At 73.8% G+C, this 56061-nt stretch carries 52 protein-coding genes and 1 pseudogene (1 of these 53 only partly in view); 15 read left to right on the forward strand and 38 right to left on the reverse strand.

Annotated features, from left to right (window positions below; genetic code table 11):
• Positions 1–323 precede the first annotated feature (323 nt).
• The 3 genes from ACWD6N_RS08410 to ACWD6N_RS08420 form a co-directional block, all read right to left on the reverse strand.
• Positions 324–953, reverse strand: a complete 630-nt coding sequence (locus ACWD6N_RS08410) for a hypothetical protein (protein WP_354962173.1) — start codon at positions 951–953, stop codon at positions 324–326.
• 13 nt (positions 954–966) lie between these two features.
• Positions 967–2661 (reverse strand): DUF4012 domain-containing protein, encoded by a 1695-nt coding sequence (locus ACWD6N_RS08415; protein ID WP_354962174.1) that lies wholly within the window; start codon positions 2659–2661, stop codon positions 967–969.
• A gap of 193 nt (positions 2662–2854) precedes the next feature.
• On the reverse strand, positions 2855–4099 hold the full coding sequence (locus ACWD6N_RS08420; RefSeq protein WP_354962175.1) for a glycosyltransferase family 4 protein: 1245 nt from the start codon (positions 4097–4099) through the stop codon (positions 2855–2857).
• A gap of 168 nt (positions 4100–4267) precedes the next feature.
• On the opposite strand from ACWD6N_RS08420, the gene ACWD6N_RS08425 reads away from it, so the two are divergent.
• Positions 4268–4822, forward strand: coding sequence for an arsenate reductase/protein-tyrosine-phosphatase family protein (locus tag ACWD6N_RS08425; RefSeq protein ID WP_354962176.1), 555 nt, complete (start codon positions 4268–4270; stop codon positions 4820–4822).
• On the opposite strand, the gene ACWD6N_RS08430 is transcribed toward ACWD6N_RS08425, so the two are convergent.
• Entirely contained in the window at positions 4803–6263 is a 1461-nt protein-coding gene (locus ACWD6N_RS08430; RefSeq protein WP_354962177.1) for a polysaccharide biosynthesis tyrosine autokinase, read from the reverse strand. The two genes, ACWD6N_RS08425 and ACWD6N_RS08430, sit on opposite strands and share 20 nt — an antisense overlap.
• Before the next feature lie 337 nt (positions 6264–6600).
• Between ACWD6N_RS08430 and nhaA the strand changes: the two genes are divergently transcribed.
• Complete coding sequence (gene nhaA, locus ACWD6N_RS08435) at positions 6601–7971, forward strand: Na+/H+ antiporter NhaA (RefSeq protein WP_450004635.1); 1371 nt, start codon at positions 6601–6603, stop codon at positions 7969–7971.
• A 79-nt stretch (positions 7972–8050) separates the two neighbouring features.
• Here the strand turns inward: nhaA and ACWD6N_RS08440 are convergent, their stop codons facing one another.
• The 10 genes from ACWD6N_RS08440 to ACWD6N_RS08485 all read right to left on the reverse strand — a co-directional run bounded on the left by ACWD6N_RS08440 (position 8051) and on the right by ACWD6N_RS08485 (position 15969).
• Positions 8051–8248 (reverse strand): hypothetical protein, encoded by a 198-nt coding sequence (locus ACWD6N_RS08440; protein WP_354962179.1) that lies wholly within the window; start codon positions 8246–8248, stop codon positions 8051–8053.
• Entirely contained in the window at positions 8245–8574 is a 330-nt protein-coding gene (locus tag ACWD6N_RS08445) for a hypothetical protein (protein WP_354962181.1), read from the reverse strand. Before ACWD6N_RS08445 ends, ACWD6N_RS08440 begins: the two co-directional genes overlap by 4 nt.
• Positions 8574–8936 (reverse strand): DUF1622 domain-containing protein, encoded by a 363-nt coding sequence (locus ACWD6N_RS08450; protein WP_354962182.1) that lies wholly within the window; start codon positions 8934–8936, stop codon positions 8574–8576. Before ACWD6N_RS08450 ends, ACWD6N_RS08445 begins: the two co-directional genes overlap by 1 nt.
• 39 nt (positions 8937–8975) lie before the next feature.
• Positions 8976–9563, reverse strand: a complete 588-nt coding sequence (locus ACWD6N_RS08455) for a TMEM165/GDT1 family protein (RefSeq protein WP_354962183.1) — start codon at positions 9561–9563, stop codon at positions 8976–8978.
• Between the two features lie 215 nt (positions 9564–9778).
• A complete protein-coding gene (gene egtD / locus ACWD6N_RS08460; RefSeq protein WP_354962184.1) occupies positions 9779–10744 on the reverse strand; it encodes an L-histidine N(alpha)-methyltransferase in 966 nt (321 codons plus the stop codon).
• Positions 10745–10795: 51 nt separating this feature from the next.
• Positions 10796–11542, reverse strand: coding sequence for an ergothioneine biosynthesis protein EgtC (egtC, locus tag ACWD6N_RS08465; protein WP_354962185.1), 747 nt, complete (start codon positions 11540–11542; stop codon positions 10796–10798).
• A 40-nt stretch (positions 11543–11582) separates the two neighbouring features.
• A complete protein-coding gene (egtB, locus tag ACWD6N_RS08470; protein ID WP_450004648.1) occupies positions 11583–12923 on the reverse strand; it encodes an ergothioneine biosynthesis protein EgtB in 1341 nt (446 codons plus the stop codon).
• A gap of 80 nt (positions 12924–13003) precedes the next feature.
• Positions 13004–14239: an ergothioneine biosynthesis glutamate--cysteine ligase EgtA gene (gene egtA, locus ACWD6N_RS08475; RefSeq protein WP_354962187.1), complete on the reverse strand. Its 1236-nt coding sequence runs from the start codon at positions 14237–14239 to the stop codon at positions 13004–13006.
• A 157-nt stretch (positions 14240–14396) separates the two neighbouring features.
• Entirely contained in the window at positions 14397–15215 is an 819-nt protein-coding gene (locus ACWD6N_RS08480) for a hypothetical protein (protein ID WP_354962188.1), read from the reverse strand.
• A gap of 16 nt (positions 15216–15231) precedes the next feature.
• Complete coding sequence (locus tag ACWD6N_RS08485) at positions 15232–15969, reverse strand: RNA polymerase sigma factor (protein WP_387322370.1); 738 nt, start codon at positions 15967–15969, stop codon at positions 15232–15234.
• A gap of 535 nt (positions 15970–16504) precedes the next feature.
• Between ACWD6N_RS08485 and ACWD6N_RS08490 the strand changes: the two genes are divergently transcribed.
• Together ACWD6N_RS08490 and ACWD6N_RS08495 are read left to right on the forward strand one after the other, a co-directional pair.
• Positions 16505–17863: a serine/threonine-protein kinase gene (locus tag ACWD6N_RS08490; RefSeq protein WP_354962189.1), complete on the forward strand. Its 1359-nt coding sequence runs from the start codon at positions 16505–16507 to the stop codon at positions 17861–17863.
• Positions 17864–17987: 124 nt separating this feature from the next.
• A pseudogene (locus tag ACWD6N_RS08495) lies at positions 17988–19196 on the forward strand (nucleotide sugar dehydrogenase).
• Between the two features lie 79 nt (positions 19197–19275).
• On the opposite strand, the gene ACWD6N_RS08500 reads toward ACWD6N_RS08495, so the two are convergent.
• The 5 genes from ACWD6N_RS08500 to ACWD6N_RS08520 form a co-directional block, all read right to left on the reverse strand.
• Complete coding sequence (locus tag ACWD6N_RS08500) at positions 19276–21750, reverse strand: ABC transporter permease (RefSeq protein WP_354962190.1); 2475 nt, start codon at positions 21748–21750, stop codon at positions 19276–19278.
• Positions 21747–22538, reverse strand: a complete 792-nt coding sequence (locus ACWD6N_RS08505; protein WP_354962191.1) for an ABC transporter ATP-binding protein — start codon at positions 22536–22538, stop codon at positions 21747–21749. Before ACWD6N_RS08505 ends, ACWD6N_RS08500 begins: the two co-directional genes overlap by 4 nt.
• 146 nt (positions 22539–22684) lie before the next feature.
• A complete protein-coding gene (locus ACWD6N_RS08510; RefSeq protein ID WP_354962192.1) occupies positions 22685–23350 on the reverse strand; it encodes a response regulator transcription factor in 666 nt (221 codons plus the stop codon).
• A complete protein-coding gene (locus ACWD6N_RS08515; RefSeq protein ID WP_354962193.1) occupies positions 23347–24567 on the reverse strand; it encodes a sensor histidine kinase in 1221 nt (406 codons plus the stop codon). The genes ACWD6N_RS08510 and ACWD6N_RS08515 overlap by 4 nt, the downstream gene beginning before the upstream one ends.
• Before the next feature lie 94 nt (positions 24568–24661).
• Positions 24662–25363, reverse strand: a complete 702-nt coding sequence (locus tag ACWD6N_RS08520; protein WP_354962194.1) for a DUF305 domain-containing protein — start codon at positions 25361–25363, stop codon at positions 24662–24664.
• A 138-nt stretch (positions 25364–25501) separates the two neighbouring features.
• Between ACWD6N_RS08520 and ACWD6N_RS08525 the strand changes: the two genes are divergently transcribed.
• A complete protein-coding gene (locus ACWD6N_RS08525; RefSeq protein ID WP_354962195.1) occupies positions 25502–26947 on the forward strand; it encodes an LVIVD repeat-containing protein in 1446 nt (481 codons plus the stop codon).
• A 106-nt stretch (positions 26948–27053) separates the two neighbouring features.
• Here the strand turns inward: ACWD6N_RS08525 and ACWD6N_RS08530 are convergent, their stop codons facing one another.
• A complete protein-coding gene (locus ACWD6N_RS08530; protein ID WP_354962196.1) occupies positions 27054–28061 on the reverse strand; it encodes a linear amide C-N hydrolase in 1008 nt (335 codons plus the stop codon).
• Between the two features lie 191 nt (positions 28062–28252).
• Between ACWD6N_RS08530 and ACWD6N_RS08535 the strand changes: the two genes are divergently transcribed.
• Positions 28253–29473: an ArsB/NhaD family transporter gene (locus ACWD6N_RS08535; RefSeq protein ID WP_387322366.1), complete on the forward strand. Its 1221-nt coding sequence runs from the start codon at positions 28253–28255 to the stop codon at positions 29471–29473.
• Positions 29474–29517: 44 nt separating this feature from the next.
• Here the strand turns inward: ACWD6N_RS08535 and ACWD6N_RS08540 are convergent, their stop codons facing one another.
• The 6 genes from ACWD6N_RS08540 to ACWD6N_RS08565 form a co-directional block, all read right to left on the reverse strand.
• Positions 29518–29994 (reverse strand): DUF1203 domain-containing protein, encoded by a 477-nt coding sequence (locus ACWD6N_RS08540; protein ID WP_387322364.1) that lies wholly within the window; start codon positions 29992–29994, stop codon positions 29518–29520.
• 104 nt (positions 29995–30098) lie between these two features.
• Entirely contained in the window at positions 30099–31700 is a 1602-nt protein-coding gene (locus ACWD6N_RS08545) for an asparagine synthetase B family protein (protein ID WP_450004636.1), read from the reverse strand.
• 4 nt (positions 31701–31704) lie between these two features.
• The gene (locus ACWD6N_RS08550) at positions 31705–32673 is read right to left on the reverse strand and encodes a DUF5715 family protein (protein ID WP_354962200.1); all 969 of its coding nucleotides are present in this window, start codon (positions 32671–32673) and stop codon (positions 31705–31707) included.
• Between the two features lie 174 nt (positions 32674–32847).
• Positions 32848–33645, reverse strand: coding sequence for an isocitrate lyase/PEP mutase family protein (locus tag ACWD6N_RS08555; RefSeq protein WP_354962201.1), 798 nt, complete (start codon positions 33643–33645; stop codon positions 32848–32850).
• Positions 33642–34715 (reverse strand): cytochrome P450, encoded by a 1074-nt coding sequence (locus ACWD6N_RS08560; protein WP_354962202.1) that lies wholly within the window; start codon positions 34713–34715, stop codon positions 33642–33644. The genes ACWD6N_RS08555 and ACWD6N_RS08560 overlap by 4 nt, the downstream gene beginning before the upstream one ends.
• Positions 34716–34897: 182 nt before the next feature.
• Entirely contained in the window at positions 34898–35641 is a 744-nt protein-coding gene (locus ACWD6N_RS08565; RefSeq protein WP_354962203.1) for an ArsR/SmtB family transcription factor, read from the reverse strand.
• Positions 35642–35786: 145 nt separating this feature from the next.
• Between ACWD6N_RS08565 and ACWD6N_RS08570 the strand changes: the two genes are divergently transcribed.
• On the forward strand, positions 35787–38012 hold the full coding sequence (locus tag ACWD6N_RS08570) for a family 43 glycosylhydrolase (protein WP_450004637.1): 2226 nt from the start codon (positions 35787–35789) through the stop codon (positions 38010–38012).
• A gap of 101 nt (positions 38013–38113) precedes the next feature.
• On the opposite strand, the gene ACWD6N_RS08575 is transcribed toward ACWD6N_RS08570, so the two are convergent.
• The 3 genes from ACWD6N_RS08575 to ACWD6N_RS08585 are packed head-to-tail and all read right to left on the reverse strand — an operon-like array spanning position 38114 to position 40422.
• Positions 38114–38635: a 2'-5' RNA ligase family protein gene (locus ACWD6N_RS08575; protein ID WP_450004638.1), complete on the reverse strand. Its 522-nt coding sequence runs from the start codon at positions 38633–38635 to the stop codon at positions 38114–38116.
• Positions 38636–38665: 30 nt separating this feature from the next.
• Entirely contained in the window at positions 38666–39271 is a 606-nt protein-coding gene (locus ACWD6N_RS08580; RefSeq protein ID WP_450004639.1) for a response regulator transcription factor, read from the reverse strand.
• Positions 39268–40422, reverse strand: coding sequence for a sensor histidine kinase (locus ACWD6N_RS08585; RefSeq protein WP_450004640.1), 1155 nt, complete (start codon positions 40420–40422; stop codon positions 39268–39270). Before ACWD6N_RS08585 ends, ACWD6N_RS08580 begins: the two co-directional genes overlap by 4 nt.
• A gap of 60 nt (positions 40423–40482) precedes the next feature.
• Between ACWD6N_RS08585 and ACWD6N_RS08590 the strand changes: the two genes are divergently transcribed.
• Positions 40483–41460, forward strand: a complete 978-nt coding sequence (locus ACWD6N_RS08590; RefSeq protein ID WP_450004641.1) for a hypothetical protein — start codon at positions 40483–40485, stop codon at positions 41458–41460.
• Between the two features lie 102 nt (positions 41461–41562).
• Complete coding sequence (locus tag ACWD6N_RS08595; protein WP_354962209.1) at positions 41563–43290, forward strand: DEAD/DEAH box helicase; 1728 nt, start codon at positions 41563–41565, stop codon at positions 43288–43290.
• Positions 43291–43335: 45 nt separating this feature from the next.
• Here ACWD6N_RS08595 and ACWD6N_RS08600 read toward each other — a convergent pair whose 3' ends face one another.
• The 5 genes from ACWD6N_RS08600 to ACWD6N_RS08620 form a co-directional block, all read right to left on the reverse strand.
• Positions 43336–43740 (reverse strand): DoxX family protein, encoded by a 405-nt coding sequence (locus ACWD6N_RS08600; RefSeq protein WP_354962210.1) that lies wholly within the window; start codon positions 43738–43740, stop codon positions 43336–43338.
• 130 nt (positions 43741–43870) lie between these two features.
• Positions 43871–46201, reverse strand: a complete 2331-nt coding sequence (gene lon / locus ACWD6N_RS08605; protein WP_354962211.1) for an endopeptidase La — start codon at positions 46199–46201, stop codon at positions 43871–43873.
• Between the two features lie 38 nt (positions 46202–46239).
• A complete protein-coding gene (locus ACWD6N_RS08610; protein WP_354962212.1) occupies positions 46240–46524 on the reverse strand; it encodes a hypothetical protein in 285 nt (94 codons plus the stop codon).
• A 43-nt stretch (positions 46525–46567) separates the two neighbouring features.
• Complete coding sequence (locus tag ACWD6N_RS08615) at positions 46568–47428, reverse strand: manganese catalase family protein (RefSeq protein ID WP_354962214.1); 861 nt, start codon at positions 47426–47428, stop codon at positions 46568–46570.
• Between the two features lie 84 nt (positions 47429–47512).
• On the reverse strand, positions 47513–48244 hold the full coding sequence (locus tag ACWD6N_RS08620) for a sensor histidine kinase (protein WP_354962215.1): 732 nt from the start codon (positions 48242–48244) through the stop codon (positions 47513–47515).
• A 65-nt stretch (positions 48245–48309) separates the two neighbouring features.
• Here ACWD6N_RS08620 and ACWD6N_RS08625 point away from each other — a divergent pair, with 65 nt between their 5' ends.
• Positions 48310–48951, forward strand: a complete 642-nt coding sequence (locus tag ACWD6N_RS08625) for a response regulator (RefSeq protein ID WP_450004642.1) — start codon at positions 48310–48312, stop codon at positions 48949–48951.
• Between the two features lie 149 nt (positions 48952–49100).
• Positions 49101–49448: a histone-like nucleoid-structuring protein Lsr2 gene (locus ACWD6N_RS08630; protein WP_354962217.1), complete on the forward strand. Its 348-nt coding sequence runs from the start codon at positions 49101–49103 to the stop codon at positions 49446–49448.
• 154 nt (positions 49449–49602) lie between these two features.
• On the opposite strand, the gene ACWD6N_RS08635 is transcribed toward ACWD6N_RS08630, so the two are convergent.
• The 3 genes from ACWD6N_RS08635 to ACWD6N_RS08645 all read right to left on the reverse strand — a co-directional run bounded on the left by ACWD6N_RS08635 (position 49603) and on the right by ACWD6N_RS08645 (position 53021).
• Positions 49603–50880, reverse strand: coding sequence for a hypothetical protein (locus ACWD6N_RS08635; protein ID WP_354962218.1), 1278 nt, complete (start codon positions 50878–50880; stop codon positions 49603–49605).
• Positions 50881–51170: 290 nt separating this feature from the next.
• The gene (locus ACWD6N_RS08640; RefSeq protein ID WP_450004643.1) at positions 51171–52043 is read right to left on the reverse strand and encodes a hypothetical protein; all 873 of its coding nucleotides are present in this window, start codon (positions 52041–52043) and stop codon (positions 51171–51173) included.
• A 108-nt stretch (positions 52044–52151) separates the two neighbouring features.
• Positions 52152–53021, reverse strand: coding sequence for a phytanoyl-CoA dioxygenase family protein (locus ACWD6N_RS08645; RefSeq protein ID WP_450004644.1), 870 nt, complete (start codon positions 53019–53021; stop codon positions 52152–52154).
• Between the two features lie 171 nt (positions 53022–53192).
• Between ACWD6N_RS08645 and ACWD6N_RS08650 the strand changes: the two genes are divergently transcribed.
• The 4 genes from ACWD6N_RS08650 to ACWD6N_RS08665 are packed head-to-tail and all read left to right on the forward strand — an operon-like array spanning position 53193 to position 55442.
• Positions 53193–53552, forward strand: coding sequence for an Asp23/Gls24 family envelope stress response protein (locus tag ACWD6N_RS08650; protein WP_354962221.1), 360 nt, complete (start codon positions 53193–53195; stop codon positions 53550–53552).
• 1 nt (position 53553) lies between these two features.
• Positions 53554–54078, forward strand: a complete 525-nt coding sequence (locus ACWD6N_RS08655; protein WP_354962222.1) for a DUF6286 domain-containing protein — start codon at positions 53554–53556, stop codon at positions 54076–54078.
• On the forward strand, positions 54075–54656 hold the full coding sequence (locus ACWD6N_RS08660; protein ID WP_450004645.1) for a hypothetical protein: 582 nt from the start codon (positions 54075–54077) through the stop codon (positions 54654–54656). Before ACWD6N_RS08655 ends, ACWD6N_RS08660 begins: the two co-directional genes overlap by 4 nt.
• Before the next feature lie 60 nt (positions 54657–54716).
• On the forward strand, positions 54717–55442 hold the full coding sequence (locus tag ACWD6N_RS08665) for a helical backbone metal receptor (RefSeq protein WP_450004649.1): 726 nt from the start codon (positions 54717–54719) through the stop codon (positions 55440–55442).
• Positions 55443–55454: 12 nt separating this feature from the next.
• On the opposite strand, the gene ACWD6N_RS08670 is transcribed toward ACWD6N_RS08665, so the two are convergent.
• Positions 55455–56061, reverse strand: the 3' portion of a protein-coding gene (locus ACWD6N_RS08670) for a TerC family protein (RefSeq protein ID WP_450004646.1). 353 nt of this gene lie beyond the right edge of the window; only the last 607 of its 960 coding nucleotides appear in the window; its start codon lies off the right edge, out of view — the gene reads right to left on this strand; the stop codon is at positions 55455–55457.

Here is a 56061-nt window from a genome sequence, read left to right on the forward strand (position 1 = left end):
TGCTGTTCCGCGTCGCGGAGTTGCTGGCCGGTGGCGTCGATGAAGTGGTGAAAGTTGCCAGATCGACGGCGAGGCGGAGTGCAGCTGCGCCAGCTCCCGGCGCAGGGATCAAGCCTGACCGCCCGGAGCCGGGCACGGCGGGCCCCACCCCGCACCAATCCGGCACACCGGCCAACCGACCCCGCAGAACGGCAGGCCCAGCAGAGAGGCACGCCGCGGAAGGCGCACCGGCGTCAAGGCACAGGCAGGCTGGCGCCCGTCGGATACTCCGACGGACGCCAGCCTGAGGTGCTACCGGGCCCTGCCCGGGTTCGCGGTGCCGATCAGTGCGCGGCCCCACCAAAGCGCTGGCGACGACGCCACGCGAGGGTCAGCAGCAGCATGACCGCGCCGGCGCCGACCAGGCCGCCGCCGAGCTTCATGGGCGTGCTGAGGCTGCTACCAGTGACGGGCAGCGGCTGCTTCTTGTGCAGCACCCGAAGCTCCGTGCTGGCGCTCCGGTCGGACTCCCGACCGGCGGTGAAGGTCAGCAGACCCGTCACCGACGGCCGGTAGCTCTTGGTGAACCGGCCCTGGTAGTTGGTACGCGCCGTGAAGTTCAGCGGCGCGCTCGCCTGGTACGCCACCGGGGCCATCGCCACGGTGCTGCCGTCGCTGCGTCGGGCCGGCGCCTGACCGGCGGCCGGGGCCGCCAGCGGCGTGACCGACACGACGATGTTGACGGTCTCGTTCCGACCGAAGCCGGTGCCGGTCAGCACGACCGTCTCGCCGAGGTAGATCGTCGGCCGGTTGACGGTCAGCAATGGGGGTGCGGGCACGTACGGCGGTGGCTGTGGCGTGTCCGTGATCGACGGCGACGGCTGCGGCTGCGGCTGTGCCGCCCCCGCCGCGGTCGGCACGGCCACCACGGCCAGGCCGACCGTGAGCGCCATGACGATGCGGGATAGCCGCATGATTGGTTCCCTCCTACTGGTCACAGCTTGGTGCGGGATGAACTTGGGTGGTCCACGGGCTGGCGGTGGGGGTCAGCCACAGTTCGGCCTGTCCGACGCCGGTCTTCGCGGTCAACACGGTGACCTCTAAGACCCGTTCGGCGCCGGGGCTCGCCTCGACGTTGGCCGTGGCGACCTGCCGGCGTCGTTCGGTGCCGCTGCCCATGGCGATCTCCGTGCCGTCGAGGCGCGCGTCGAGCACACTTCCGCCCGCCGGACTGAAGATCGACACCAGCGTGCGGATGGTGTACGGGTCCCCTGCCATGCCGAGGCCGAGGACCGACTCACTGAGTCCGGACTTCGGCGCCGTCGAGCGCAGGGTCACCCGCAGCCGGAGCTCACGGCGGCCGTCGGGCCGGCATTCACCGACCGTGAGGTTCGCCGTCGGCCGCAGGTAGTAGCCGAGCTTCGCGCCGCTGCCGTCGTTGAGGAACACGCCGACCGTCGGCACGGTGTCCTGTTCCGGAAGCGTCCCGGCCATCCGGCTGTCGCCGAACGTCCGCTGTTCCTCCGGTCGGGCACTCCAGAACAATATCCGGCGTTCGGTGATAGCACGGTCGAAAGCGGACAACGACACCCGAGGGTTGACATTCTTCTTAAAAAAGGCGTCGAACACCGCTGCGGCGGACGCCGTGAAGAACGCGTCCTGCTCCTTGATGTCCAACCGCTGGTAGGTGTCGCTGAGCAGGGTCTGCACGACCTTTTCGCTGGCCAGCGGGACGCCGCCGGGCACCAGGACCGGGCCGGTCGCCTTGAGCAGGTAGGACAGCACCACCGGGTCGACGGCGAGCACGCCGTCGACCGTGGTGCCGGTCTTGCGGCGGATCATCTCCCGGTACAGCGCGGCGGCGGTCGGGAAGTGCGGGGTCAGATTGACGTCGGCGGGATAGATGCCGGGCAGATCGGTCCAGACCGCCTTGACCTCGGCGGGCAGCTTCAGTGCGGGGCTGAACCGGCCGAGGGAGGCGCTGCTGCCCTGCTGGCCCATCTTGACCTGGCCGTTCTCGGCCTCGATCATCGCGTACGCGCCGAACATGCCGCCGGTGGCGCGCAACTCGGCCAGGTTCTGCGAGACCAGCAGGTACCGACGCGGGCCGTTCGCGCCGAGTAGCGGCGGCAGCAGTCGTGCGCCCTGGTCGGCGGCCGTGGTGAGGCCGGCCAGCCGGTCGATCTCGCCGCGCAGGTCGGTCAACGCCTGCCGGATCTGGCTGACCAGCCGGTCGGCGGGCACCGCGGCCAGGTCGCGACGGGTGCGCTGCACCGCGCCGTCCACCCGGGACAGCTCGGCGGACGCCCCGCTGAGCCGTGCCAGATCCAGCCGACCCTCGGTCGGCACCAGGCTGGTCAGGTCCATCCGGAGCAGCGTCGGGAACGCCTGCCGGGCCAGTTCGTCGATGGCCACGGCGATCTGTCGGACCGCGCCGAGATCATCACCGGCGATCGGGGTACGTCGACCGAGCTTCCAGGCAGGGTCGGCGGTCGCGGCCCGGGCCGCGCCGGACTGCTCCTGGAGGGCGGCGAGGGTCCGCAGGGCACGATCGGTGTCCCCACCGACCACCTGGGCGCTCAGCTCGCGGGCCAAGCCAGCGGCGTTGAGCAGGTGGGCCCGGGCCTGCCAGCCGCGGAAGCCGATCCACCCGCCGGTCGCGAGCAGCAACGAGCCGACCACCAGGGCACCCAGGAGGGCCCGTCGCAGTCGGGCACGCCGGCGACGCCTGGACCGGCTTCGCCGCCGGCTCGGTCGTTCGCTCTCCTCCGTCACACCACACTCCCATTTGGTGGAATCGGACAGAAGGTCCGATATCCCTGACGTTCTTAGCATGCGTCGAGGGACTACGTACCGTTTTAGCGATTCTCGTCCTTTACGCGAGGTTCCCTCGCGGGTCGACGCGCTCGGTGACCCGGCCGGCCGCCTCGTGCAGCAGCCGCTCGATCCGGTCCACTCCGGCCGGCAACGACATCTCCCGCAGGTACGCCTCCCGGCCCCGGCGGCCCATCTCCGCGCGCGCGGACGGGGGGATGGTGGCGGCAAGCCAGAACCGGTCGGCCAGCGCGGCCCAGTCCTCCGGCGGGCAGGACAACCCGGCCCGGACGCGTTCCACCAGGTCGGCGGTGTCCCCGCCGGCCGACGCGACCACCGGCGCGGCGCAGGAGAGCGCGGCCTGCAGCTTGCCGGGCACCATGCCCCGCAGCTCCGGCAGGTCGCGCAGCATGACGAGCTGGTAGTCGGCGGCGGCGTACAGCTCGGGCATGTCCACCGGGGAGCGTCGCTCCACGAAGCGGACGTTCTCCGCGCCCAGGTCGGCGGCGAGCCCCCGCACCCGCCGCTCGTCGCTGCCCGAGCCGACCAGGACCAGCTCCATCGTGCGGTCCAGCGCCGCGGCGGCCCGTACCGCGGTCTCCAGCCCCTGCCGGGCACCGATGGTCCCGGCGTGCATCACCACGCACCGACCGTCGCGCCCGACCAGCTGGCGGGCCGCCGGCCCGGGCGTCGCCGGGTGGAAGATCCGCTCGTCGGTCCAGTTCAGCACCAGCCGGACCCGGGCCGGGTCCGCGCCGGCGGCGACCACCAGGTCCCGCATCGACGGCGCGGCCACGGCGACCCGCGCGGCGGCCCGGTAGACGCGGGCCATCGCGGCGCCCATCCGTGCCGCCCAGCGTCCGTCGCCGGCCTCGTCACCGCCGTCGCGCGCCCAGACGTCCTGCACGTGCACCACCGCCGGCACCCGGCCGAGCAGCCGGAGCACTCCGGCGGCGGCGAATGTGGTGGCCGGCAGCTGAAAGACGTAGAGCGCGTCCACGCCGCCGAGGAACCGGCGTGCGGTCAGCGTCGCGCTGCCGGCGAAGGAGAGATAGCTGGCCATCCTGCCGCCGGTGGACGCGCCGCCACCGGAGTACCGGGGCACTCGACGCACGGACAGCCGCTCGCTGTGCGTCTCGTGGTGCCAGTGCTGGCGCCAGCCCGGGTAGACGTGCCCACCCGGGTAGTCCGGGAACCCGGTGAGCACCCGAACCTCGTGCCCCCGTGCGGCCAATTCCTCGGCGAGGCTGCCGGGGATGAACGCCGGCTCGGGCGGAAAGTGGTACGACAGGATGCCGATCTTCATCGGGCCACCGCCGTCCACGATGGATCCGCCTCGGTCGGCGCGGCACCGCGACCGGCGGGGGCCCGGTCCGCGTACGATGCCGACAACCCCTCCCCGCGCGGCCACCGGCGTCGACACACCGCGCCAGCGGTGCGTCCGCCCGCGTCCGTACCGATGAAAGGGGCACCAATGGTCGACCGCGTGCTGTTCGTCTGCCACGCCAACCTGTGCCGGTCGCCGATGGCCGAGTACCTGGCCCGCCGACTGCTCGCCGACCGGCCGGTCACCGTGGCCAGCGCCGGCACCGACGCGATGGACGGACTCGCCATGCACCCGTACGCCATGGAGATCGCCGCCGAGGCCGGCGCGGACCCGGCGCCGTTCCGCAGCCGGGCGCTGCGCGCCGAGCATCTGGCGGACGCGACGCTGGTGCTGACCGCGACCCGGCGCCAGCGGTCGGTCTGCACCGCGCTGGCGCCGACCGCGCTGCACCGGACGTTCACCCTGCGCCAGTTCGGCCGGTTGGCCGCGGCGGCCGAGCCGCAGGCCGAGTCGGCCGACGACTCGCTGCGGGCCGCGATCGCCGCCGCCGCCCACGCCAGGGGGCGGCTGCAACCCGCCGCCCCCGACGCGGACGACCTACGGGACCCGATCGGCGGCACCGCCGCCGACTTCCGACGCTGCGCCGAGGAGATCGAACGATCGCTACGACCCCTCGCCGCGCTCATCGGGGCAGCCGGGTGAGTTCCTGGGTGCGGTCGCTGACGCCGTTGACCCCGGTGCTCTCGCTGTGCCGGGCGGACGTCGCCCGGTCGGTCGGGACCGACGGCGTGGCCGTGGAGGCGACCACCCGGTAGGCCTCGTACTGGTACGCCTCGGCCTTGGTCACCTTGGCCATGTTCAGCACGCAGCCGAGCAGCCGGACCGAGACCGAGTGCAGGGAGCGGGCCGCCGCGGCCACCTGGGTCCGGGAGGTCCGACCCTGCTGGGTCACCAGCAGCGCGCCGTCGGCCTGCACGGCCACCACCACGCCGTCGGTCACCGCGAGCAGCGGCGCGGTGTCGATGATCACGATGTCCGCCGACTCGCGCAGTGCCAGCAGCAGGTCCGCCATCGCCTTGGAGCCGAGCAGCTCACTCGGGTTCGGCGGGGCGGAACCGCTGGGCAGCACGAGCAGGGACTTGTCGCCCCAGCGCTGCACCACGTCGCCGACCTGGACGTCACCGACCAGTACGTCGGTGAGGCCGACCCCGGCGTCCAGGCCCAGGTACTCATCTACCTTGGGGCGGCGCAGGTCCGCGTCGACCAGCAGCACCCGCCAGCCCGCCTCGGCCAACGCGATGGCCAGGTTGCAGGAGAGCGTGGTCTTGCCCTCGCCCTGCAGAGCGCTGGTCACGGCGATGACCCGGGCCGGCTCGTGCACGTCCACGAAGCGCAGGTTGGTACGCAGCTTGCGGACCGCCTCGGCCCGCGCCGAGGTCGCGGCGTCGCCGACGATCAGCGGTGCGGAGCGGGCGCCGCTCTCGAACGGGATCTTACCGAGCAGCGGGCTGCCGGTGGCACGTTGCAGACCGGCGGCGTCGCGCAGCCGCACGTCGGCCACGCCGCGCAGGATCGCCAGGCCGACGCCGAGCAGCAGACCGGCCAGCCCGCCGAGAGTCATGTTCCGTACCGGCTGCGGCGAGACGGGGCTGGCGCTGACCCGGGGACCGTTGACCACCTCGATCTTGATCGGCGCCTTGCCCTCGGGTGGCGTCTCGACCCGCTGCACGAGCTCGACGAACTTCGCGGCGAGGGTCTCTGTCACCCGCAGTGCCCGACTCTGGTCGGTGTCGGTGATCGACGCGCGCAGCAGGACGGTGCCGGCCTCGGTGGAGGTGCTCACCCGGCGCTGCACCTCGTCCGCGGTGAGCCCGACCGGGTTCTCGGCCACCACGCTCTGCGCGAGTCGGTCGCTGCTGAGCAGGTCGGCGTACGACTTGACGCGCTGCTGAAGGAAGAGCCCACCCTGATAGGCCTCGGCGACGCCCTGGTTGGGGGTGGTGACGAAGAACGTCACCGAGGCGACGTACCGGGGTTGGGCCCGTACGGTCACGAACGCCGAGACGCCCAAGGCCACCATGACGGTGACCAGCACGACCCACCAGTGCCGACGCACGTGGCGCAGTTGGCGGAGCAGGTCCATCAGGCGCGCCTCCGTGCCGGTCCGGTTACGCCAAAGAACTTCACGAAAACCCCCAAGGTCGTTTGTAAACTCGTGAAACCATTAAAGCCGCTCATACGCCTTATGTCCGGGGTTATGCGTTTTCAGCGGTGACAAGTGCGCCCGCATGCCCAACCCGAGAAACGTCCATTCGGCAGCGGTGACATCGGGGAAAAGTCGACAGCCGATCGGCCGGCACCGGATCGCCCCTGTGGTCGCCGGCACGGACGAGCCCGGATAGGGTCGACAGCGGTGTGCCGGGAAGCCTGGTCGGCGAATGGATTCCTGCCGTCCCGACATCCCGAGGTGAGCGCCGCCGATGACCGACCGCACCCCACCGTCCGACCGGTCCCGGCCGACGCGGCTGTTCTCCCGATCGTCCTGGCCCGAGGCCCGGCACCTGGCCGACGTGCTGCGCACCGAGACCGTCGGCGGCGCGCTGCTGCTGCTCGGCGCCGTGCTCGCGCTGCTCTGGGCGAACTCCCCGTGGGCCGACTCGTACGCGCGGCTGAGCCACTGGGCGCCCTGGCCCGGCGGCGCACGCTGGCACCTCGACCTGGACCTGGCCACCTGGGCCGCGGACGGCCTGCTGGCCATCTTCTTCTTCGTGGTGGGCCTGGAGCTCAAGCGGGAGTTCGTCGCCGGTGAACTGCGCGACCCACGCCGCGCCGCGCTGCCGGTGGTGGCCGCGCTCGGCGGAATGCTGCTGCCCGCGCTGATCTACCTGGCGGTCGTCCTGACCGCGGGCGGGGAGGGGCTTCGCGGCTGGGCGATCCCGACCGCCACCGACATCGCCTTCGCGCTGGCCGTGCTCGCCGTGGTCAGCTCACACCTGCCCCAGGGCCTCCGCGCCTTCCTGCTCACCCTCGCGGTGGTCGACGACCTGTTCGCGATCACCATCATCGCGATCTTCTACACCGCCGACTTCCATCCGGCACCGCTGCTCGCCGCGCTGGCGCCGATCGCGCTCTTCGCCCTGCTGGTGCGGCGCGGGCGCACCTGGTGGTGGGCGCTGATCCCGCTCGCGGTGGCCACCTGGGCCCTGGTGCACGCCTCCGGGGTGCACGCCACGGTGGCCGGTGTCCTGCTCGGATTCACCGTGCCGGTGCTGGCCACCCGCAGCCGGGCGGGCGGCGCGCAGGCCGCCGACCGGCCGGCGGTCGGTGCGAGCGGGGATGCCGGCGGGCTCGCCGCGCACCTGGAACACCGCTGGCGACCGGTGTCGGCCGGCTTCGCGGTGCCGGTCTTCGCCCTGTTCGCCGCCGGCGTGACGCTGCGCGGCACCGACCTGGGCGCCCTGGTGACCGACCCGGTGGTGATCGCCATCGTCGCCGGCCTGGTATTCGGCAAGAGCATCGGAATCTTCGGGGCGACCTACCTGCTGGCTCGGTTCACCCGCGCCGAACTGGACGAGGACATCACCTGGTCCGACCTGCTCGGGATCGCGATGCTGGCCGGCGTCGGGTTCACCGTGTCGCTGCTCATCGGCGACCTGGCGTTCGGCGCCGGCAGCACGGCCGACGACCGGGTCAAGGCGGCCGTGCTGACCGGATCGTTGATCTCCGCCGGGTTGGCCGCCATCGTGCTGGTACGTCGCAACGCCGTGTACCGGCGGGTGGCGGAGCGGGAGCGGCTGGACGCCGACGGCGACGGCGTGCCCGACGTCTATCAGCGCAACGGCGACCGCTGACCGGGACGCCCAGCCCGGCGGCCGACCACAGCGCTTTCCCGGCGGCCGCCGTCGACCGGGGCCCGCCGCCGCCGTCCGGTCAGCGGCCGCGTTCGGCGGGCCGGCGCTCCTCGGTCTCCTCCGACAGCGCCTCGGCCGCCGGCTCGGTCAGGTCGTCGCCGGGCACCGCCACCTCCTCGGCGAGGTCCTGTTCGTCCGGCTTCCCGCCGGGCGGCGGCTCGGGAGCGGTGGCATCGCCGGCGAAGCCGTACTCGTTCGGTTCGTCGTGCCTGCTCATGTGGTCGTCCTTCCACGTGCGCCGGTTTCGCCTCGTACCGCCAACGGTAGGTGGTGACCGTCCGCGGCGCAGGGCCGCCGGAATTGTCGACGCGACCGCGGCGGGAAGGCGCCCAGCGCCACCCCGAGCAACTGGCGCAGCGCGACGATCGCCGCCGAGCCGACCAGGGAAGCCCAGCTCGGATCGCCGGCCAGCCGGAGCAGACCGGCCGCGGTCAGCAGGTCCAACAGCACCCGGACGGCGGTCCGGACGGCCCCGGTGCTGAGCAGGGTGACCACACCGGCGACCAGGGCCAGCGCGGTCACCGCGGTGACCAGCGCGCCCATCACGTGGAGCGCTCCCCCTCGGTCACCTGCCGCTGCTCCTGACGGATCTCCCGGCCCAGGAAGTAGTTCAGCGCCGTCCGGATCGTGGCGATCGCAGCGAGCTGGCCGATCTGGGTGAACGACGGCGACACCGCGGTGCGCAACACGTCGGCCGCCAGCTGGAACTCCAGGCCGAGGGTCAAAAACCGGCCCAGGGTGAGCCGGATCGGCGTGAAGACAGCGGCCGTGCGGTGTCGCAGTCCCTCGACCACGAACCGCACCGCCGCCCAGACCGCGCCGACGAAGATCACCAGAGCGCCCGCGACCTCCACCACGGCGACCAGCACCGCGTCACCCTGGCGCAGTAGCTCCCCCGCATCCACCCCGGGCCGTTACCCGCCGCAGGGGCGGGTAGTCGGCGCTCAGGTCAGCTGGCTCACCGCCTCCAGGATCAGCCAAAGGCCGCAGATGGCGAAGAGCACCGCGGCGCCGTACTTGATGGCCTTCTCCGGCAGGCGGCGGCCGAGCATGCGGCCGACCAGGATGGCCAGCGCGTCCGCGGCCACCATGCCGATGGTGGAGCCCAACCAGGTGCCGAACCAGCCGTACTTGGTGGCCAGCGTGATCGTGGCGAGCATCGTCTTGTCGCCCAGTTCGGCCAGGAAGAACGCCACCGACACCGCGACGATCGCGGACTTGCTGGTCTTCTCGGCCTTGCGCTTCTCCTCGTCGGTCAGGCTGTCCCCGCGCAGGGTCCACGCGCCGAAGGCGAGGAACGCCACACCCGCCACCAGGGTGATCCACTCGGTGGGCAGCACGGAGCCGAGACCCGAGCCGATGGCGACCGACGCCAGGTGCACCACGGCCGTGGCGACGGTGATGCCGATCAGCACCGGAACCGGCCGGAACCGCGTGGCGAAGGTCAGCGCCATCAACTGGGACTTGTCCCCCAGCTCGGCGACGAAGATGACGCCGAAGCTGATGACCAGCGCGGCGAAGAATCCCTCCATGACACCCTTCCCGTTCACGCCGGGAGGAGGTGCAGGGGCGCCCTCGACCCGGCTCCAAAAGCCTGAGTCGAAGGTCTCGCCCGCCCCGGAGACCGGGGCCGCGTGGCCGGATGCGGAACGCACCAGTATGTCGACCACGACATTGGGGGCTACTCCCCTTCGCGCGACCAGCCTAGCCGATCACCATTCGGACCGGCGGGGGCGGGTGAACCAGCTCACCGCGCCCGGGCCAGGGTCACCCCGAAAAGCCCATCCGGGTCGGTCCAGAACTCCGCCGCGACAAAACCCGCCGCGGCCAGCTCGGCGGCGACCCCCGCCGGGTGGAACTTCGCCGAGACCTCCGTGCGCAGCTCCTCCCCCGCGGCGAACTCCACGGTCAGGTCCAGCACCCGGACCCGCATCGGCCGGGTCGCCCGCAGCCGCATCTCGATCCACTCATGGTCCGGATCCCAGCGGGCGACGTGCTCGAACGCCTCCGGATCGAAGTCGGCGCCCAGTTCCCGGTTGATCACGTGCAGCACGTTCCGGTTGAACTCGGCCGTCACCCCGGCCGCGTCGTCGTACGCTTGCACGATCACCGACGGGTCCTTCACCAGGTCGGTGCCGAGCAGCAGCCAGTCGCCGACCTCCAGCGCGGCGCGCATCGCGGCCAGGAACTCCGCCCGCTCGGCCGGCAGGAGGTTGCCGATGGTGCCGCCGAGGAACACCACCAACCGCCGGCCGCCGGTGGGCATCCGGTCCAACTGCCGGGTGAAGTCCCCGACGATGCCGCGGACCCGCAGCCCCGGATAGTCGGCGGCGATCTCGGCGGTGGACCCGCGCAGCGCGCTGACCGACACGTCGAGCGGGACGAACGTGCCCAGACCGCCCTGGCGGGTGAAGGCGTCCAGCAGCAGCCGGGTCTTCTCGGACGAGCCGGAGCCCAGCTCGATCAGTGTCTTGGCCCCGGTCAGCGCCGCGATGTCGGGAGCCCGCTCGGCCAGCACCGCCCGCTCGGCCCGGGTCGGGTAGTACTCGGGCAAGCGGGTGATCTCCTCGAACAGCTCGCTGCCCCGGGCGTCGTAGAACCACTTCGGCGGCAGCCACTTCTGCTCGGCGCTCAGCCCGGCGCGGACGTCCTGGCGCAGCCCCCGCTCCAGGTCCTGCTGTTCGAGGTAGATCTCCAGCGGTTCCGCCGTCATCATATCGCCTCTCTCGGATCGGTCAACCGTTGCGTGCCCCGCCGGTGCGGCTCACCGGGTCGGCAGTGGGCTCACCCGCACCTCGCTCGCAGTGGCGGTCACCAGGTGCCCCTCCGGCACCGGCCGCCAGCCGGGGTCGTCGTCGTGCGGCTCGGAGACGAGCAGCACCGAGCCGGCCCCCGCGCGTACCGACAGCGCGTGCCCGGCCACGCTGGCCACCGCCCGGCGCCCGTCGGTGAGCAGCAGGTTGAGCCGTGACCCCGGCGCCGCCGCGGCGACGTCGGCCACCGTCCGACCGACCGCCTCCACCGGATCGGCGCCGGCGCGCAGCCGCTGCCGGACCAGCGCCCAAAGCAGCGCCGAGTCGGTGGCGGCGTCCAGCGTGAGCAGGTCGCGCACCGGCAGGCCGGCGGCGAGCGGCACCACGGCGTCGGGCCAGCCGCGCACCACCCCGTTGTGGCTGAACAGCCACCGCCCCTCGGCGAACGGCGCGGCGGCGCCGTCGAGCACCGCCATACCGACGGTGGCCGAGCGGACCGCGGCGAGCACCGCACCGGCGCGGGTCACCGCCGCGAGCTGGGCGATGGTCGGGTCGCTCCAGATCGGCTGGGCACGCCGGTAGCGCACCGGGTCGCCGTCACCCGGGTACCAGCCGACGCCGAACCCGTCGGCGTTGATCGTGCCGCCGCCGCGCATGTCGCGGGGCGCCCACGACTGCCGCACCAACGAGTACGGAGGATCGAACAGCAACTCGGCCAGGGTGACCGGTGGCCCCAGGTAGGCCAGGTGGCGACACATCAGCGCCCCCGGCCGGCCGGCGTGCCGATCGCGCGGTGAATCACCGGTGCGACTCGTCCGGATGCGCGTCGCGGGCGCAGCGGAAGCCGCTGAAGATCTGCCGCCGGATCGGATAGTCCCAGTTGCGGAAGGTGCCCCGGCAGGCGGACCGGTCGGTGCCGAACGAGCCGCCGCGCAGCACCCGGTAGTCGTCGCCGAAGAAGGCCTCCGAGTATTCGCGGTACGGGAACGCGGTGAAGCCGGGATGCCCCCGGAATTCGGTCGAGGTCCACTCCCAGACGTCACCGATGAGCTGGTGCACACCCAACGGTGAGACGCCAGCCGGGTACGCGCCCACCGGCGCCGGCCGCAGGTGACGTTGGCCGAGGTTCGCGTGGGCGTCGGTCGGGTCGCCGTCGCCCCACGGGTAGCGGCGGGACCGCCCGGTCGCCGGGTCCCAACGGGCCGCCTTCTCCCACTCCGCCTCGGTCGGCAGCCGCCTGCCGGCCCACGCCGCGTACGCCTGGGCCTCGTACCAGCACACGTGCACCACCGGCTCGTCGGCGCGGACCCGGTCCCACCGGCCGAAGCGCTGGTAGGACCAGTTGTCGCCGTCGCGGCGCCAGTGCATCGGCGCGCTGAGCTCCTCCCGGAGCCGGTGGGCCCAACCCGCCGGGCTCCACCAGCGCGGATCGGTGTAGCCACCGTAGGCGATGAAGGCCTCGTACTGGCCGTTGGTGACGGGGGCGGCGTCGATGACGTACGCGGGCAGGTCGACGCGGTGCGCGGGGCGCTCGTTGTCCAGGGCCCACGGGTCGGTGTCGGTGCCCATGGTGAACGGGCCGGCCGGGACCAACACCTCCCCAGCGACCCCGGCGGGCGGCTCCGGCGGCGGCGGGGCGTGCAGCACCGCCGGCCCCGAGCGCAGCTGGTGGGTGGCGAGCATCGTCTCGTCGTGCTGCTGCTCGTGCTGGACGATCATGCCGAAGGCGAACCCGTCGGCGACCAGCGGCCGCTCCGTGAAGGTGACCGCGTCGAGCAGGTCGTGCACCTTGTCCCGGACCGTGCCCAGGTAGGCGCGCGCCTCGGCGGGTGGCAGCAGGGGCAGCGCCGGACGGTCCCGGCGGGGCTGCTTGAACGCGTCGTACAGCTCGTCGATGTCGCACCGGACCGGCTCGTGGCCCCCGACGTCGCGGACCAGCCAGAGCTCCTCCTGGTTGCCGACGTGTGCCAGGTCCCACACCAGCGGCGACATCAGCGGCGAGTGCTGGCGCATCAGGTCGGCGTCGTCGACCACCTCGGTCAGCAGCGTGGTCCGGGTCCGGGCCCGCGCCAGCTCCGCCGCGATCCGGACGCGCAACTGCTCCCCGTCGCCGCTCGCTCCCGACTGCGGGGCTCGCAACCCCGGCTCACTCCTCGCGCTCACCGCGTCGCCGTTCGTTCCCGACTGAGGGGCGCGCAACCCCGGCTCACTCCTCGCGCTCACCGGTCTCCCCTTTCTGCGGCGGACAGCCGCCGCCGTACGTCACGCTGGATCTCGTCGTGGGCGCCGGCCGGCAGGTCGAGCCGGGGCAGCGTGGTCAGGGCCAGGTCGAGAAGCGCCGCCGACGCGGCGGCCAGGGCGGGGTCGGCCAGGCCGTGCCGGGCGGCGGCCGACCAACGGTGCGCCACCGGCGTGCCGATCGCGTACGCCGCGCGCACGGTGCCCGGGTCGGCGAACAGGGCGGTCAGCACCGCCGTCGGGAGCCGCCAGTCCCGGCCGGGCTGGGCGTCCAGGTAACGCAGCTCCAGGTAGCCGCGTGGACGCACCGGCGGAAAGAGGGTGCTGACGTGGTAGTCGAGGTCGTCGGTGGTGGGTGGGTGGGGCAGCGCGCCGTCGAGCCAGTCGGCGAAGGTCACACCGGGTGGCGGGGTCCAGTCCGGGCCGTGCCGGCGCAGGCAGAGCAACGGCGCGGCGAGCACGTACCGGATCCAGGTGGCGGTCGGGTCCTCGCCGGCGCGGCCCGGCGCCCAGACCGGGCGGGTGCGGGCCGGGTCGATGGCCAGCCACGCGGCCATCCGGGCGGAGGCCCAGCCGGTGCGCCGCCCGGCGTGCCGACTGGCGGAGGCGAACGCCGCGAGCAGCGGCGGGCCGACCGCGTGGGCTGCGGACCACCGCGCGGCGACCTGGTCCGGTTCGCCGGCGTCGAGGCAGACCTGCAGGCCGGCGGTGCTGTACATCATTGTCCGGCCGGCCGGACCGCGCCGGTCGAAGGCGCCACGCATGGCGCGGTAGCGGGGAGTTTCGAGCACCGGGCGGGGCCGGCGGTGCGGGTCGATGCCGCTGCGGCCGAGGATCAGCCCGGCGGCGGCCAGCAGGTCGGTGACCTGGGCGATGTCGGCCTCAGTGGCCTGGATCAACGCGGCGATCGAGGAGCGCGGCGGGGTGGAGATCTCCAGCTGACCGCCCGGCTCAACGGTCACCGTGCCGCCGTGCCGCAGCGGCTCGGCGGGGCTGGTGGCGTCCAGTGTGACGGGGCTGTGCGGCCCCAGCGCCGCCCGCAGCCGCACCGGATCGACGGGACGGGCGGGGTCGGCGGCGTCGTGCACGGTCCATTCCAGTTCGACGCCGGTGTGGGTGGGTGGGCCGGTCTTGAAGCAGATCCGGGCGAGGTGCCGGCCTGCGGCACCGGACTCGCGCAGGATCGCGCTGCGGTCCAGCTCGGGCGACGTCACCACCGGTCGGGCTCCTCTCCCTGCGTCGGCGCCGGGACATCGTGCCACCGTAAACCCAGCCACCGACACCGTCGGGGGCCGTCCACGGCGCCACCAACCTCTGTCTAACAGACGAATTTCCCGGTGCAGGGCGGAACGAGCGGCCCCGGCCGTCGCTCGCTCACTCCGGGGCTGGCCGGCCGGTCGCCGGGTGTGACGGCTTGACCTTCGCCGATGTGGACGGCTTCGCTTCGGGCACCAGCCGCTGGCAGTACGCCTCGACCTCGCCGGCGCCGCCGGCGGCGGCCACCAGCATCTGGAAGGCCGGCGTCCGCAGCGCCTTGTCCCGCTGCTCGGGCTCCTTGGCCTGCCAGGCCTGGCACAGTCCGCGCAACTGCCCGGCGGGCGCCGCCCCTGCGGAGGGTGTGCCGATGGCGGACGGCGCGCTGGTGGCGGACGGCGTGGGAGACGTCGACCGGCTGGGCGCGGCGGTCCGCTCGACGGACGGGGTCGTGTCGACGTCGCCGGAGGTCGGTGACGGGCTGCTGCTGGGTGGCCACGGCACCGGGTCCGGCGCCCGGTCCAGGGTGACCGCCGCGAACGCGGCGCCGGCGGTGGCGGTGGCGGCCAGCGCGCCCATCCAGGCCACCGCGCTGGTGGTCAGCCGGCGGCGGTGCGGCCGGCGGACGGTCGGGGCCGGGTTGGCCCGAGCGGCCCGGAACGCGGCCAGTGCGGCATCCTCACCGGCCAGCTCGCGGGGGCGGGGCGGGGCGGCGGCCGCGGCGAGCAGCCGAGCCAGCGGGTCCGCCGCGTGCACGTCGGGATTGGCGGGGGTGGACGCGCGGATCTGGGCCGCCGCGGCGTCCGGGGCGGCGGGGCTGGAGGCATGGTCCCCGTCCGGCGCGGCTTCGGGGGTGGCCGGAGCGCCGGCGCGGGTCGCGTCGAGCAGCCGTTCGGTCTCGGCGAGCTCGGCCCGCCGGTTCGGCCGGTTCGGGTTCATCCGGAATCCCCTCACGTCAGCCGTCCGCCGGTTCAGCGTGCGACGTCCGCGGGGACCGGCCGGTGCGCGGACGGGGCGGTGGCACGCCCTCGGTGTCCACGGACGGCGCGACGCCCTCGGTGCCCACGGACGGCGCGACGCCCTCGGTGCCCACGGACGGCGCAATGCCGTCGGCGGCCAGGGACGGCGTGATGCCGGCGGCGTCCGGCGGTGTGGCCGGCTCCTGCCGTTCCATCAGGGCGGCGAGCCGCCGTAGGCCTCGGTGGGCGGCGGTCCGGACGGCGCCGGCCCGGCGGCCCAGCACACGGCCGGCGGACTCGGCGTCCAAGCCGATCACGGCCCGCAACAGGACCGCCTCGGCCTCGCGGGGCGGCAGGGTGGCGATCAGGGCCAGCGCAGCCTCGGTGCCGATCGTCTCGCCCGCCCGCTCGGCGGTGTCCGCGTCGCTGGCCAGGTCGGCGAGCGCCTGCACCGGAACGGGCAGCGACGGTCGGCGCCGCAGGCGGCGCAGGTGGTCCATCGCCCGGTTGCGGGCGATGGTGACGGTCCAGGCGCGGAACTCGCCGCCGGTGAAGCTGGGCAGGTCGCGGGATATCTGCAGCCAGGTCTCCGAGGCGACGTCCTCGGCGTCCGCGCCCACCAGGGCGGTCAGATAGCGCAGCAGGCCGGGTTGGAGGCTGCGGTAGAGAAAGCGGAAGGCGTCCTCGTCCCCGTCCTGCGCTGCGGTGACCGCCTCCGACAGCTCGCCGGTCATCCGCGGGCCACGGATCGTCCGGGACGCCCCGGCCTGATCCACCGCACCGGAGCATTCCGGGCGGCGTGGACCGTCGGCCAGACCAGCTCCCGCACCGCACCGCCCCTCCGCCGAACGTGATCGCGCCCGCGCCCTCGTTGGTCGGGGGCGGGAGGTCTGGACCAGCGCCACGGCGGTCTCTTCTCGACGCACTGCCCCCCCGGCCGGCCCGAGCCGGGCTAACGCTAGGAGGGAACCGAAGGGGGCGACAAGTCAGCACCACGTCACGGAAGAGTGACAATTATCTAGTCCCGTCGCACGGCGCGTCGTCGTAACGCCCGGCGACCAACGGACGCTCCGCACGCCAGGAGGCGTCTCCGCGCCGCCGCCGGGCAAGCGTACGCCGCCGTGTGTCGGATTTCGTCACAGGGTGTCGTCGAAGCGTCACAGACCGGGCCGGGTCCACACAGGTCAGACCGGATGGACCGGTGAGTACGGCCACCCGGCCGACCAGCCGCGGCGCGACGTTCCGCGCCTCTCTGGGTACGGTAATGCCGTGTTGTCATCGGAGGTCGTGCTCAGCGGTCGCTACCGCCTGGACGAACGTGTCGCCACTGGCGGCATGGGCGACGTTTGGCGCGCCTCTGACCTGGTCCTCGGTCGGCAGGTCGCGGTCAAGGTCCTGCTGCCAGCGCTGGTCTCCGACCCCGATTTCATCGCCCGGTTCCGGGCCGAGGCGCGGATCATGGCGGCGCTGCGGCACCCGGGCATCGTGCAGGTCTACGACTGCGGCGAGGACGACCTGCCCGACGGCGGCCGAGCCGACTACCTGGTCATGGAGTTCGTCGACGGCGAGCCGTTGTCCAGGCGGATCGAGGCGGCTGGCCGGCTCGACGTGGCCGAGACCATGTCGATCGTGGCCCAGGCGGCCCAGGCGCTGAACGCGGCACACCGCGGCGGCATCGTGCACCGCGACGTCAAGCCCAGCAACCTGCTGGTGCACGACGACGGCACGGTCGTCCTGGTCGACTTCGGCGTGGCCCGTTCCACCAACGTCACCAGCATCACCAGCACCAACGCGGTGCCAGGCACGGCTCTCTACATGGCACCCGAGCAGGCCGCCGGCCGGCCGGTCAGCGGCGCCACCGACATCTACGCCCTGGGCGCGGTCGCTTACTGCTGCCTCACCGGCGGGCCGCCGTTCACCGGCGACAACCCGCTCCAGGTCGCCGTCCGGCACCTGGACGACGAGCCGCCGGAGCTGCCGCACGACATTCCAGAGTCGGTCCGCGCGCTGGTGTCCCAGGCACTGGCCAAGGATCCGCTCGATCGGTTCAGCAGCGGCGCGGCGATGGCCGAGGCGGCCCGGTTGGCGGTGACCGGCGGCGAGCCACCCACCGCGATGGTGACGGCGGCTACCCCGCTGCGCGTCGCCGGACCGGGCACCCGCACCGACGTGCCGCTCGGCGCGGCGGTGGCCGGTCGTCGGCACCGCCGTGGTCCGCTGGTCGGCGCGGCCGCGGCCGCTCTGGTCGCGCTTGTCGGCCTGGGCGCCGCCCTGGGCGCGGCGCGAAACGCCGGCGAAGACCCGGCGATCACCGTGCCGACGACCGCGCCTGCGGTGGTGCCGACCGAGCAGGTCGATCTGCCGGTGGCGAACGACGAGGTCACCGTGGGTCCGGTCCGGCCGAACAGGCCGAACGTCCCCGCCAACAGGCCGTCGGCCTCCGTGACCGCGACGCCGAACGCCCAGCCCAGCGGGTCGGCCAGCCCACCGGCGCCGACCCCGAGCGCCACCACCGCGTCACCGACCGATCCGGCGACCACCCCGACCAGCGATCCACCGTCACCCTCGGCCGAGCCGTCCACCACCACGAGCCCGCCGCCGGCCAACCCGGAGGATCCGACCGGCTGAGCCGGCCGGCGCGGAGGGCTCGGCGAACCTCACCAGCACCGATATCCCCAAAACGGACTTACGTCGCCGAAGACTCCTCTAGGCTCTCAGCAGGTCATTTCCACCATCTGCCGCGGGAGCCGGGGTGAGCGCTGAGAAGTTGGTTGTGATCGGCCAGGGGTACGTGGGACTGCCGTTGGCCATGTGAGCCGTCGAGGCGGGGCTGGACGTGGTCGGGCTCGACGTCGACGCCGACCGGCTGGGCCGGGCGCTGGGCAGCGGCCGCTACCACCCGAGCACCGAGTACACCGACGCCGAGGGCTTCGACATCTGCGTCATCACCGTGCCCACCCCGCTGCGGGACGGCACCCCCGACCTGAGCTTCGTCGAGCAGGCCGGCATCGCAATCGGCCCGTACGTGCGGCCGGGCAGCACCGTGATCCTGGAGTCCACCACCTATCCGGGCACCACCGAGGAGCTGCTGCGACCCCTGCTGGACTCGGCCAGCGGCCTGCACAGCCCCGGCGACTTCCACCTCGGCTACAGCCCCGAGCGGATCGACCCGGGCAACCCGACCTGGCGACTGGAGAACACCCCGAAGGTGGTCTCCGGCGTGGACCAGGCGTCGCTGGACCGGGTGGACGGCTTCTACCGGCGCCTCGTGGAGCACACCGTGCCGGTGGACTCCACCCGGGTCGCCGAGCTGACCAAGCTGATCGAGAACACCTTCCGCCAGGTCAACATCGCGCTGATCAACGAGCTGACGATGCTCTCGCACCACCTGGACATCGACGTCTGGCAGGCCATCGACGCGGCAGAGACCAAGCCGTTCGGCTTCCTGCCGTTCCGGCCCGGCCCCGGCGTCGGCGGGCACTGCCTGCCGATCGACCCGTGCTACCTGTCCTGGCAGGTCAAGCGTCGCCTCGGTCGACAGTTCCGGTTCATCGAGCTGGCCAACGACGTCAACCACGAGATGCCCGAGCACGTCGCGCAGCGGATCATGGCGGGGCTGAACCGGAGTGGCCGCGCGGTCAGCGGCGCCCGGCTGCTGCTGCTCGGGCTGGCGTACAAGAAGAACACCGGCGACACGCGGGACTCCCCCGCGGTCGACGTGGCCCGGCGGTTGCAGGCCCTCGGCGCGGAGGTCCACGCGGTCGAGCCGTACGCCGAGGCGCACCACATCCCGGCCGGGGTGACCGTGGTCGGGCTGACCGAGCGTGAGGTGCGGGCGGCCGACGGGGTGGTGGTGGTCACCGACCACGATTGCTTCGACTACGACCTGGTGGTCCAGCACGCCCGCTACGTCTTCGACACCCGCAACCGGTGCGCCGGCCCGGTGGTCGAGCGCCTGTAGACCCGGCACCGCTGGCCGGTCCCGCCGCCGGGGAAGACGGCGGGGCCGGCCGGCGGATGTCCGTCCGCGTCGCCGCCGGTCACTGGTCGCCGAGCGCCTCGACGACCGGCCGGGACAACGCCCGGCGAGCCGGCAACACCGAGGCGAGCAGGGCGGCCAGCACCGCGACGCCGAGGATCAGCCCGAGCTGACCGAGCGGCAGCACCACGTGGAACTCCCCGCCGAGGCGGGCCAGCAGGGCCATCGCGGCGGCGCTGACCCCGGTGCCCAGCCCGACCCCGAGCACCGCGCCGACCAGCGCCGTCAGCACCGCCTCCAGGGCGAGCATGGCCCGCATGCGCCCCCGGGTGAGCCCGACCGCCCGCAGCACGGCGTTCTCCCGGGTGCGCTCCACCACCGACAGACTCAGCGTGTTCGCCACACCGACCAGGGCGATCACCACGGCCAGGCCGAGCATCGCGGTGACGAAGGCCAGCACCATGTCCACTGTGCCGGTGAGCATCTTCTTGTACGCGCCCTGGTCCAACAGGTTCACCGTCGGGTAGCGGCCCAGCACCGCCTCGATCGCGTCCCGGGCCTGCTCGAGGTCCACCCCGGCGGCGGGATCGATCTCGGCGAGGAAACCCCGCTTGTCGGGAAAGAGCACGGCGAAGTCCGCGTCGGCCATGTCGATGACGTGACCGGCGGGCACGCCGCTGGCGGGCGCGTCGTCGGTGACCACCGCGGCCACCCGGAACGGTCGTCCCCGGACGGTGACCGGGGAGCCGACCCGCCAGCCGCGCGCCTGCGCCAGCTCGCGACGCACCAGCACCTGCCCCGGTCCGAGCCGACCGACGTCACCGGCGAGCACACCGGTCAACGTCCGGCCGACCAGGGCCGGGTGGGCGGCGCGGAACTCGACGCCGGCGGTGACCGTGCTGAGCTGCTCGTGCACGACGCCCAGCTCGGGGCGGGCCGCCAGCTCACCGGCGAGCGGAGCGGGCAGTTCCTGGCCGATGCCACTGACCACGAAGTCAGTTCCGATCTGCGCGTCGACGCTGCGCTCGATGCCGTCCTTGGTGCTGCGCGCACCGACCACGAACGCCGACACCAGTCCGATCCCGATCACCAGGGCGGTGGCGGTCGCGGCGACCCTGCGCGGGTTGCGGACCGCGTTGGCCACCGCCAGCCCGGCGGTCGCCCCGGCCAGGCGGCGGGCCGGCCAGCCGAAGGTTCGGACCAGCGCCGGGACGAGCACCGGCCCGAACAGCACGATCCCGAAGAAGGCCAGTACGCCGCCGACGGCCACCAGCAGCAGCTGACCGGCGCTGGCGGCGCCGGCGAGTGCGGCGACCCCGGTGGCCAGCACCACCGCGCCGAGGGTCAGCCGGAGCCGACCGGCGCCCCGGCTGGGCTGCACCGCGGCGTCGGTGAGCGCCGCCACCGGGGCGACCCGGGTGCCGCGCCAGGCCGGCAGCATCGCGGCGCCGACGGTGAGCACGGTGCCGAGCAGCAGGCTGGTCAGCACGGTCGAACCGGCCACGGTGAAGCCGCCGGAGACGGGCACGTCCAGCCGGGACATCAGCAGTCGCATCCCGCCAGCGAGGGCCAACCCGAGCAGCACCCCGAGCGCGGAGGCCACCATCCCGACCACCGCCGACTCCAGCAGGGTGGACCGGAAGACCTGCCCCCGGGTGGCGCCGACCAGCCGGAGCAGCGCGGTCCGCCGGGTGCGTTGCGCCAGCACGATCGCGAAGGTGTTGGCGATCACGAAGCCGGCCACCACCACGGCGACGCCCACGAAGATCATCAGCAACATGGTGAACTGGTCCAGGTCGCGGACCGCGTCGTCGACGGCCTCGTCGAGGATCTGCGTTCTGCTCTTCACGCTGGTGTCCGCGCCCACGATGGCGCGCACCCGGTCGGCCACCGCCGTGGCGGAGGTTCCCGGCCGGGCCGCCACCATGATCCGGCCGTACCCACGCTCGCCGGTGACCGCGAGCGCGTCCGGGCCGACCAGGCCGATGAACGGCCCACCGATGTCGCGTGCGGTGTCGGCCACGTCGACGGTGCCGACGAGGGTGTACGGGCGGGCCGCGCCCCCGGTGCCGCCGATCCGGACCGGGGCGCCGAGGGTGAAGCGCTCCTCGGCGACCGTCGGCGCGTCGAGCACCACCTCCCCGGCGCGGTCGGGCAGCCGGCCGGCGACCACGTCGTACGAGCGCAGGGCGTCCTCGGTGGGGATGGCGGCGAGCACGGCGTAGCCGAGTACCGGCCGGCCGTCGGTGCCGACGACCCCGCCGGTGCCGATCAGTTCGCCGGCGGCGGCGGCCACCCCGTCCACCGTCCGGACCCGGTCGACCAGGCCGGCGGGCAGCGGCCGGTCGCCGGCCGGGTAGACGCCCAGGTCGGTGTGCCGGTCGAAGGTGCCGGCCCGGTCGTACGCGCCGGCACGCATCCCGTCGACGAGGATCAGGGTGCCGGCGATGAACGCGACACCGAGCACGACGGCCAGCGCGGAGAGCAGCATCCGCAGGGCCTCGGCGCGCAGTGAACGCAGGGTCAGGCGGATCATCGCGGCACCGCCCCCGTGCCGGCGTGGGGACGGGCCGGGTCGAGACCGGCGAGGGTGTCCAGCACCTGCTCGGCGGTGGGCGTGGCGAGGTCGCCGACCAGCCGCCCGTCGGCCAGGAAGACCGCCCGGTCGGCGTGCCCGGCGGCCACCGGGTCGTGGGTCACCATGATCACGGTCTGGCCCAGGGTGTCGACGGCCTCCCGCAGCAGCCGCAGTACCTCCGCCCCGGAGCGGGAGTCCAGGTTCCCGGTCGGCTCGTCGGCGAAGATCACCCACGGCTTGGTGATCAGGGCCCGAGCCACCGCGACCCGCTGCTGCTGGCCACCGGAGAGTTCCGCGGGTCGGTGCCGCAGACGGTCGGCCAGCCCCACCGCCGCCACCACCTGGCGCAGCCAGGCCGGGTCGGGCCGCCGGCCGGCGATGGCCAGCGGCAGCACGATGTTCTCCTCGGCGGTCAGCGCCGGCAGCAGGTTGAACTTCTGGAAGACGAAGCCGACCCGGTCACGGCGCAGCAGGGTGAGCCGCCGGTCGTCGAGCCGGCCGAGGTCGGCCGCACCGATGCCGACCGTGCCGGCGCTCGGCCGGTCCAGCCCCGCCAGGCAGTGCATCAGCGTCGACTTGCCGGAGCCGGACGGACCCATGATGGCGGTGAACCGGCCGGCGGCGACATCGAGGTCGACCCCGTCGAGCGCGACGACCGCGGCGGGGCCACTGCCGTAGCGTTTTTCCAGGCCACGGGCGGTGACCGCGACGCCGTTGCCGGCGTGGGTGGGAGGTGCGAGGGACATGGGGGCTCCCCGGTCAGGGTGCGGATCGGACCCCTCCGACGCTATGGCCGGCGCGAGTCAGTCGATCTCCACCTGCGCGCTCGACCTGTGTGCGTCCCGGGTCGCGGTGCGCCCGCCGTCGCGTACGACCCAGGTCGTACGCCGGGTCATCCGCCGGGCGTGACCAGCCCGCTCTCGTACGCCAGCACCACCGCCTGGACCCGGTCGCGCAGCTGGAGCTTGGCCAGGATCCGCCCGACGTGGGTCTTCACCGTCGCTTCGGCCACGTGCACCTGGGCGGCGATCTCCGCGTTGGACAGCCCCTGCGCGACCAGCAGCAGCACCTCCCGCTCCCGCTCGGTGAGTTGCGCCAGCCGGGGGTCGGCCGTGGGGCCGGCGCCGAGCTGCCCGGCGAACCGGTCCAGCAGCCGCCGGGTGATCGACGGCGCGACCACCGAGTCGCCCTCGGCGACCACCCGGATCGCGGCCAGCAGTTCCTCCGGCGGGACGTTCTTGAGCAGGAAGCCGCTCGCCCCGGCCTGCAACGCGGCGAACGCGTCCGCCTCGGTGTCGAAGGTGGTCAGCACCAGCACCCGGGGAGGGCCGGCGGGCCGGTCCGCGCAGAGTCGCCGGGTCGCCTCCACCCCGTCCATGGTCGGCATCCGGACGTCCATCACCACCACGTCGGCCTCGGTGCGGGCGAGCACCCGAAGCGCGTCCGCGCCGTCGATGGCCTCGCCCACCACCTCCAGGTCGGGCTGGGAGTCCAGCACCATCCGGAACCCGGCGCGCACCAGCGCCTGGTCGTCCACGATCACCACCCGGACCGTCATGCCGCGATCACCTCCGTTGCGGGTTCCGACGGTAGCGGCAGCCGGACCTCGAGCTGCCAGCCCCCGGCCAGCCGGGCGCCGGCGGTGAGGGTGCCGTCGTACACCGTCACCCGCTCGCGCATGCCGAGCAGGCCGTGACCGCCGGACGGCGCCGGGCTGACCACCGGCCGGCCCCGACCGTCGTCGACCACCCGGACCACGACGGCGTCGGCGCTGTACGCGAGGGTCAGCTCCACGCCGGCGCCGACGCCGGCGTGCTTGAGCGCGTTGGTCAGCGCCTCCTGCACCACGCGGTAGATGGTCAACTCCAACCCGGGTGGGAGCGGCGGCGGCTCGCCGTCGACGGTGTGCCGGATGCGCAGCCCGGCGTCGCGGAACCGGGCCAGCAGGTCGGGCAGCTCGGCCAGGGCCAGGCGGCGGTGTTCCGGGTCGGCGGCCACCACGGGCCCGTCCGGGCCACCCGCGCCGGTCGGGCCGGCGTCCCGCAGGACGCCGACCAGCCGGCGCATCTCCTCCAGCGCCTGCCGGCCGGTGTCGGCGACGACCTTGACGGCGGTACGCGCCTGCTCCGGGTCGCGGTCCAGCATGAACCGCGCGCCGTCCGCCTGGACGATCATCACCGCCATGCTGTGCGCCACCACGTCGTGCAGCTCGCGGGCGATCCGGGTGCGCTCCTCGGCGACGGCCGCCCGGGACTCGGCTTCCCGCCCGCGTTCCAGGGTGCTGGCCCGCTCCTCAAGACTGAGCACGTAGAGGCGGCGGGTCCGCACGTTCAGCGCGGCCAGCCAGACGGCGCCGGTGACCAGCGCGTACCACAGCGCGGTCGTCCACCAGCTCATGACGCCCCGGGTCTGCGCGGCGGCGAGCAGCACGCCCACGGCGGCGACGGCGCCCGCGAGCACGCCGTCGCGCAGCCGCTCGCCGTACTTCACCACGCTGTAGAGGGCGATCAGGACGGCGACGTCGAAGGCGAGCGGACCCCACTGGGCGATCACCTGGACCAGGGCGAGCACCGCGACGGCCACGGTCACCGCGCCCGGGTGCGAGCGGCGGAACAGCAGGGCCACCGCCATCCCCACGCCGACCAGGGTGGCGGCCCAGCCGCCCGGCTGGTTCGCCGCCCCGGCCAGGCCGAAGAGGACCACCAGGCCGGAGACGGCCACGTCGAAGGCGACGCCGCGCAGCGGGCGACCGAACATCGTGCGTCTCACGGTCACCCAGCGTACGTGCCGGGTGTCGGATCCCCTCCGCCGTCCCGGTCGGGCTGCCCCAGCTCCGGGGCGCGGTGCGGACGGGGCCGGGCGGGCCGGCTCAGCGACCGAGGACCTCGCGCATGCGGTCGATCTCGACGGTCTGCTCGGTGGCGACCGAGTTGGCGAACTCGCTGAGCGTCAGGTCGGAACCGACCGTGAGCAGGTCGGTGGCCATCTCGATGGCGCCCTGGTGGTGTTCGGTCATCATCCGGACGAAGAGGCGGTCGAAGTCGGCGCCGCGGGCGGCGGCCAACTGACGCATCGCCTCCGGTGACTGCATGCCGCGCATGGTGCCGTGATCGTGCCCCGGGGCCTCGGGCGAGAGACCGCGGGTCTGCAGCCAGCCGCGCATCATGCCCATCTCCGGCCCCTGGCTGGCCCGGATCCGGTCGGCGAGGGCGCGGATGCCGGGGTCGGCGGCCCGGTCTGGGGCGAGTTCCGCCATCTCCAGGGCCTGCGCGTGGTGCGGAATCATCATCCGTACGAACATGGCGTCCAACGCGTTGTGCGGGGCCGGGCCCGCGTCGCGGACCTCGTGGGCCGGGCGGGTGGCCGCCGACTCGCCCGGACGGCCCGGCACGATGACGGTCAGGTCGGTGGGAACGGGGCTGGCCGCCGGTGTCGAGGTGGCGGGCGCGGAGACCGGCTGCGCGGCGCTTGTCCCGGGGTCTCCGCCCGCGCGGACCAGGACGAAGGCCACCAGCGCCAGCACGATCGCCAGTGTGACGACCGCCAGTGTCCGTGCGCGCCGACTGGTCATGGGCCACTCCCTGGGGTCGAGGTCATCGCGATGTTATCCATTGAGGAGAACGATGTGATGTGACCCAGATCACATCGATGCTCGTCATCCGGCGGTAAGGTGTCGACCATCGTCTCCCCCTTGCGAAGGGCCTCGCCGATGATCAGACTCCACATGCCACGGTTACGACAACTCCGGATCGTCGGCCTCGCCGCGACCGGTCTCCTCGTCGCCAGCGTCCTCGTCGCCCCGGCAAGCAACGCCCAGGTCGTGCCGCAAGCGGCACCGGCGGCCGCCGCCACGAACACCATCCCCGGCGTCGATGAGATCGTGAGCAGCCCCAACCTGCGCCAGATCGCCAACCTGCCCAAGGTCGCTCCCCTGGACGCGACGAACAGCGACATCGCCTTCCAGGGCAAGTACGCGTTCGCCGGCAACTACAACGGCTTCGTCATCTACGACATCTCGCGGCCCAGCGCGCCGAAGGTCGTGTCCCGGGTGCTCTGCCCGGGGTCGCAGAATGACATCTCCGTCCACGGTGACCTGCTCTTCCTCTCCACCGACTCGTCCCGCAGCGACGACTCCTGCAACAGCACCGCGCAGGGGGCGGACGTGAAGGAGTCCTGGGAGGGCATCAAGATCTTCGACATCAAGAACAAGGCCAACCCGCGGTACGTCAAGTCCGTGGAGACCGCCTGCGGCTCGCACACCCACACCCTGGTGCCGGGCAAGAGCAGCAAGACGGTCTACCTGTACGTCTCGTCGTACAGCCCGCGGGCCGAATTCCCGGACTGCCAGCCGCCGCACGACTCGATCTCCATCATCAAGGTGCCGGTGAAGAAGCCCACCGACGCCTCGGTGATCGCCGCGCCAAACCTCTTCCCGGACGGCGGATTCCCGGGCAGCGGCACCGGGTCGGCGACGACCGGCTGCCACGACATCACCGTCTACCCGGCCAGGGACCTGGCCGCCGGCGCGTGCATGGGTGACGGCATCCTGCTCGACATCCGCAACCGGGAGGTCCCCCGGGTCATCAACCGCGTGCGGGACACGGTCAACTTCGCGTTCTGGCACTCGGCCACGTTCAACAACGCCGGCACCAAGGTGATCTTCACCGACGAGCTGGGTGGCGGCGGCGCGGCGACCTGCAACGAGGCCATCGGACCGAACCGGGGCGCGGACGCCATCTACGACATCACCGGTCGCGGCGACGCCCGGACGATGCACTTCCGCAGCTACTACAAGATTCCCCGCAACAACGCGGACACCGAGAACTGCGTGGCCCACAACGGCTCGCTGATCCCGGTGCTCGGGCGGGACATCATGGTCCAGGCGTGGTACCAGGGCGGCATCTCGGTCTGGGACTTCACCGACTCGGCCAACCCGAAGGAGATCGCCTTCTGGGAGCGCGGGCCGCTCTCGGCCGACACGTTCGTCGGCGGTGGCACCTGGTCCGCGTACTACTACAACGGACACATCTACTCCAACGACATGGTGAAGGGCCTGGACGTCCTGGAGCTGAACGACTGGCGCACCTGGACGGCGAAGCTGGTCAAGTACAAGGAGCTCAACGTGCAGACCCAGCCCAGCTACCTGAGCCGGTAGGCACCGAGCACTGAACCGGTAGGCACCGAGCACGACGCCGGGCCCGGTCCCCGAATCCCGGGGGCCGGGCCCGGCCACGTCACGAGCGGGTGCGTACGCCGGGGAGTCAGCTCATCGGCAGCTGGTAGCGCCGCTCGCCGCCACCGGTCGCGGTGACCAGCCGGACCTCGCCGCTGCGCAGGCCGTACGTGACGGACCAGCGGGTGTGCCCCTGGCGGACCGACGCCAGCACCCGGTGCGCCGCGGCGGCGTCCACCACCCCACCGGCCCGGGTCAGGGCGGTGGCGATCTGCCCGTACCGGCGGTCCTCGCGGCGACGCTGCTCGGGCACCCCGGCGACCGGCACGTTGGTCAGCGCCTGCCAGCCGCCCGTGCCCCGCTCCACCCGCAGCTCACCATCGACGAACTCGATCACCGCCGAGGCTCCGGTCGCGTCGGCCAGCAGGTAGTGCAGTGGCGGCCCGCCGTCGAAGTCGAGGTTGTGCCGGGTGAACACGGCGATCGCCTCGTCGACCGTGGCGGCCCGGTCCAGCACCAGCCGCAGGATTCGTACCGAGCCGACGGTGGGCTTGCCCGGGTCGGGGCGGGCCGTCGCGGCGTCGTCGGCGGCCAGCCCCACCGCGAGGCCCCGCTCGTTCATCCCGTCGAAGGGCAGCAGCGGCGCGTTGAGCAGCCGCCGGTCACCGGCCGGGTCCGCGCCGACCCCGAGGTAGGAGATGTCGACCAGCGAGACGGCCGCGTACCCGTGGGGCGGATCGGTCCGCAGCACCAGCGCCGGGTTGGCGTCCCAGTCGAAGTTGCGGGCGAACACCGGCCGGGCGGGGTCGCCCGCGGCGACGAACAGCGAGCAGCCGAACGGGCTGGGCGGGGTGGCGTCGGTGCCCACCGTCGGGTCGTACGCCCCGACGTAGGTCATCTCGTACAGCGGCAGGTCGTCCACCCGGCGCAGGCTGGCCAGGGTCTGCGCGGCCTGGGCCGCGTCCTGCCGGGAGGCGGTCGGCGTGGCCGGGGGCACCGGCGGCGCGGTGAGCAGCGGGCCTCCGGACCTGGGTGTGGTGCAGGAGGTGAGGGCGAGCAGCAGGGCCGTCGTGACGGCCGGCAGGGTCCTGCGCATATCCGTTGGACGCTATGGGACCGATCGACGGTTGTCCACCGCGCCGGTGCGGTCTGTCGGATTCCGTCGCCGCGGTGATCCGGCCGGTCCATGCCCGGCGACCCGTGGACCGCACCGGTGCCTATGGGACCGGTCACCAAGGCGGTCGCAGCGGAGGCGGCCGACGGGACATTGTGCCAGCGTGATTCGACGTGAAACTTGCCGTCGGCGCGCCGCCCGCCCCACCCGAGCCGACCACACGCCGGCGTCCCCAGCCGCTCGACCTGGTGGCGGTGTTCCTCGCGGTGGCCGGCGCGGCCTGCGCGCTGGGCCGGCTGCTGCCCCGCGCCGAGACCACCGCCACCCTGCACCGGATCCTGCCGCTGCTGCTCTTCCTCGGCTCCGTGATCGTGCTGGCCGAGCTGACCGCCGTGGCGGGCGTCTTCGACGTGCTGGCCAGTCGACTGGCCCGCGCCGCGCGGGGCAGCTGGGCGGCGCTGTTCCTGCTCTGCGGCGGCCTCGCCACGCTGACCACACTCGTGCTCAACCTGGACACCACCGCCGTGCTGCTCACGCCGGTGCTGCTCGCGCTGGCCCGCGGCCTGCGCGTCCCGGCCGCCCCGCTCGCGGTCACCACGGTCTGGTTGGCCAACACCGCGAGCCTGCTGCTGCCGGTGTCCAACCTGACCAACCTGCTGGCCGCCGACCGGATCGGGCTGGCGCCGCTGGCCTACGCGGCCCGGATGGCGCTGCCGCAGCTCACCGCGGTCGCGGTCACCATGGCGCTGCTCTGGTGGGCGTGGTGGTGGCGGGACCGGCCGGCCGGTGGCCGCTTCGTTCCACCCGCCCGCCACGTGCCGTCGGATCCGGTGCTGCACCGCACCGCGCTCGCCGGCTGCCTGCTCTTCGTCGCCGGCATCCTCGCCGGCGTGGAGATCGCCCTCGCCTCGACGGTCGCCGTCGCGGTGGTGCTGCTCGGGTTCGTGGTCCGCTCCCCCGCGACGCTGCGCCCGGGGCTGGTGCCGCTGCGGCTGCTGCTCTTCGTCACCGGCCTGTTCCTGGTGGTGCAGACCCTCGGCCGGTTCGGACTGGACGACCTGGTCGCCGGGCTCCTCGGCGCCGACGGCGGAGCGCTCGGCGCGCTCCGCGCCGGTGGCACCGGGGCGTTGCTGGCCAACGCGGTGAACAACCTGCCGGCCTACCTGGCCGGCGAGTCGGTGCTGCACACCGGTGACGGGACCCGGCTGCTGGCGCTGCTGATCGGCACCAACATCGGGCCGCTGGCCGCACCCTGGGCGTCGCTGGCCACCCTGCTGTGGTTCGAGCGGTGCCGGGCGGCCGGGGTGGCGGTGCCGGTGACCTGGTTCGTGGTGACCAGCGCCCCCTGCTGGCGGTCACCGGCACGCTCGCCGCGGTCGGCGCGCTGCTGTTGACGAGCTGAGCGCCGGTCACGCCACCGCCGGGGAGCGGGCCGGCGTCACGCGGCGGCCCGCTCCACGGCGAACATGAAGCAGCCGTACACCACGTTGCGACTGTGCAGCTCGTACACGGCCGGGTCGGCGAACAACTCCGCGATCACCGCCTCCGGGTCGGTGCCGTCGTGCAGGCGACCGCCGTGGATCCGGCCCTGCCGGTCGTACGCCCGCAGGACCTGGGGTCGCCCCCGCCAGTCCGGCGGGTGGCCGCCCGCCGGCTCCGGTCCCGGACAGGCGACGGCGTGCGCGAAGACCGGGCCGACCTCCCGGTACGGGCCGGCGGCGACCGGCGGCGCATAGCCGAAGAGCAGCAGCGCCTCCCCCGCCTCGGCGTCGCGCAGGCAGCAGCGCAGCGGTTCCCCGCCGCCCGCCGGGAGTACCTCGACGGGTCGGTCGGCGGCGTCCCGGCGGGTACAGCGGACGGTGTCGAGCGTCCCGGCCGGCAGGGCGCGGATCAGGAAGGCGGTGCTGGTCGTCATGCGTCCAGCCTGGCCCGGCGACGACGCGGGTGCTGGCGGTGATCGGACCTGGCGCTGGGCGCCAACCGGTCAGTCCGGTGCGCGGTCACGCCTCGGGCAAACGGTCAGCCGACCGGCGACCGGCGGGGCGGCCGGGGGCCGACCAGCCGACGGACGATCGGCGCGGCGTTCCACTTCGCCGCCCCGACGAGGTCGCGGGCGTGCTCCAGCACGGTGTAGTCGGGTCGGGTCAACCCGTCGGCGATGGCCCGGTCCAGGTCGTTGCCGCACCGGCTCAGCACGGTGTCGAAGTCGCGGCGCACCGGCTCGAGCAGGTCGTAGCCGAACGAGCGGTGCAGCCGGGCGAACAGCGGCTTGTACAGCCGGACCCGCTCGTGCAGGCCGGTGGAGTAGGACATCGGGTTCTTGGGTCGCTGGCGGACGTAGTCGGGCAGCACGTCGGCGAACGCCCGCCGGACGATCCACTTCTCCTGCCCGTCGCGCAGCTTCAGCCCCAGCGGCAGGCGCATCGCCAGCTCCACCACGCTCAGGTCGAGGAACGGCAGCCGCGCCTCGACACCGTGCCCCATGGCCGCCCGGTCGACCCGCTGCAACTCGGTGCGGCACAGGTTGCGGATCCGGTGCAGGAACAGCCGACGGGACGCGGCAGCCTCGACCTGGTGGTACATCGGGTACCCACCGAACAGCTCGTCGGAGCCGTCGCCGGTCAGCACCACCTTGACGCCCAGGGCGCGCAGCCGCCGGAAGATCGGCACCGAGACCACCGCGTTGATGATGTCGCCGTACTCGGTCAGCTCGGAGATCCGGATGGCCTCGCGTACGTCGGTCAGCCGGATGTCCCGCGGGCGCAGCTCGATGACCTCGTGCGGCACACCGAGGTCGGCGGCGAACCGCCGCGCGTACGCCACGTCCGGGCTGTCCGGCACGCCGACCGTCACCGCCACGCAGTCCGGGTGCACGTCCCGCACCTGCCGCAGGGTCAGCGAGCTGTCCAGCCCGCCGGAGAGCACCACCCCGACGGTGAGGTCGGTCTCGACCCGCATCCGGATCGCGTCGGTCAGCGCGGCACGGACTAGCAGGGCGGCCTCGTCCGGGTCGTCGACGACCGGCAGACCGTCACCGAGGGTGAGCAGGTCAACGTACGGTCGCAGCCGCACGTGGCCGTCCGGGTCCGCCCAGCCGTGGTGTCCCGGCGGCACCTCGGCGATCGGTGCGCCGTGCCCGACCAGCGCCTTGACCTCGGAGGCGAGGTGCAGGCACCCGGGCTGCCGGGCCCAGTACAGCGGCTTCACCCCGAGCGGGTCGCGGGCAAGGTACGCCCGGCCGATGCCGCGTTCGACGACCACGAAGGCGTACTCGCCGCGCAGCCGGGTCACCGCCGCCTCGCCCCACTGCTCGAACGCGACGAGCAGCACCTCGGTGTCGCTCTCGGTGCGGAACACGTGCCCGAGCCGGGTCAGATGCGCGCGCAGCTCCCGGTGGTTGAAGATCTCGCCGTTGAAGCAGAGCAGCCAGCGCTCGTCGATCGAGGTCCACGGCTGTACGGCCCGGTCCCGGTTCACCACCCGCAGCCGGCGGGTGCCGGCGAGCAGCCCGCTCTCCGAACGGGTCTCGGTGACCTCGCCGCGAGCGGCCAGGACGGCGAGCATCCTCCGGAAGGTCGTCGGGTCGGCCTCAGGGCCGATGCTCAACGCGATACCGCACATCGGCTCAGACCCCCATCTCGGTCTCGTACGCCCGACGCAGCCGACGCCGGGCGGTGGGCGCCAGGCAGAGATGCCAGGCCTGTCCCTCGTCGATCACGTTGAGCTCGCCGGCCTCCTGCCGGGCCAGCAGCAGCTCGCCGAGCGCCTCCCGCGCGCCGAAGCGCTCGTACCAGGCCAGCTCGACGTCCATCGAGTAGCCGAGGCAGTGCCCGCTGGGCAGCATCGCGGCGTAGCCCATGCGGCGCAGGCGGTACTGGTGCTCGGCGCTGCGGACCAGACTGGTCACCCACAGTGGCGGGGTGGCCGGCGGCGCCGCCGCGGCGAACTCCCGCCCGATGTCGTTGAGCAACGCGACCACCTCCCGCCGGGCCCGCCGGAAGAGGAGCCCGGCGGTGCGCGGGGTGGCGTCCGGCCGCAGTCGGCGACGCAGCCCCCGCGTGGCCCGGCCCAGCATGGTGGCGGGCTGCTCCTGGTAGCGGAAGCGCAGCAGGTCCCGCCGGCGCAGCCACTCCAGGTCGACCAGGTCGGCACTGCCGTTGACCTGATCGTCGGTGACGAAGGTGGGGGCGTCCTGCCACCACAGCACGTCGATGCGGGAGAGCAGGTAGATCCGGACCAGCGCGGTGAGGTCACCAGCCGAGGTGCGCTCGTTCGGCTGGTAGCGCGCCATCTCCAGCAGCAACGTCTCGCGCGCGCCGATCAGCCCCTGCGGGGTGGCGTCGAGCACCGCGGCGAGCGCCGGTTCGCGCAGCCGTTCGTCGATGAGCACCTGACGGGCGCGTGTGCTGGTCGCGTCGGCCAGGGCACCCACCTCGACCAGCAGGTCCGCGACGGCCGCCCGATAGGCGGCGAGGTCCGGCGCGGTGGCGGGGAGGCGGCGGGGGGCGGTGCCGGAGGGTCGGCGGCGAGCCGGGGCGGTGGGCGACACGGGCGGACCGGGCTGCTGTCCTGGGCTACGGCTGGGCACGCGCATGACGGGGTCCCTTCTCCGGTCACGACTCTGGGTGGATCGCCCTGAACACACCGTAATCAAGCGGGACCGGAATGGGGCGAACAATCCTCCTATCTGCCCCGAAGGGAGCGGCGGGGCTGACGCGCGGCATGCGGCTCCGGCGGTGACGAACCACCGCCGGAGCCGGCGGGGAAATCAGTCGCCGTCCGCGGGCACCAGGCCCTGCACCGTCGCGTACGACGGCAGCCCCGGCGACGCCGTGAACCCACCGGCAGCAATCGCGTCGGCGGTGGCGACGACGGTGGCCAGCGCGGCCCGGAACAGCAGCGAGCCGGTGCTGACCCGGGCGACCCCGGCCCGCCTCAGCTCGTCGAGCCCGGGGCCGCCCGGTTGGTACAGCGCGTTCAGCGGCGCGTCGATCCGTTCGGTCAGCATCCGCAGCGTCGCCAAGTCGACGGCGCCGGGGACGAAGATCCCGTCGGCGCCGGCGGCGCGGTAGGCCCGAGCGCGGGCCAGGGTCTGCGGCAGCGGATCGGCCACCCCGAGCCACCAGGTGTCGGTGCGGGCGTTGACGAACAGATCGGGCACCGCCGCCTTCACCGCCGCGATCTTGTCGGCGGTGCACTCCGGATCGGCCAGGGTGCCGTCGGCGCGCCCGTCCTCCAGGTTGATCCCGACCGCGCCGAGCCCGGCCAGCTCGGCCACGTACCCGGCAACCGCCGCCGGATCGTCGGAGAAACCGGCCTCCACGTCGACGGTGAGCAGGACCGGCAGCCGGGCGAGCCGGCGGGTCAGGGCCAGGGTCTCCGCGCCGGTGGCCGCCACGCCGTCGGGGCGGCCGGCGGCCGCGGCGACCCCGAGGCTGGTGGTGCCGATGGCCGGATGGCCGCCCGCGGCCAGTGCCGCCGCCGAGGCGTGGTCCCAGGCGTTCGGCAGCAGCAGCGGGCGGTCGGTGTGGTGCAGGGCGTGGAACGCCGCACGGCGGTCGGTCATCGGACCGTCACCTCCAGGATCGTCGGAACGCGCAGGGTCGGGTGTGGCTCGTGGCGCAGCACGACGTCGGTGCGTAGGCAGCGCTCGCGCAGCACGTCGAGCACCCCGGTGGCGAGGGCCAGCGCGTGCCGGTCGCCGGGGCAGCCGCGCTCCCCCGCGCCGAACGTGAGCCGCCCGGCCCTGGGCCGGCCGGGCCGGAACGCGGCCGGCTCGGCGAACGCCTCCGGGTCACGGTTGGCGGCGTCGAACCGGAGCAGCACGGGGCTGTTCGGCGGCAGGTCCTGGCCGCCCAGCCGTACCGCGGCGACGGTGACCCGTCGGGTGGCCCGCACCGGCGGGTCGAGCCGCAGCACCTCGGCCAGCAGGTCCGCCGTCGCCACGCCGGCCAGCGGATCCATCGCCCGCTCCGGGGCCGACGGGCCGGCGGACGCGCGGCGGGCGGGCGTGGGGAGCAGGTGGTGGGCGGCGGCGCCGATCAGGCCGGCGGTCGCGTCGCAGGCCTGGACCAGCAGGCCGATCAGGTTCGCCCGCACCTCCGGCCGTGCCGGTGGGCAGAGCTCCAGCAGCGTGGCGACCGCCCGGTCGGCCCGCCGGACCAGCGCCGGGTCGACCCCGGGGTGGTACGCGGCGGCGACGGCCGCGACCGCCGTCCCGGCGGCGGCCGGATCGGTCAGGCCGAGCCGGCCGGCCAGCACCCGTAGCGGAACCGGCCTGGCCAGTTCGCGCATCACGTCGAGGTGCGCACCGGCATCGTCCAGGGCGGCGGTGGTCCGTCGGGCCGCCTCCTGCCGTAGCTCGTCCGGGTCCAGCGCGGACAGTGCGGACGTCCCGATCGCGCGACGCTCGGCGTGCCACTCGGGCGGGCTGAACCGGCTGACCGCGCCGCGTAGCCAGGCGAGGGTGCCGGGCGGCCCGGTGTCCACGGGCGGTACCTGGAAGGCGGGATCGGTCAGCGCGGTCCGAACGTCGGCGTGCCGGGTCACCCACCAACCGCCGCCGGTCTCGAACGTGGGCGGTCCGCACGCCGGCGTCTCGGCAGCGGGCGGAACAACGGGCCAGTCATCAGTCACCGCCCGACCGTAGGACCCGAACCGTTCGCCCCTCACCGAACAATCCCGTCGCCCGCACCGCCGCGCCGCGCCGCCCACCAAGATCGTGCTTGATCGTGGATCGAGTGGCCTGCGGGCCTGGGGAAGCCACTCGATCCAGGATGTTGCGTCTGCGGCTCCCTCTGCCACGGCGTCCCCGGGGTTCAGGCGCGGCCGCTGGTGGTTGGCGCAGGCGGCGTGGGGCTGAGGGCGTGTTCGGGGATGTTCAGGGTCGCGGCCAGGGCCGATCGGCCGGTCGGGGTGAGGCGGACAGCACGGCCGGCGCCCCGGGTCGTCCAGCCCCGCTCGCCGAAGCGACGGCAGAGCGCCGCGCCGAGCGCCCCTGCCAGGTGCGGCCGGCGCTCGGTCCAGTCCAGGCAGTCGCGCACCACCGGGCGCCGCGCGGTGCGCAGCACGTCCACGGGTACGCCCAGCCCGGCCGCCCACGCCCACCCGTCGGGCGTCAGCGTCAGCCCGCTGGCCCGGTCCAGCCGCCCGTCGGCCAGCAGCGCGTCGTACATCAACACGCCCAGCCGCCCGGCGAGGTGGTCGTAGCAGGTGCGGGCGTACGCCATCGCGGCACCAGCGGTGGACGCCCGCAGCGAACCGGTCGGCGCGGGTGGGGTCGGGGCGTGCCCGGCCAGGCCCTCGATCAGCTGGGCCACCGACGGCCCGGCCAGCCGCAGGTAGCGGTGCCGGCCCTGCCGCTCCTCGACCAGCAGCCCACCCCGGACCAGCCGGGTGAGGTGGTCGCTGGCGGTCGACGGCGCGACCCCGGTCCGGCGGGCCAGCTCCCCGGCGGTCCAGGCGCGGCCGTCGAGCAGCGCGAGGCAGATGCCGGCCCGGGTGCCGTCGGCCAGCAGGGCGGCCAGATCGGCCATCCCCCGGCCCTCGGTGACAGCGCTCATCTCCCCATCATCGTCCTGCCCAGGGGCGTACCAGCCAGCAGGGTCCGGCATCGGCGGTCTTTACAACGTTGTATCCATCGTTGTAGAAACGGTGGACACACCGCTCCTGTCGATGCACCGCCAACCTCCCCCGAGGCAGGTCCACATGCGACATCTCCGCCGTGGCGGCGCGCTCGCCGCCGCGCTCGGTCTGATCCTGACCGCGACCGCACCCGCTCCCGCCGCCGGCTCTGACGGCCCGTCCCGCTACCGCAACCCGATCTCGACCGCCGTCGGCGACACCTTCGCCGACCCGGTCATCGTCCGCGGCGACGACGGCTTCTGGTACGCCTACGGCACCACCGACCCGCTCCGCGAGGGCGAGCGCGAGTTCCACCGGGTGCCCACCACCCGCTCGGCCGACCTGGTCGACTGGACGTACGTCGGCGACGCGTTCGGCCCCGACCAGCGCCCGCCGTACGCGGCGCCGGGCGCGGCATTCTGGGCGCCGGACGTGCGCCGCCTCGGCGACCGGTGGGTCATGTACGTGACGGTCACCGACACCACCGTCTCCACCGAGGGCAGCGACTACGCGATCGGTGCGGCGACCGCGCCCACCCCGACCGGGCCGTGGACCTTCGCCGCTGAACCCGTCGTCGCCCCGCGTCCCGGTGGTGGTGGCGGCTACCTGTGGACCATCGACCCGAGCCAGTTCACCGACGTCGACGGCCGCAGCTACCTCTACCACGGCAGCTACTACGGCGGCATCTCGGTCACCGAGCTCAGCCCGGACGGTCTGACCGCGGTCGGCTCGCCGACCCTGGTGGCGATCGACAACAAGTTCGAGGGCAGCTACGTGCTGCGCCACGACGGCTGGTACTACCTGTTCGCCTCCACCGCGAACTGCTGCGCCGGCCCCGCCACCGGCTACTCCGTCCAGGTCGGACGCGCGCGCAGCCCGCGCGGCCCGTTCACCGACCGCGACGGGGTCGCGCTGACCGCGTCCCGGGCCGGCGGCACGCCGGTGCTCAACCAGAACGGCAACCGGTGGATCGGCACCGGGCACAACGGGTTCCTCACGGACCTGTCCGGCCAGGACTGGATCGTCTACCACGCGATCGACCGCGCCGACCCGTACCTGGACGAGCCGTTCGGCATCAACGAACGCCCGATGCTGCTGGACCGGCTCGACTGGATCGACGGCTGGCCGACGGTGAACGCCGGCGCCGGCCCGTCCGACGGCAACCGACCCGCACCGGTGACCACCGGCCGGGTCGACGACCGGTTCGACGCCGCCGGGCTGTCCGGCTGGCGACGTGGCGCCGGCGAGTGGCGGGTCACCGACGGTCAGCTCACCGGCAGCGGTGCGCTATCCAGCCGTACCACTGTCGGCGGCGACGTGCGGGCGGAGGCCGACCTGCGGTTGACCGGCGCGGCCACCGCCGGGATCACCCTCGGCGGCCGGGTCGAGGTCCGGGTGGACGCGGCCGGCGGCCGGCTGGTGGCCAGCGACGGCGACCGGCGTGCCACCGCGCCGCTGCCCGCCGGGCTCGACCTGGCCGCCCGGCACAACCTGGCCATCGAGGTACGCGGCCAGCAGCTGGTCGCCGAGCTGAGCCCGGCCCGCCTCGGTGATCAGCTCGCCGTGGTGTCGCTGCGACTGGACCGTCCGGTCGCCGGTCGCCCCGGACTGGCCGCCACGGGCGGTCCGGCCGTGTTCGACAACGTCAGCGTGGCCCGGCTGTACCAGCCGGCAAAGCGGGCGGTGCCGGAGCCCCGGGTCGGCGCGCCGCTGCGGGCGTACTCCGACGAGTTCGGCGACGGGCTCGACGGCGGCTGGCGGTGGGTGCGCGAGGACCCGGCGGCCACCGTCGCCGGCGGCGCGCTGAGCTGGCCGGTGCAGAACGCCGACCTGACCGGCACCGGCAACACCGCAGGGGTGCTGCTGCGTGACGCGCCGCGCGGCGACTACGTGGCGGAGACGAAGGTGATGCTGGACCTGGGCGAGGAGACGGTCCGCAACTACCAGCAGGCCGGGCTGGTCGCGTACGTGGACGACGACCGGTTCGCCCGGCTGGCCCAGGTGGCGATCTGGAACACCCGGCAGGTCGAGTACGGCTACGAGTTGCCCTTCGCCGGCCAGCCGGTGTACGGCGGCAGCATCGTCGGCGCCCCGGCCACCACCACCTGGCTGCGGCTGGCGCACCACGTCGACCCGGCCACCGGAGAGCACGAGTTCCGGGCCGGCTCCAGCCGGGACGGGCGGAGTTGGACCTGGGGTGCGGTGTGGACCTTCCCTGCCGACACCACCCCGCGCATCGGGCTGGTCGCGCATGGCGGCGCCGTGCCGCCGGTCACCGCCGAGTTCGACTACCTGCGCTTCTATCGCTGACGCAGTCGGGGGCCTCCGTCCCGAGGACGGAGGCCCCCGAGGCCGGTGCCGACGAAGATGGCGGCGCGGTGGACACATCCGAACAGGACGGTCGCGCGGGATCAGATCTGCCGGCGCGTCAGCGGTGCCACCGACCGGTCGGTGCCGTCGTAGCTACGGGCCCCGACGAACGCGCCCGTCGGCCGCTGACCGCCGGCGACGGCGCGGGCCAGCCGCAGGTCCGCGTTGCGGAACCGCAGCGCCACGCTCAGGTGCGGCACCCACCCACCCGGCGCGTGCCACGGACGATGTCCGGCGGCGTCGACGAGCACGTCCCAGACGGCGGCGTGCAGCGTGGTCAGCGCCGGCGTGGTTCGCACGAGCCAGACCAACGGCGCACTGCCGTCGAGAACGACGATGCGGTCGAGCGTGACCGGCACCGGCAGCGCGGCGTCGAACAGGTCGGTCAGGCGGTGCTCGGCCCCGGGCGGGAACTCGTCCACCGCGGCGAGGGTCAGGTGCGGCCGGTTGGTCGGGTGGGTGTTGCGGGCCAGGCTGGGCAGCCCGGCCGCGGCCAACCGGTCCCAGGCGGACCGGACCGCCGCGTCCAACCCGGCCGAGCAGACCAGTTCCACCGTACGCACCAGGCCACCGTAACCGTGCCGGCGACGCGGTCAGAGCCAGCCGTTGTCCCGGGCGGTGCGCACCGCCTCTGCGCGGTCGGCCGCGCCGAGCTTCTGCACGGCGGCGGAGAGGTGGTTGCGCACCGTGCCGGTGGACAGGTGCACCCGGCGGGCGATCACCGCCACCGGGGCGCCGAACTCGGCCAGCCGCAGTGTCTCCAGCTCGCGGGGGGTCAGCGGGCAGGTGGGCAGGGTCAGCGCGTCGGCGGCGAGCGACGGGTCGACGTACCGGCCGCCGCCGTGCACCCGGCGGATCACGTCGGCGAGCGCCCCGCCCGGCGAGCCCTTGGGCAGGAATCCCCGCGCGCCCGCCGTCAACGCCTGCCGCAGGTGCCCCGGCCGGCCGTGCCCCGTCAACACCACCACCGCGCAGGCCGGCAGTGCCCGGGTCAGCTCGGCGGCCACCTCGATGCCGTTCAGGCCGGGCATCTCCAGGTCCACCACGGCCACGTCGGGACGATGCGCGAGCGCTGCGTCGACCGCGGCCCGGCCCTCGGCGGCCTGGGCCACGACCTCGATGTCCGGTTCCAGCCCGAGCAGCGCGGCGACGGCCACCCGCATCAGCTCCTCGTCGTCGGCGAGCAGGACGCGGATCACGGGACCACCGGCAGGGTGGCTTCCAGGGTGAACACCGCGTCCTCGCGGCGCACCCGCAGCTCCCCTCCGGCGGCCGCGAGCCGTTCGGCGAGCCCTCGCAGGCCGTGGCTGTGCGCGTCCGGACCACGGTCGTCGGCGCCGTCGTTGGCCACCGTCATCCTGGCCACGTCGTCCTCCCGGTCGATGCTGATCCGGCACCAGCCGGCGCGACTGTGCCGCAGCACGTTCGTCCCCGCCTCGCGCAGCACGGCGGCCAGCTCGGTGGCGGCGGCCTGCGGCAGGTTGGCCGGTGGCGGAGGCACCGTGCAGCGCACCCCACAGGAGCGCAGGACGCCCGCCACGGCGGCCAGCTGTTCGCCGAGGTCGACGGTCCGGTAGCCGTGCACGGTCTCCCGTACCTCGGTCAGCGCGGATGCCGCGAGCCGCTGGACGTCGGTGGCCTCCTGGCCGGCCCGTTCGGGGTCGATCGGGGCCAGCCGGGCGGCGAGTTCGGCCTTCAACGCGATCACGGTGAGGTTGTGGCCCAGCACGTCGTGCACGTCGCGGGCGAAGCGCAGCCGCTCCTCGGCGGCGGCCAGCCGGGCGCGGGCGGCCTGCCCCTGTCGAGCCTCCACGAGCAGGTCCCAGAACCAGACCTGGAACCAGTTGACCGCGGCGACGGACAGCCCGATCCCGCCGGTGACAGCCAGGTGGCGCCCGACGGAGCCATCGGTCCACCAGGCCACTCCCGCCGACGCCAGCAGGGCGCCGACCGCCACCGCCACCGCGGCCGGGAGCCGGACCAGCAGCGGGGCCATGCCGATCAGGGATGCGCCGAGCCAGGCCCAGGTCGGCCAGGCACCGGCCGCCACCGGCCCCACCAGCGGGACGGTCAGCACCGCCACCCCGGCCAGGCTGAGCTGTGCCCGACGCCGCCAGCGGTGGTCGAGCCACGGCGTCACGGCGGCGTACAGCACTGCGGTCTGAGCGGCCGCGAAGGCGAGGATGCCGGCCGCGCCGAAGGAGACGCGGCCGGGATCGGGATCGCGGGTCAGGCCGACCGCGGGCAGCAGCACGCTCGCCCAGACTCCGGTGGCCAGCGACAGCAGAGTCGCCTGCCGGGCCCGGTGCAGCCGCCGGTCCGCCCGGGGAGTCACCGCCTCGCTCGCCACGGCACCGATACTAGGGCCGCTCCGCGCCCGGTCCACCCCAGCGGATGTCACGGTCGAGCCATGCAGTCCGCACGGTTTTCCGGTGACGGATGGAACTGCCGGCTGCTCGCGTACGCCACCAGGGTGGACGGCATGGAGATGACACGGACAGACATTGGCGCTCTCGCCGTACCGCCGACCGGGCCGCTGCCGGCCGAGCGGCCGGCACCGCCGGGCAAGACGCCCGCCACCGTGGCGGGCGGCGGCACGCGGCACCTGCTGCGGCACCTCGCCGAGATGGCGCTCGCCATGGTCGCCGGGATGCTGCTGCTCGGCCCGTTGTGGGACGCGGCCGGCGCCGCGCTGGGGCTCGCCGGCCCGCTGGGCCGGCCGGAGGTGGCCGCCCTGGTGATGGCCACCGACATGACCATCGGCATGACGGTCTGGATGCGCTACCGCGCGCATCGCTGGCTCGCGGTCGGCGAGATGGCCGCCGCGATGTACGTCCCGTTCCTGCTGCTCTTCGCGCCGATGTGGGCCGGCCTGCTGGACGCCGACGCGATGCTGCTCGGTGGCCACCTGCTGATGGTGCCGGCGATGGTGCTGGTGGCGGTGCGACACCGTCACGAGGCCCCGGTGCCCGTACGCCGGCATCCGGCCGTGGTGGCGATCGCCCGCCGGTGGCCGACCGGGCTGGCGCTGCTGATGACCGTGGACAACTGGGTCGACCCGGGCGTGCTCACCCCGTGGGCGATGTTGGTGCTGCCCGGCGGCTACCTGGTGATCGGTCTGGCCCGCGGCACACTGCGCGGACCGGGCGTGCTCACCACTCAACTGCTCGGCCTGGCCGGCTGGGTCACCCTTACCCTGGTCGCGGTGACGGCCGGCGGACGGACCGCCGCGTGGCTGGTGGCGTTCGGTTGGCTGGCGCACGCCGCCTGGGACCTGGTCCACCACCGCATCGGGCGGGTGGTGCCGCGCGGCTACGCCGAGTGGTGTGGGGTACTCGACGCGGCGGTGGGCGTCACCGTGATCCTGGCGATCCTGACCACCGGGTGAACGGACCGCCCGCCGGCACGGGGCGGCGGGCGGCCGGTCCTCCCGCGGCGCGTTGTGCCGGTCGCCGCAGCGGGTGCGGCGGCGTGATGAAAGGCTTGGCGCATGAGTTCCGCACCTGCACAGCACGACGCACCGACCGACACCACCCCCGACGGCACCGACGAGGCGAACGCCTTCACGGAGCTGGGGCTGCGCACCGAACTGCTGGGCGCGCTGTCCGCTCTCGGTTACGAGGAGCCGACGCCCATCCAGCGGGAGGCGATCCCACCGCTGCTGGAGGGTCGGGACCTGCTGGGCCAGGCGGCCACCGGCACCGGCAAGACGGCGGCGTTCGCGCTGCCGCTGCTGCACCGGATGCCGGCTCACGGCGACGGCGGGGACCCGGTCGCGTTGGTGCTGGTGCCGACCCGGGAGCTGGCGGTGCAGGTGTCCGAGGCGTTCCACCGCTACGGCAAGGACCTGGGCGCCCGGGTGCTGCCGATCTACGGTGGGCAGCCGATCGGGCGGCAGCTGCGGGCACTGGACAGCGGGGTGGACGTGGTGGTGGCCACCCCGGGGCGGGCCCTCGATCACATCGCCCGGGGCACGCTGCGGCTGGGTGGGCTGGCCACGGTGGTGCTCGACGAGGCCGACGAGATGCTCGACATGGGCTTCGCCGAGGACATCGAGGCGATCCTGGAGCACGCGCCGGCGCAGCGCCAGACCGTGCTCTTCTCGGCCACGATGCCGTCCCGCATCGACGGGATGGCCCGGCAGCATCTGCGCGATCCGGTGCGCATCGAGATCGGCCGGGAGCAGCCGGTGGCCGGCGAGGCGCCCCGGGTGCGGCAGAGCGCGTACATCGTGACCCGGGCGCACAAGCCCGCCGCGCTGGGCCGGGTGCTGGACGTGGAGTCGCCCACCGCGGCGATCGTGTTCTGCCGCAGCCGGGAGGAGGTGGACCGGCTGACCGAGACGATGAACGGCCGGGGCTACCGCTCCGAGGCGCTGCACGGCGGGATGAGCCAGGAGCAGCGGGACCGGGTGATGGGGCGGCTGCGGGCCGGCACCGCCGACCTGCTGGTCGCCACCGACGTGGCGGCCCGCGGGCTGGACGTCGAGCAGCTCACCCACGTGGTCAACTACGACGTGCCGTCGGCGCCGGAGTCGTACGTGCACCGGATCGGTCGGGTTGGCCGGGCCGGGCGCGAGGGCGTGGCGATCACCCTCGCCGAGCCGCGCGAGCACCGGATGCTGAAGACCATCGAGCGGGTGACCGGTCAGCGGATCACCATCGACAAGATCCCGACGGTGGCGGACATGCGTACCCGCCGGCTGGAGCTGACCCAGGCGGCGCTGCGGGAGAGCCTGCTGGAGGACGACCTCGACCCGTTCCGGGTGATCGTGGAGACGCTGACGGACGAGTTCGACCTGATGGAGGTGGCCCTCGCCGCGGTGAAGCTGGCACACGAGGTGACCTCCCCGGGCTCGGACGACGAGGAGGAGATTCCGCAGGCGCCGGTGCGCGGCCCGCGCGAGGGCCGGCCCGAGGCCGGCGGTCGGGGCGGCGATCGGCGCGGTGGCGGTCGGCCACGGATGGCCGGCAACACCGTCCAGGTCTTCGTCGGCCTGGGCCGGCGCGCCGGGGTGCGCCCGCAGGACCTGGTCGGCGCGATCACCGGGGAGACCGGGATCAGCGGCCGGGACATCGGCTCGATCGAGATCGCCGACCGGTTCTCGCTGGTGGAGGTGCCGCAGGGCGTGGCGGACGAGGTGATCTCCGGGTTGCGCTCCAGCACCATCAAGGGCCGCAGGGCCACCGTGCGCCGGGACCGCGGCGGCGACCGCTGAACGACCGCCGGCGACCGTCGGGTACGACGGTCGCCGGCGCAAGGATCAGAAGGAGTACGGGCCGAACCGGCCCCACGCCACGACCGCGGCGAGGACGAGCAGCACCGTGCAGGTCACGGCGCCCTGCAGCTCCGTCCGGCGCCGGTCGTCGGTGTCCTGCCTCTTCATGTCGCGCAGGTGCACCAGGATGCCGCCGATCATGACGATGACCAGGCCGACCGCCGCGAGCGGGGTGAGCACGGTGGCGATGCCGGTGAGCGGCGGAAGCACCAGCCCGGCGGCGGCCAGCAGCTCGGCGGCGCCGAGCGCCTTGACCTGGTGCGGCGGGACCGGGTCCACCCAGCGCATCAGGTCGCGCAGCTTGTCCTTGGGCTGCGTCAGTTTGGCCGTGCCGGCGCCGGCGAAGACGACGGCGAGCAGGATCTGGATGATCCAGAGCACCAGGTTCACGGGGGTTTCCTCCGGGGGTACCGCCTCGCGGCGGAGAGGTAGTTGAGGGTTCAAGCGAGACAGTAGCCCCGTGCGGCACAGCAGTGACCCCCGCCGTCGGAGAGACGGCGGGGGTCGCTGTGGTGTTGGGTCAGGCCGCGAAGAGAGCCGGACCGTCCAGCGCCTTCACGTCGGCCGGGCGCAGCGCCAGGGCGAGCACGTCGGCCACGTCGGCCAGGGTGTGCACGGTCAGCGCCTCGCGCACCTCGGCCGGCAGGTCGTCCAGGTCCGGCTCGTTGCGCGCCGGGATGATCACCTCGGTGAGGCCGGCCCGGTGCGCGGCGAGCAGCTTCTGCTTCACCCCGCCGATCGGCAGGACCCGACCGGAGAGCGTCACCTCGCCGGTCATTCCAAACTCGGGGCGGACCGGACGACCGGTGACCAGCGACGCCAGGGCCGTCACCATGGTGATGCCGGCGCTCGGGCCGTCCTTGGGCACCGCGCCCGCCGGGAAGTGGACGTGGATCCGACGTCCGGCCAGAACGTTCGGGTCGATGCCGAAACGCCGCCCGTTGGAGCGCAGGTACGACAGGGCGATCTGTGCCGACTCCTTCATCACGTCACCGAGCTGGCCGGTCAGGGTCAGGCCCGGCTCGCCCTCCATGCTGGTCGCCTCGATGAAGAGCACGTCCCCGCCGGCGCCGGTGACGGCGAGGCCGGTGGCCACACCCGGCACCGCGGTGCGCTCGGCCGACTCCGGGGTGAACTTCGGCCGGCCCAGGTAGTCGGCGAGGTTGCCGGTGTCGACGCGTACAGGCGCCGGGTCCGTCGCCAGCGCCACCGCCACCTTGCGCAGGATCTTGGCGAGGGCACGCTCCAGCTGCCGGACGCCGGCCTCCCGGGTGTACTCCCCCGCGATCAGCGCGAGAGCCTCGTCGGCGACGCTGACCTCCTCGACCGTCAGCCCGGCCCGCTCCCGCTGCCGGGGCAGCAGGTGGTCCCGGGCGATGGCGACCTTCTCGTCCTCGGTGTACCCGTCCAAGGTGACCAGCTCCATCCGGTCCAGCAGTGGACCGGGGATGGTCTCCACCACGTTGGCGGTGGCCAGGAAGAGCACGTCGGACAGGTCCAGGTCGACCTCCAGGTAGTGGTCCCGGAAGGTGTGGTTCTGTGCCGGGTCGAGCACCTCCAGCAGCGCGGCGGCCGGGTCGCCGGCGTAGCCGGCGGCCAGCTTGTCCACCTCGTCGAGGAGCACGACCGGGTTCATCGAGCCGGCCTCACGCAGCGCGCGGACGATCCGGCCGGGCAGCGCGCCCACGTAGGTGCGCCGGTGACCGCGGATCTCCGCCTCGTCACGGACGCCGCCGAGCGACACCCGCACGAAGTTGCGGCCGAGCGCCCTGGCGACGGACTCGCCGAGGCTGGTCTTGCCGACCCCGGGCGGACCGGCGAGGGCCAGCACCGCGCCGGAGCCGCGACCGCCGACCACGCCGAGGTTGCGCTCGGCCCGGCGGTTGCGCACCGCGAGGTACTCCAGGATGCGGTCCTTCACGTCGGCCAGGCCGGCGTGGTCGGCGTCGAGCACCGCCCGCGCCGCGGCCAGGTCGGTGTTGTCCTGCGTACGCGTGCCCCACGGCATCTCGAGCACGGTGTCCAGCCACGTGCGGATCCAGCCGGCCTCCGGGGAGGCGTCACTGGCCCGCTCCAGCTTGCCGACCTCGCGCAGGGCCGCCTCGCGGACCTTCTCCGGGAGGTCGGCGCCCTCGACCCGGGACCGGTAGTCGGCCGAGCCGTCCGGCTCGTCCTCACCCAACTCCTTGCGGATCGCGGCGAGCTGCTGGCGGAGCAGGAACTCCCGCTGGGACTTCTCCAGCCCCTCGCGGACGTCGCTGTTGATCTGCTCGGTGACCTCCTGCTCGGCCAGGTACGCCTTCACCCAGCCGACCAGCAGCTCCAGCCGGGCGGTGACGTCCGGCGCGGCGAGCAGCTCGGTCTTCTGCTCCAGGGTCAGCCAGGGCGCGTAGCCGGCCGAGTCGGCCAGCTCGGACAGGTCGGTCATCCGCTCCACCGCGTCGATGACCTGCCAGGCGCCACGCTGCTGGAGCACGGAGGTCACCAGGGCGCGGTACTCGCGGGCGAGTTCCCGGGCGCGGCCGGCGGGAGCGGGTTCGTCGAGTTCGGTCGCCTCGACCCAGAGTGCGGCGCCGGGGCCGGGCACGCCAGAGCCGATCCGGGCCCGGGACAGGCCACGGACGACGGCGGCTGGCTCACCATCGGGCAGCCGGCCGACCTTCTCGATGGTTGCGACCACACCGACCGGGCCGTACTCACCGTCGATACGCGGCACGGCCAGCAGCTTGCGGTCGCCGGTCGCCCGCGCCGCGTCGATCGCGGCCTGGGTGGTCGGGTCGAGGGTCACCGGGATGACCATGCCGGGCAGCAGAACGGCGTCGGTCAGGGGAAGTACCGGAAGAGTTGCCATCGAACACCTGCTATCGCGTTGACTTGAGCGTGTCTCACTCAAGTAACAAAGCGTTCCCCTTGTTCCGGACTGTGACCCAGGCCACTGTCCCGCGTCGGACGACGGACCGGAAACAGCAGCTCACGCGCCAGCCGCCCACCACCGGCCACCGCCACGGCGAGCGGAATCGCCAGGCTGATCACGGCCAGGGCGACCACGATCCGGCCGGGCAGCCCGGCGCCGGCGGCGAGCAGGGTCAACCCGGCGAAGACCACCAGCTTCATCCGGGTGCGGGCCACGGGGACCACACCGGCCTCCCGGGTGGGTGCGGCGACCGACGGCATCGTTCCTCCTTCGGGGTACGGGCGAGCGGCGGGCACGTCGGCGTTAGGTGGCGCCGTCGTCGAGCAGTTCGTCCGCCAGATCCGGGTTGGTGCCGTACAGGCGGGGGTCGCCGGGTGCGAGCACCGGCTCGGGGGCGTGTGCGCGGGGGTTGTCGTCGTATCGGAACTCGCCCCTGCCGTCCGGGGTGGGGCCGGAGGCCCAGCGGCCCCGCGCGGCGTCCCGGCCGGGAGAGAAGTCCAGGTAGGTGTAGCTGAACTCGTCGGTGAACTGCGGGGAGTCGGTGAAGGCGTCCGGCACCGGCATCTCCTCCAGGCCGTCCTGTTTGAGCTGCTCGATGGCGGCCATCCACATGTTCTGGTGCATGGTGTCGCGGGCCAAAAGGAAGCGCAGCATCTGCTTGACCCCGGGGTCGTCGGTCATGTTGAACAGCCGGGCCACCTGCAGGCGGCCCTGCGCCTCCGCGGTGACGTTGAGCTGGAAGTCGGCCATCAGATTGCCGCTGGCGGTGATGAACGCGCCGTTCCAGGGCACGCCGTTGCTGTCGGTGGGCAGGGCGCCGCCACCACCGTGGATGAAGTGCGCCGGGTTCGACCCGCCGTAGACCGCGGCGACCATCGGGTTGTCGTCGGCGGCTTCCTGCAGTGACAGTGGGGCGTTCTCCAACAGGCGGGTGATCATGGTGGCGATCATCTCGACATGGCCCATCTCCTCGGTGCCGACGTCGAGCAGCAGGTCCTTGTACTTGCCGGGCAGCCGGCAGTTCCAGCCCTGGTAGAGGTACTGGTTGGCGACGGTCATCTCGCCCCACTTGCCGCCCAGGATCTCCTGCAAGCGGCGGGCGAACGCGGCGTCCGGGCCGTCCGGCTTGGCCTCGAACTGCAGGTCCTTGACGTGGCCGAACATCGGGTCCTCCTCGCTGCCGGGAGCTGGCGCGAGGAGGATCCCCACCCCGGTGGCCCGGCCGGGCCAACCCGTGTCCCGGCGGGGTCAGCGCACCGGGCGGACCACCGGCAGCAGCACCTCCAGCGCCACACCACGCGGCCGCAACCGGTGCGCCCGCAGCACTCCCCCGTCCGCCGCCAACAACTGCCGCACGATCCAGAGACCGAGGCCGGACATCCCGACCGCCGGCGCCGGGCGGCGCATCGCGGCCAGCAGCGCGTCGTCCACCCGCCCCTCGTCGGTGACCAGGATGCTCAGCCCGCGGCGGCCCAGCTCGGCGTGGAGGCCGACCTGCCCCTCCGCCGGCCCGTGCCGCACGGCGTTCTCCACCAGGTTCACCAGCACCTGCCGGGTCCGGCCGGACGGCACCGGGCAGGAGCCGGCGCGCCGGGTGGCCCGCGCCCGCCGCCGGTACGCCGGCACCAGCGCGGCGGCCTCGCGCAGGATCCCGGCCAGCGGTACGAGCGGCTCCGGCTGGGGAGCCAACGCCAGCGCCCCGGTGCCGGCGGTCGCGCCGCGCAGCAGGCTCTGCAGGTGGGCGGCCTGATCGCGGGCCAGCTCGGTGATGGCCCGCCGGTCCGCGCCGGTCAGCTCCCGGCGTTCGTCGGCGAGCGCCCGGGTCAACGAGGTCAGGGTGCTGACCGGGGTACGGAACTCGTGACACAGCACGCGCAGCAGCAACTCGGAGTCGGCCGCCGAAGGTCGCAGCTCACCGGGTACGGGCTCGGTCCGGCGCAATCCTCGCAGCAGGCCGTGCAAACCGCTCCGTGCGCGCATCCACCCGACTCCCCTCGTTCGGTGCGTACCCGCATGATCAGTACCCGCTGGGGAACGGCGCAGACATGCCGGACGCCGCCACCATCCGACTCGCCGTCGTGGACGATCACCCCCTCTTCGTCCGCGGCCTCGAGTTGCTGCTCCCGGCGACCACCGACGGCCGCGCCGAGGTGGTCGGCTCGACCGGCGACGCCGCCGCCGCGGCCGCCCTGGTCAGCCGTTGCCGCCCCGACCTGGCCCTGGTCGACCTGCACATGCCACCACCCGGCGGCATCCGGGCGGTGGCCGCGATCCGGCGGACGACCCCTCGCGTACGAGTGGTCGCGATGTCCGGTTCCTCGGACCCGGCGCCCGCGCTGGAGGCGCTGCGGGCCGGCGCCGAGGGGTTCCTGCCGAAGACCAGTGAGCCGGAGGAGCTGCTCCCCCCGCTGGTCGCCATCCTCGACGGCTGGGCGGTGCTGCCGGCCGAGCTGCTGCGCGCCGTTCTGCGACCGTCGCGCGCCGCACCGGTCGACCTCGATGGCGAGGAGCGTCGGCTGCTGCGGGCGATCGCCGCCGGTCGCAACACCGTCGACATCGCCGAGGAACTGCACGTCTCGGAGCGGACGGTGAAACGGATGACCGCCGCACTGCTGCGCAAGCTGCGGGTGTCCAACCGGGCGGAGGCCGCCGCCGTCGCCGGACACGCCGGCCTGCTCGGCGAATGAGGCGGACCCCACGATTCAGCTTCCGTTCGCGGTTTTGCGAGCGTGAAATCGCGACGCGCCGAAATGAATGGGACGCATATTGTTGCGGATTCCCGTGGTGATAGGTCAGACTTTGGACACATCCCGCCACACACAGGGAGTAATCGGCAATGGCGAGAAAAGTAATCACGGTGCTGACCGACGACCTCGACGGTGGGAAGGCCGACCGGACCGTCGAGTTCAGTCTTGACGGCGTGGCCTACACGATCGATGTCTCGGACGAGAATGCGGGCGTCCTGCGCAAGACGCTGGATCCGTACATCAATGCGGGTCGGCGGATCGGCCGGGGCCCGGTGGAGAACACCCGGACAGTTCGGCGGCCGGGGCGGCCCAGCGGCGCCGGAATGGATCGGGAGCAGAACCGGGCCATCCGGGAATGGGCCGTCAAGAACGGCTACAAGATATCCGAGCGGGGCCGGATCCCGGTCGAGGTCGTCGAGGCGTACAAGAGCCGCTGACCGAACGACATGGGGACGGGGTCTCGCCGGCAACGGCGTGGCCCCGTCAGATTTTTCGCCGGCCTCCTCGCCCGGAAAGACACGCGGCGGCCGGTCACCTGGGCTGTCCGCCCCGGTGACCGGCCGCCGTTGGTCGGCTCGATCTGTTTCCGACTCAGTTGACCTCGATACGCACCGCATCGAACGCCGGGGTCTGGTTGGCCCTCTCCATCATCGGCAGACGGTGCGAGCCGTCACCGGCCCATACGGCGCACTGCGCGGTGCCCGTCTCGGGCAGACCCGGGATCTGGATGGTCACCTCGTCCGGCTGGGCACTACCGCGCCCGTCCTCGGTGGCGACGAAGAACGCGGGCACCTCCTGCGGCTCCGGCGGAGTGGTGAGGCTGTCCAGCATCCGGCAGGCGGTGTGGAAGTGTCCACGGACCAGGCCCTGGTCGTTGAGCAGCGAGCTCTCCACGTAGTACCCGCCCTGGCCGGCGGCCAGGAAGCGGTCCCGGATCAGGTTGCGGGTGCTGACCCGCAGGGTGAAGGCCTGGTTCTGGCCGACCTGGTCGGGGAACTGGGTGATCAGCAGCGAGGGGTTGTTGGCGGCCGCGCCGACCTCACCGAACTCGGTGCTCACGCAGCGGTTGCCGGTCTGGAAGCCGTCGTGCGGCTGGAGCTGGCTCTCGTCGCAGTTGTTGGCCAGCACGCCGAGCCCGGCGCCGGGAGCGTTGCCGCCGCCGTTGTCACCGCCGCCGTTGTCACCACCGCCGTTGTCACCGCCGCCATTGTTGCCACCGCCACTGTCACCGCCGCCGTTGTCGCCACCACCGCTGTTGCCGGTCGGCTGCACCTGGCATTCGGCGAGCTGCGCCAGACCCTGCGGGCGTGGCCCGACACGGTCGATGGCGGTCGTGATGCGGCTCAGCACCGCGCGCCGCTTGGCCGCCAGCGGCTGCAGGATCGCGTTGCGGATGAAGGCTTCGCCCTTGCTGCCCTCGGCGGCCAGCCGGCGGTCGGCCTCGGCGATCTGGGTCTGCAACTGGGCGAGGTTGCGGTCCACCTCGGCCCGGGCCCGGTCCGGCACCTGCGGCAGCTTGGCCGTCACGTCCGGGCAGGCGATGGCCGAGCCGCTGCCGACCGTGCCGTCCTTGCCGTCCTCACACTCGGGCACCGACTGCTGCCCGTCACCCCAGTGGTTACGCACCCAGCGACCGTTCTGCCACGTCCGGGTGGTTGAGCCGCCGCCATTCGGCGCGGTGGCGCCCGGGCTCGGCTGCACACACTGTCCAGAGGCCGGCCGGGGATTGTTCGGCCGCCGGTCCTGGGCCGACGAAATCTGGGTCACGGCGACTACTCCGCCGAAGACCACGAGCGTGCCGACAACGGCCAGCAGACGCTTGCTCCGCGCGTTGCCGGATGACCGGCGCGCCCGTGTGGACCTGCGCATCGAATTGCTCTCCTTCTCGATCCGGTAGTGGATTCCTGCCCTCGGCGGACCGACGGATGTGAGATGGCACGCCACGGCGACGACCACCGCGACCTACCCGGTGACGTGTCGATGGCCGACGATGCCCTTTCCGCACCGTCTCCCGCGTCCCGTCGACGCGGATGGGAGATCCTCTTCATTCGCGCAGGAGTACGGGACGGTGCGCGGGAAGGTTCAACCGACGCACAGGAAATTGCCGGATCTGGCGCGAGCCGTGCGGGAAGGGTCGACCGGATGCGGTGGGTGACGGATCAGTCGACGCAGAGGTGGTCGAACGCGAAACCGCCCACCAGTTCATGCCGGCGCCGGCTCAGCGCGACGATCTCCGCGGTGAGCTCGACGCGCGGCAGCAGGTCCGGGTCGACGGGTCCGGCGGCGCGCAGCCGTTCCCCGACGGCGACCGTGGCGAGGTCCTCGGCCAACCGGGCCGCGTCGACACCGCAGGAAAAGCGCTGTTCGGTCACCGACACCCGCTCGACCAGGCACGCGTCCGGGCGCACCTGCACCCAGCTCCACCCCTGGGCCGGGCCGTCCGCCCAGCTCACGTGCAGCCCCCGCACGATCGGGTCGGCCAGCCGCCGGGCGACGTACGCCTCGACCGCCGCCGCACGGGTCAGCGCGCCAAGGTCGTTGACCGGCCCGGTCCGGCCGTCCGGCAGCCGGCCGAGAATGTCCCGGAAGCCCACCGGGTTCAACTCGTCCCCGGCGCCGCCCGCCGCGTAGTCCCGCGCGTCGATCACGTACTCCACCAGGCGTCGGCCGTGCTCCGCCGCACGCAGGGTTGGCGAGCCGATCCGCAGCACGGGCAGCCCGACCGCCGCGCTCACCGCGTCCTTGAGTCGCTCGGCCCGCTGCTCCGCGGAGCCGGCGGCCGGGACCGGGCCGATCTCCACGGCGACGACCGGCCGGCCGGTGTCGGCGGCGCACACCACGAGGTCGAAGCCGGCCCGGCTGGCCGAACTCCACTGGCTGCCGGTGACACCGGGCGGACGCCCCTGGACCAGTTCGCTGAGCCGGCGCGCCGGGTACACCCGGTGACCGGCGCGGGTGAGCAGCGCGTCCCGCTCACCGTCGGCGGGCAACGCCCGCAGCCAGCCACGGTCGTCGCTGACGGTGCTCGTCATCTGCCTGATCCATCCGCCGGTCGGTCGAGCCGCGCCGAGTCTAGGCGGTCGATCATGGTGCGCGCCTCGGCGGTGCGGCCGGGACCGCCCGGCCGGCCGGACCGGCGGTTACTCGGCAGCGCCCATCACCAGACCCTCGATGGTGTGCTTCTGCCGGATCGGCTCCAGCCGGTCCACCACCGGGCAGGGCAGGTGCTCCCGGACCAACGCCGGCAGGCGCTTCCAGTAGCCGTGGGTGATGGCCATGTCGTGGTGGGCGGCGTTGCCCGCGCCGGGGGCGTCCACGCCGAGCACCAGCACCGGGCGGGCCGACCGGGAGACGTTCGGGGTGCCGCGGTGGATGGTCAGCGCCGACCGGGCGGAGATGTCCCCGCGCCGCGGGTACTTGCGCACGGCCCGCTGCTGGTAGCGGGGGTAGCGCTCCCGGGGCGGGAACATCTCGTGGTCGAAGTCGACGCCGTCGTCCCACTGTGTGCCGGGGGCGATCTCGAACGGCCCCATCTCCTCCACCGTGTCCACGGTGGTCAGGTTGAACGCCAGCGAGGTGAGCCGCCGCTGCCGCCGGGTGTCCTCCGGCGGGAAGTCCCGGTGCCAGGGCTGCATCGCCGCCCCGGGGAAGGGGATGTCGAAACCCAGTTCGACGATCTCGTACTCCGGGCCGAGCACCGCCCGGCAGACCGACACCACCCACGGGTGGCTGACCAGCTCGACGAAGCCGCGGAGTTGCTCCGGATGGATCTCCACGTACCAGCGCTGCGGGCCGCGACCGACCGCGCCGTCGGCTCGGGAGCGCGCCTCCTCGAACGCGACGGCCACATCGTTGCCGACCTGCTCCACCCAGGCCGGGTCGAAGGCGCCCCGGCAGGCGGTGATGCCGTCGCGGTAGAGGTCGCCGAGTGCCTCGACCGGCACCTCGTCGTCGCCGCCGGGCACGGGGTGGGCGGCGGGTGTCGCCGGGGGCGCCGGGGGAACACGCATGGGGCTCCTCGGGACGGAAGCGAGCGTTACAACGTTGTAGAAGCGTGTCAAGGACCGCCGGAGCGCGCCAGCGCCCGGACCAGTGCTGTGACCCGGATCACAGGCGGACCCGGGTTCCAGGGTCACCGCAGGGTGTATCCAGCGGGGTACCGGACCGGCCGGGAGGTCAGCATGTCGCGACAACAGTTCGGCGTCCTCGCCGGTAACGGCGCGGGCCGGCGGGAACACGGCACCGCCGGATCGGCGGACGTCGCACGGATCGCCGCCGACGCCGCCGGCCGGGTCCCTGGCGTGTCCGGCGCCCACCCGGCCACGGTCCGCGTGGACGAGCGGTCCGTGAGCCTCGACCTGCACCTGGTCACCTGGTACGGGCACAGCGTCCCCGCCGTCGCCGAGGCGGTCCGGGTAGCCGTCGCCGACCGGGTGGCGGCCGACACCGGGCTCACCGTGGCGGCGGTGACCGTCACGGTGGACGACCTGCTCGTCCCCGGCGTCGACGGCCCCCGGACCGGGTGGACGGCTGGTGGCTGACATGCGGACCGCCAACCGGGTCGCCTCGCTGCTGCTTGCCGTCGCGCTGCTGGCCGGCGGCACACTGCTGGCCGCGCAGGCGCTCCTGGTGGCCCTGGATCGCCCGGCGCCGCTGGGCACGGGGACCGGCTGGTACGAGACGCTGACCAGCACCCGCTGGCGCGACCCGGGCGTCCGCGCGGTGGCCGGCGGGGCCGTGCTGCTCGGCCTGGCCGTCCTGGCCGCCCAGTTGCGACGCTGGGCGCCGGTCCGTCTGCGCGTCGACGAGCGGGACGGCTGGTACCTGCACCGCCGCTGTGTGGAACGCCGGCTGGCCGACGCGGCGGGCACCGTGCCGGGCGTACGCCGGGCCCGGGTCCGGGTCCGCCGACGCGGCGCCGAGTGGCGGCCCCGGGTACGCGCCACCGGCGACCCGGCGGCCCGTGCCGAGGTGGAGTTCGCGGTGCACCAGGAGCTGCACCGCCTCGCCGCGCCACGCGCCGGCCGGATCGAGGTCCGGCTGCTCCCCCGCGGGCGGCCGGTATGACGGACGCCGCGCACCGACTGCTGTGGACCATCGTCGCGCTGCTGCTGGTGGCGGGCGGCTCAGCGGCGCTGGCGGTCAGCTTCGGTGTGCTGCCCGGCGCGTTCGGTGTGCTGCCCGGCCCGGACCCCGGCGCGGCGCTGCTCGGTGCCGGTCTCCTGAGCCGGTGGCGGCTGGCCACGCCGTGGACCACCCTGGCCGCGGCGGTCGCCGGGGCGCTGCTCGCCCTGACCGGTCACCAGCTGCTGGCCTGGGAGCTGCGCCGACCCGGCTCCGCGGTGCGGGGCACGCTGACTCACCCCGGGCGGCGCCCAGGTCGCACCCGACTGGCCGCCGACGTCCTCGTCCACGCACTGGAACGCGACCTGACCGGCGCCCCGGGAGTACGCCGTGCCCGGGTGGTGCTCACCGGCGCGCCGCCGCGACCCGACGTGTGGATCCGGGTGGACCTGACGGCCGACACCCCGACCGCCGGTGTACGCGAGCACGTCCGCGCGGCGGTCCGCCGGTTCGCGACCACCGCCGGCTGCCAACCGGCGCACCTCGACGTGACCGCCCGGGTCGAGCCCGGACGACCCTGACCCGCGCCGCACCGGCCCGGCCGGCATGATCGGTACCGGATGACCGACGGAGGTGCGCGGGTGCGGGTGGTGTCGCTGGTGCCGTCACTGACCGAGGCGGTGGCGCTGACCCTGCCCGGTGCGCTGGTCGGGGCCACCGACTGGTGCAGCCACCCGGCCGGGCTGGACGTCGCCCGGGTCGGCGGCACCAAGTACCCGGACCTGGACCGGGTCCGCGCGCTGCGGCCGGACCTGGTGCTGGTGAACGTGGAGGAGAACCGCCGGGACGACGCGGAGGCGCTGCGGGCCGCCGGCGTGCCGGTGCGGGTCACCTATCCGCGTACCGTCTCGGGTGCGTTGACCGAGCTGGCCGAGCTGCTGGCCGAGCTGGGCGCGCCGGCGGAGCCGGCCTGGCTTCGGGCGGCCCGACGGGCGTGGGCCGAGCCGCCCCGCCTGGAACCGGCCCGCCGGGCGGTGGTGCCGGTCTGGCGCCGGCCGTGGGTGGTGCTCGGCGGCGACACGTTCGCCGGCGACATGCTGCACCGGCTCGGCGTGGTCAACGCGTACGACCAGCACGCCGAGCGTTATCCCCGTCCGAGTCTGGCCGAACTGCGCGACCAGCGGCCCGAGCTGGTGGTGCTGCCCGACGAGCCGTACCGGTTCACCGCCGGCGACGGGCCGGAGGCCTTTCCCGGCGTACCGTGCGCTCTGCTCTCCGGACGACGCCTCACCTGGTACGGCCCGTCCCTCGCCGAGGCGCCCGCGCTGCTGGCCGACCAGCTGTCCCATCCGGTGCTGAGCGGCTGAGGTCGAGCGGGGTCAGCCGGTGGCGCGGGCGCGCCGGGCGGCGATGAGGCTGGCCACGATGGAGACCGCGAGGGTCAGCACCACCACCGCGAGGGTCAGCCAGACCGGCAGCTTGCCCACCGGCGTCTCGGCCAGGATCAGCTTCAGCCCCGCGAAGGCGAGCAGCAGCGCCAGCCCGTAGCGCAGGTAACCGAAGTGGCGCAGCAGGCCGGCGAGGCAGAAGTAGAGGCTGCGCAGCCCGAGCACGGCGAACGCGGTGGCCGTCCAGACCAGGAAGGTGTTCGTGGTGATCGCCAGGATCGCCGCCACCGAGTCGATGGCGAAGACCACGTCGGTGGCCTCGATGGCGACGAGTGTCACCAGCAGGACGGTCGCCATCCGCCGGCCGTCGACCCGGGCGGTGAACCGGTCACCGTGGTACCGAGGGTCGGTGGGGACCACCCGCCGGAACAGCCGGACCACCGGATTGCGCTCCGGGTCGACGTCCGGCTCCCCCCGCACCGCCAGCCGCCAGCCGGTCCAGATCAGGAAGGCGCCGAGCACGAACCCGGCCCAGGTGAGCCGGTCCAGCAGCTCGGCGCCGGCGAAGATGAAGACCAGCCGGAACGCGAGCGCGCCC

This window comes from Micromonospora sp. NPDC005163 (assembly GCF_053599835.1).

Coding starts and splice junctions, on each gene's coding strand:
- ACWD6N_RS08500 (WP_354962190.1), bottom strand. CDS start 21,750: ATGATCCGCCTGACCCTGCGTTCACTGCGCGCCGAGGCCCTGCGGATG.
- ACWD6N_RS08555 (WP_354962201.1), bottom strand. CDS start 33,645: ATGACCGACCGCCGTGCGGCGTTCCACGCCCTGCACCACACCGACCGC.
- egtD (WP_354962184.1), bottom strand. CDS start 10,744: ATGACGGCGGAACCGCTGGAGATCTACCTCGAACAGCAGGACCTGGAG.
- ACWD6N_RS08525 (WP_354962195.1), top strand. CDS start 25,502: ATGATCAGACTCCACATGCCACGGTTACGACAACTCCGGATCGTCGGC.
- ACWD6N_RS08620 (WP_354962215.1), bottom strand. CDS start 48,244: ATGCGCGCACGGAGCGGTTTGCACGGCCTGCTGCGAGGATTGCGCCGG.
- ACWD6N_RS08420 (WP_354962175.1), bottom strand. CDS start 4,099: ATGAAGATCGGCATCCTGTCGTACCACTTTCCGCCCGAGCCGGCGTTC.
- ACWD6N_RS08480 (WP_354962188.1), bottom strand. CDS start 15,215: ATGAACCCGAACCGGCCGAACCGGCGGGCCGAGCTCGCCGAGACCGAA.
- ACWD6N_RS08425 (WP_354962176.1), top strand. CDS start 4,268: ATGGTCGACCGCGTGCTGTTCGTCTGCCACGCCAACCTGTGCCGGTCG.
- ACWD6N_RS08595 (WP_354962209.1), top strand. CDS start 41,563: ATGAGTTCCGCACCTGCACAGCACGACGCACCGACCGACACCACCCCC.
- ACWD6N_RS08660 (WP_450004645.1), top strand. CDS start 54,075: ATGACGGACGCCGCGCACCGACTGCTGTGGACCATCGTCGCGCTGCTG.
- ACWD6N_RS08570 (WP_450004637.1), top strand. CDS start 35,787: ATGCGACATCTCCGCCGTGGCGGCGCGCTCGCCGCCGCGCTCGGTCTG.
- ACWD6N_RS08590 (WP_450004641.1), top strand. CDS start 40,483: ATGCAGTCCGCACGGTTTTCCGGTGACGGATGGAACTGCCGGCTGCTC.
- ACWD6N_RS08615 (WP_354962214.1), bottom strand. CDS start 47,428: ATGTTCGGCCACGTCAAGGACCTGCAGTTCGAGGCCAAGCCGGACGGC.
- egtC (WP_354962185.1), bottom strand. CDS start 11,542: ATGTGTCGCCACCTGGCCTACCTGGGGCCACCGGTCACCCTGGCCGAG.
- ACWD6N_RS08565 (WP_354962203.1), bottom strand. CDS start 35,641: ATGAGCGCTGTCACCGAGGGCCGGGGGATGGCCGATCTGGCCGCCCTG.
- ACWD6N_RS08540 (WP_387322364.1), bottom strand. CDS start 29,994: ATGACGACCAGCACCGCCTTCCTGATCCGCGCCCTGCCGGCCGGGACG.
- ACWD6N_RS08485 (WP_387322370.1), bottom strand. CDS start 15,969: ATGACCGGCGAGCTGTCGGAGGCGGTCACCGCAGCGCAGGACGGGGAC.
- ACWD6N_RS08520 (WP_354962194.1), bottom strand. CDS start 25,363: ATGACCAGTCGGCGCGCACGGACACTGGCGGTCGTCACACTGGCGATC.
- ACWD6N_RS08510 (WP_354962192.1), bottom strand. CDS start 23,350: ATGACGGTCCGGGTGGTGATCGTGGACGACCAGGCGCTGGTGCGCGCC.
- ACWD6N_RS08610 (WP_354962212.1), bottom strand. CDS start 46,524: ATGCCGTCGGTCGCCGCACCCACCCGGGAGGCCGGTGTGGTCCCCGTG.
- ACWD6N_RS08445 (WP_354962181.1), bottom strand. CDS start 8,574: ATGGGCGCGCTGGTCACCGCGGTGACCGCGCTGGCCCTGGTCGCCGGT.
- ACWD6N_RS08640 (WP_450004643.1), bottom strand. CDS start 52,043: ATGACGAGCACCGTCAGCGACGACCGTGGCTGGCTGCGGGCGTTGCCC.
- ACWD6N_RS08545 (WP_450004636.1), bottom strand. CDS start 31,700: ATGTGCGGTATCGCGTTGAGCATCGGCCCTGAGGCCGACCCGACGACC.
- ACWD6N_RS08530 (WP_354962196.1), bottom strand. CDS start 28,061: ATGCGCAGGACCCTGCCGGCCGTCACGACGGCCCTGCTGCTCGCCCTC.
- ACWD6N_RS08630 (WP_354962217.1), top strand. CDS start 49,101: ATGGCGAGAAAAGTAATCACGGTGCTGACCGACGACCTCGACGGTGGG.
- ACWD6N_RS08440 (WP_354962179.1), bottom strand. CDS start 8,248: ATGAGCAGGCACGACGAACCGAACGAGTACGGCTTCGCCGGCGATGCC.
- ACWD6N_RS08650 (WP_354962221.1), top strand. CDS start 53,193: ATGTCGCGACAACAGTTCGGCGTCCTCGCCGGTAACGGCGCGGGCCGG.
- ACWD6N_RS08505 (WP_354962191.1), bottom strand. CDS start 22,538: ATGTCCCTCGCACCTCCCACCCACGCCGGCAACGGCGTCGCGGTCACC.
- ACWD6N_RS08645 (WP_450004644.1), bottom strand. CDS start 53,021: ATGCGTGTTCCCCCGGCGCCCCCGGCGACACCCGCCGCCCACCCCGTG.
- ACWD6N_RS08550 (WP_354962200.1), bottom strand. CDS start 32,673: ATGCGCGTGCCCAGCCGTAGCCCAGGACAGCAGCCCGGTCCGCCCGTG.
- lon (WP_354962211.1), bottom strand. CDS start 46,201: ATGGCAACTCTTCCGGTACTTCCCCTGACCGACGCCGTTCTGCTGCCC.
- ACWD6N_RS08635 (WP_354962218.1), bottom strand. CDS start 50,880: ATGCGCAGGTCCACACGGGCGCGCCGGTCATCCGGCAACGCGCGGAGC.
- ACWD6N_RS08410 (WP_354962173.1), bottom strand. CDS start 953: ATGCGGCTATCCCGCATCGTCATGGCGCTCACGGTCGGCCTGGCCGTG.
- ACWD6N_RS08625 (WP_450004642.1), top strand. CDS start 48,310: ATGCCGGACGCCGCCACCATCCGACTCGCCGTCGTGGACGATCACCCC.
- ACWD6N_RS08430 (WP_354962177.1), bottom strand. CDS start 6,263: ATGGACCTGCTCCGCCAACTGCGCCACGTGCGTCGGCACTGGTGGGTC.
- nhaA (WP_450004635.1), top strand. CDS start 6,601: ATGACCGACCGCACCCCACCGTCCGACCGGTCCCGGCCGACGCGGCTG.
- ACWD6N_RS08655 (WP_354962222.1), top strand. CDS start 53,554: ATGCGGACCGCCAACCGGGTCGCCTCGCTGCTGCTTGCCGTCGCGCTG.
- ACWD6N_RS08455 (WP_354962183.1), bottom strand. CDS start 9,563: ATGGAGGGATTCTTCGCCGCGCTGGTCATCAGCTTCGGCGTCATCTTC.